We start from the raw sequence: 55609 nt of genomic DNA, 5'->3' as shown, positions 1-55609 counted from the left end.
GATCCGCATTTTGCGGAACGGTTGATCTTTGCATCGCATGAAGGCCTTGGCCTGAGCCTAGCTTTGGCCAAGGACAGCCTGCGGCGTGCGCTCACCGCCAGGGACAGCCAACTTACCCTCGATCATGCCCGCCGCACATGGGAGTTGCAGCACCCTGAGCATGAAGGGCTTGGGCCTTTCGCAGCGATTGGCTGGCCAGATCTCAAGAAGTCTCTGGTCGACGCAGGATGGGCATAATGGCCGTTCTCTCGCCATATACGCCCTATGACGTTTCCGAAACGGCGCTCTCCTATGCCGCCCGGCTCTCGTTCGTTCATACCGGCATGACGATCCGGCGCCTGCTCGAAGATCTGGATCTTGGCCGCGATCGGTTCGTGAACGGCAAGCCCGAGGCCATCGAGAGCTTCGCCGAAGATGTCGGCACAGATCCACGGGAGCTATCCCGCGGCACGGTCGAACTTCTGTCGCGATATGGCCGGTTCAGGGGCGAGGACATCAGCACGGGTTTCATCTCCACCAAAATCCGCAAATTCTGCCCTCAATGCCTTATGGAGGATGGCGCCCGTGAGGTATGGAAGCATCGGCTGCTCTGGTGCTTTCAACATGTTGACGGATGCCCAGACCACGGGAGCCGACTGGTGGAAATTGCCGACGGCAAGGCAGCCTGCGATCTTCGCGAGGTCATCGAGGGGAGAATGGCCCTGCAAGTTTTCGACCAGACGGAGCCGCTCTCACCTCCTTCCTGGCTGATCTGGCTCTCTTCCCGTCTCGACGGGATCCACGACGCTTCCTGGCTGGCCGATCAGACGATTGAACAGGTCATTGCCGCATCAGAGATGATCGGTGCCGTTCTTGGATATGGCCAGCATGTCCGTCTGCGCAGCCTTTCACGGACGGAAAGGTCCGATGCCGTGGAGCGGGGATTTTCGTATTATCGCGAAGGGCAGGGCGGCGTCATGGCGGTCCTTGACGAAATCCAGGCCCGATCATCGGCCCGGGCAGTTCAGGCAGGGCCTCTTGCCGTCTATGGCCGCCTTTACGACTGGCTCGACGGGGGCGCGAAGCTGATCGATCCGGGGCCAATCCGACCGCTGCTGCGTGATCATGTCCTTTCCCATATCCCGATGGCAAAGGGCGAGGCCTGCTTGGCGAAGAGATCACGGAGCGCCGCCTGCATTCCGTCGTCAGCCTTAGCGAAACTCTCGGCATCCATCGCAAGCGATTGACGCGGCTTTTGGCAAAGCTGGGCTTGGCACCTGAGGGCGCGACCGACGCTGAGACTGGTCTGTTGACCTTTCCTGTCGGCGAGGTTGAAGTACTGCAGGAGGATGTCGAAAATGCCATTCCCTATGAGAAGGTCGCCAATTATCTCGGCGCAAGCGTCCGGCAGGTCCAGATGCTCTATGGGGCAGGGATGATCATGCCACTTTTTCCACCTGCTGGCGCCGGAAGCGTTCGGCGATTGGTCTTCGGCAAAAGGCATCTCGACGCTTTCCTGGATCAGGTCTCGCAAGCTGATGTCCTGGATGAGGAGGCCGCCGACGGATTTGCGACAATTGCCGTTGCTTGTCAGCGGATCGGCATGATGACCCCAGATCTGATCGATGCGGTTTTCGCAGGACGGATCCGAGGGCGGCGCGATCCATCGCTTTCAGGATTTGCCGCGTTAAAGGTGCGTCTGGATGATGTCCGAAGGTTGAAGGCGGCAACGGAAATCCAGACCGCCTGAAGCACGAAAACCAATGGAAAACCGATCAAGCCCGCGATTTCGTGGGCTTTTTTGATTCTGACCGGTCGCCAAGGGTGGAAAGAACTTTGTCCCGAACTCGAGTGGATCTTTCCTCAGAGAGTTATAATGATCATTGATTTCATTGAAGAAAAATTGCCACTTGGCACTAACTTTCGCCCGAATTACAGCCTCTTACCCGTCTTGGGCGATTTTCCGTCCGCACTCTACCGGTAGGGGGCCGGTTTGAGGCAAACTGAGCGGACCTCCGGGCAGCCCAACAGGCCAGCTCTCGATTCGTGGGACCAATGATCATGGCCGGTCATCGGATCAGAATGGCCGGCTCGACGAAATCAGGTCAGGCCTACGCGCATTGTTTGCTTCGAGCGTCGCCTGACAGCCTCCGGCGAATCCGAGTTTGCGCTGCGACAGTTCTGCGGCTTTTCCCTGTTGGTGAAAACTGAAAGAAAACAATGGTAGGGGCGGCGCTTGACTGCCGGTCGCAGGGTTTGTCGAGCATCCATGCAGTGCTGGCTTCCGGATACAGGCGCTTGCTCGTTCCTATCCACGCTGCACTGGTGATCATGCTCATGTGAGCGAGCGCAACGTTTTTGCCGCTCGCTCAAGTAAGCGCCACTCTCCCTAATTTAGAAACGGGAGAGAGGTGAAAATCGACAGCACCGCGGCGTTGATGATGTCCACAAAGAATGCTCCGACCAGCGGGATGATAAGAAACGCCTTGTGCGAAGCGCCGTATTTCGAGGTGATGGCCTGCATGTTCGCCACCGCCGTGGGGGTCGCGCCCATGCCGAAGCCGCAATGGCCGACGGCGACCACGGCGGCATCGTAGTCCTTGCCCATAGCGCGGAAGGTCACCACGCTGGCAAACACCGCCAGAACAGCGGTTTGCACCGCGAGAATCGCCAAAAGCGGAATCGCCAGATCGACCAACTCCCACAGTTTGAGCGACAGCAGAGCCATCGCGAGAAACAGCGACAGCGCGACATTGCCGATGACGTCCACGCAGCGGTCGAAGACGTTGAAGCTGAACAAGGGCGTGACCAAATTGCGCACCACCACGCCCGTTGCCAAGGCCCAGACGAAGGTCGGAATGGTGACGGGCGCTTTGGGGAAGTTGGTCGAGATGAAGACGGAGATGTAGGACGAGGCGGCCAGACAGACGGCGAAGAGGCTCAGGGTCTCGAGCGCGCCTTGTGCGGTGATCAGGCGCAACCGCGTCGGGTTCTCGAATTGGTAATAGGCGGTATCGATGTAGCCATCCTCGTTGACCGGCGGCTCGTCTCCGGTGGCGTCCAGCTGCTGCTTGTCGGGGGTCGCACCTGCGGAGGTGTGGCGTGTGTTGGTCAGATTGTGCTTGGCGATCAGGCGCCGAGCGACAGGTCCACCCAGCAAGCCGCCAATCACCAAACCAAACGTGGCGCAAGCAATACCCAGCGTCGTTGCACCGGTCACGCCGAGTTCTTCAAGCCGTGGCCCCCATCCCGCAGCCGTGCCGTGCCCGCCGGTCAGCGTGATCGAGCCCGTCACGAGTCCCGTCAGCGGGGGCATTCCGAACAAGGTCGCCATGGTGATGCCGGTGATGTTTTGCACCAGAATGAAAACGCCCACCACGATCGTCAACACCACCAAGGGTTTGCCGCCCGCCTTGAGTTTGCCGAAATCGGCACCTAGGCCAATGGAGGAAAAAAACATCAGCATCATGGCGGTTTGCAGGTCGCCGTGGATGCTGATGACAAAGCCGAATGCGGCATGGGCGATGGTCAGAAGAATGGCTGCGACGAGCCCGCCGACGACCGGCTCTGGGATATTGAAATCGTTTAGGAATTTTACATTTCGAACCAGATAGCGGCCAACGAGGAGCACAATCGCGGCGATGATCAAAGTGTTGTAACCATCAAGAACCAAAGGGTGCATTTTCAAACCTTTCCCGCAGCCACGCTAACTTTCCCTCTTTTGTTATCACGCGGGCCGGCTCATTCCAGCATGCATTCGCCCCCGAACGGCCACGGAAGTGTTCGCAGACCGGCTTTTGCCAGAGGGTATCTCGACGCCTTTCCGGATCAGGTCGCGCAGTCGCAAACTTTGGATGCCGGCGGCTGGACAATCGTGTCGAGCGCTGTCGCCTGCCAGCGGCGCGGTATGATGACCCCGATCTGGCCAATGCGGGGTTCGCGGTGTTGGAGATCCGCTGGGATGATGCCCAACGCTTGAAGGCGGCAAAGGAAACCAAGGCAGTCTGAAGCACGAAAGCCAAAGGGAAGCCGATCAAGCCCGCTATACCATGGGCTTCGGGGTTCTAACCGGTCTTTCATGGTGGAAAAAACTTTGCCCCAAACTCGACCATATCTTCGTTCGCTGGGGCGTCTTTGATTTCATGGAAGAAAGAAGACCAGCTGGAAGTCGGGCATGGTCTTTGCAAGCGAATGAATTCGCAGGGATCGGGAAACGGTCCTCGTGGTTTTTCGTTGTGCCGCACGAGGCTTGGGCAAGCCCTGATCATCCAGTCTCGCTTGCAGGAAAAATGTCGGACGACGCAACGCATCGTTTCGCGCGCACCCCGAAACCCGCTATTGCCCTTCCGTCAGCCGCGTCGGGCGGCATCGATGGTGGCGACGTCGATTTTGCGCATGGTCATCATGGCGGCAAAGGCGCGTTGCGCCTCTTCGCCGCCGGCGGCAAGCGCTTCGATCAGGGTTCTGGGCGTGATCTGCCACGAGAGGCCCCATTTGTCCTTGCACCAGCCGCATTCGCTTTCCTGCCCGCCGTTGCCGACGATGGCGTTCCAGTAGTGGTCGGTTTCGGCCTGATCTTCGGTCGAGATCTGAAAGGAAAAAGCTTCGGTTTGCTTGAAGTAGGAGCCACCGTTCAGGCCGATACAGGGGATGCCGAGGACGGTGAAATCGACCGTCAGGACATCGCCCTTTTTACCCGAAGGAAGATCGGCCGGTGCCTTGTGCACGGCATTGACCGACGTATCGGGGAAGACGGAGGCGTAGAAACGGGCGGCCTCCTCGGCGTCTTTGTCGTACCAGAGGCAAACGGTGTTTTTGGCGATCTGCGTCATATGCGGTCCTCCAGTGCGTGGTGGATGGATGAGCGGACGGGGTGTGCCTGTATGATCTCGGATTGTGACGGAGGGCGGTGCGTGGCGGCGGGGTGCAAAGAAAATGTCTGTCGGCTCTTGCGCCCGCCCCATCCATTGCGGCGCGGCGGGCGCACGAGCGACAAAGGGCGCGGCTCGCGCCGCGCCCTTCATCCTGCCTCAAGGATTGGGCATTTCATAGGCCGGAAGCGCCTTGAGTTCGTCCTTCGTCATCGAGACATAGGCGCGCAAGTCGTTGTCGGCATTCTTGTAGACGGTGACCTGATCGGGCGAGAGCGATACGCGATGCTCGCCCAGGCCGAGGAAGCCGCCAACATCGGTCACAATGCCGGTCACCGCATTATCGGACCCGATCACGACATCCGCGATCTCGGCGATTTTCGCATCGCTGGGGTCATAGATGTCCACGCCCTTGAGCTGGTCGGCGGTCATGGTGCCGACCTCGGTCAGGGTATAGCCCTCGGGAACCGGAATGACGATCTCGACCGGAGCATCCGCGACCGGCGCGGCATCCGTTGCGACCGGAGCCGGCGTGGCGGCCGAGGGGTCGGTGGTGACCTCTGCCTCCGCGGGCTCCATCGTGGCAGGCTCGGTCGTACCGGGGGTTTCGGCCGTGCCTTGCGCAAATGCGGCGGTGCCGAGCATTGCGGTTGCGAGAAGCGGATAGAGGATGCGATCTTTCATCGGGTTTCTCCAATGTTGGTTGCAGGGTCGGTATCCGTGGAGATTACGACCGGTCCTTGTCGAAGAAGCGGTTGATTTCGTCATTCGCGCGCTCTTTGGTCCAGCCGTACTTCTCCTGCAGTTTCCCCGAGAGCTTGTCCTGCTTGCCCGAGATTTCCGTCAGCTCGTCATCGGTCAGGTCGCCCCATTTTTCTTTGACGCTCCCTTTGAGCTGCTCCCACTTTCCTTGAATGATGTCCCAGTTCATGGGTTCCTCCTTGGGTTGTGTGATTGCGGTAATCGGGAAGAAAACAGGCGGGGCGGGATGGGGGTTCCGAAACGGCTGCGGGTCGAGCGTGACCGGCAAAGGCGTGGTCCCGATTTTTCCTTGATCGACAGATGCTTATGAAAAGCATGAACTTTTTGTGAGTGCCCGCGGAATTTCACGCAAATGGACGGAGGAGGCGGGGGAGGAATACGCTGGCCCGTCCGCTCGGCGCACCGGCTTTCGTGATCCTGCCGCTCGCCATTTCCGCCGCTTTCGGGAAGCGGGGCGCGGGCTTTGCGGCCCCGAAATTGATGGGATCATCCACGCGGCTTTTACACGCGGCACGATCTTTTCTGACGCTGCCGAGGCATAGGGGCGTCGTGAGGTGAGACGAAACATTCTGGTCGCAGCTTTGCCCGCGTTTCTGCCCGATTGCGTCACGGCGCGCGGCGCATTCGCTTCTGTCCCGATCCGGCTTTCGGGGCTAAGGAAGACGATGGGCCAAGCAATGGCCGCGCGGGTCTTGTCCCCGCGACGGGTTTCGCTGCGGAGACGGATATGACGAAGGGCATGGGTGATCCCTTGGGCAGGATGCCCGTATTGCGGCGCCGCATGGTGCTCGCGGGGATCGCGGGCCTTGGCGCGTTCGGTCGCTCCGCGTGGCGCGCGGAGGCCGCGCAAATGCGCACGGGCTGGGAGGCTTGGGCGCGCGATTTCCTCATGCCCGACGGGCGCGTTGTCGATCCCGAACAGGGCGGGATCAGCCATTCCGAGGGGCAGGCCTACGGGCTTTTGCTCGCGCAGAGCTTTGGCGATGCGGAGGCTTTCGCGAGGATCGAGGGCTGGACGCGCGCCCATCTCGCCATTCGCGAAGATAGCCTTATGGCGTGGAAGTGGCAGCCCGATCGACAAGCCGCCGAGGCGACCGACTGGCGCAATGCCACCGACGGGGACCTGCTGCGCGCCTGGGCCTTGCTGCGCGCGAGTCGCGATTCCGGTTGGCGCGGCTATGAGGAGAGCTTGCGCAGCATCGCGCGCGATCTTGTCGCGCTTTGCCTCGCCCCCGATCCGCGTGCGCCGTCCGAACATCTGCTTTTGCCCTGAGCCGAGGCGCGGCGCGGGCGGGACCGCACCCTCGTCAATCCCTCGTATTTCATGCCGCGCGCAGGCTGAAGGGGCTGTCGCGGAACCCTTTGCGCAAGGCGAGGGTGGTTTCGGTGTAATTGTCGCTGCCCCCGCGCGAGAGGCTCATCCCCGCATCCAGCGCGCGGCTGTCCATCTGCGCGAGAAGGAACCATGCATCGTTGATGCTGCCGATTTCGGCCAGACCGTAGAGACCGCCGAAATCCGTGGCGCGATAGCGCTCGAGCGCGATTTTTCCCCCTGCACGCAGATCGTCATTCCTGGCGGCGTCATCCTCCCATGTCTTGCCGATGGCCGGGCCGAATTTCATCACCGCGAGATCGCCGAGCGGCAGGGCATAGGTGAGGCTGGCGTAAAGCTCCTCGCCGCCGTCATAGGCGCTGGCATTGATGCCATAGGTCAGCGCTCTGCGCTGGAGGGCGATGACGCCGCCACGGGTCTCGCGCCCGCCGTCGGCCTGCATGAAAAAGCCGTCGGCTTGGGCGGAATGGCAGGCGAGGCAGAGCAGGGTTGCAAGCGCCGGAACCGGCAAAAGCGGATATAGGGTCATGAAAAAGGCCGAATTCTGAAAAACGCTTCTGAATGTTTTGAAGCTGAAATGGTGTTTGGGGAGAATGCTTAATGATTGAATTTGAATGTTATCAATCAACTTCCGGCTTTGCACCCTCTTGGCAAGCCGCGTATCCGGCAGACGGATCGAGGGACCGAAGAACGTGAGCTTTGCCCGCAAGGATCGGCGTGTGGCTGAGGAGCCAATCCTTGTCGCGCCTCGTCGCTTCTGGCGCCTGAGGTTCATTTCCCGGCGGCGTGCGCGATGACCGCATTTCTGAGGGCTTCGACCCAAGCGCTGTCACCGGCCGCTTCGCCCAGAATGCGTGCGCCGACCATTGCGGCGAAAAGGATCAGGCTGTCGGGATCGGCAGCGTCGGCCTGTGGCTGACCGTTCGCGGGCCGGTTCTCTGTGTCGAAAACCCCGAGCAGGGCGCTGGCCCCCCTGTCGTAGGCCTCCTTGGCGGCGGCCTGCGGCTCCTGTTCGGCGCTATAGGGCGCGAAGGCGATGATCGGGCAGCGGTTTTGCGGCTCGGGGCGCAGATAATGCGCAACAAGCGCGGCGCGCGAACCATGATCGGGCGTGTCCGCTGGCGCGAAGAACTGCTGCCAAAGCGCCGCGGCCTCGTCGAAGGCGCGGGCGGTTGCCTCTTCGACGAGTGCGTCTTTCGAGGCGAAATGCTTGTAAAACCCGCCGACGGTCATACCGGCTCCGGCCATGATATCGGCGACGGAGACAGCCTCGACCCCATGCGCGCGAAACAAGGCGCTTGCGATCCCGACGATCTTTTCGCGGTTTTGCTGGGCCTGTTCGGCCGAGGATCGTCCCATCTCATGTCTCCTTCCGCAAGACAAACAACCACGCCTTCAACGCCCTCGGCACGCCATCATGCCGGTTCCGCCGCGTGCGGGGAACCCAAGCCTTAGCCTTTCGTCGCCGCGAGTGCGATGGCGTGATCCCTGCAATCGGACCGGTCATGCGCGCGCATGTAAACGTCGGCCGGTATGGCCGGGGGGGCAGGCGTTACAGGGCAGGTTCTCTGCATCATCATGCCTCGAGCGAGGGTCAGGGTGGCGGCATTGCTTGACACGCCCAATTAGATTATGATTGCTATCTATTTTGACAAGATCCGAAAAGCCCGATTTACGCATTGCAGGAGCCCCCGATGACGCCGATCTCCCGTTCACCCAAACACCCCTGGATCGTGCTGATCTGCGCCGCGACCTTGGTCACGATCGCCATGGGTATCCGTCAATCCTTCGGCCTCTATCTGCGTCCGGTCGAGCTGGATACCGGCATCGGGCGCGAGGCTTTCGGCTTTGCGATCGCGGTCCAGAACCTGCTTTTGGGGCTTGCCCAGCCCTTTGTCGGGGCCTTGGCCGACAAACATGGCGCGGGGCGCGTCGCGGCTTTGGGCGGGGCGCTCTATGCGTTGGGGCTGGTGCTGGCCTCGATGATCTCCGGCGCTTTCGGGTTGACGGTCACGCTGGGCGGGCTGGTCGGTTTTGCGATGACGGGCGTGACTTTCGTCATTGCCATTGGCGCGGCGGTTCGCGCCGTGCCAGCCGGGAAACGCGGCCTCGCCGCCGGAATCGTGACGGCCGGAGGCTCGGTCGGCCAGTTCCTTCTGGTTCCCGTCGCGCAAGGGCTGATCCAGGGCTTCGGCTGGCGCGAGGCGCTGCTGATTTCGGCCGCGCTTGCCGCGCTGATGGTCCCGCTGGCGATCGGGATCGCCGGCAAGCCGCAGCAGGTCGAGGCGGGCTCTGCCCCCAGCCAGAGCTTCGGCGAGGCTTTGCGCGAGGCAGCCGGACATTCGGGCTTTTGGCTGTTGAACGCGGGGTTTTTCGTCTGCGGCTTTCATGTGGCGTTCATCGGGACACATCTGCCGGCCTTTCTGGTCGACAAAGGGCTTGATCCCGCGATCGGAGCGCGGGCTCTGGCCTTGGTCGGGCTGTTCAACATCCTCGGCTCTTATGTCTTCGGCGTCTCGGCTGACCGCTTGCGCAAGAAATACGTTCTGGCCTGGATCTATCTGGCCCGTGCGGTCGCCATGGTGCTTTTCCTGGCCTTTCCCATCACGGATGTGACGGCTACGGTCTTTGCCTGTACTTTGGGCTTTCTCTGGCTGGGGACTGTGCCTTTGACGAGCGGTCTGGTCGGCCAGATCTTTGGCGTGCGCTATGTCTCGACGCTCTTCGGCATCGTCTTTCTGTCCCACCAGCTCGGCTCGTTCTTCGGTGCTTGGGGGGCGGGTTCTGTCTATGCCGCCACCGGATCCTACGACTTCGCCTGGCAGGTCTCGATCGCGATTGCCGTGCTGGCGGCGCTGCTGCATTGGCCGATCAAGGACGCGCCCTTGCAGCGGCCGGTTGCCCGATAATGGAGATCCCGCGCTTTAACCGGATCGTCATTGCCTTTCTGGCCGCGCTCGTCCTGCTGGCGGGATGGGCGCTGTGGCAGGCCTATGGTCTGCCGGTGCTGCTGCTGTCGGGCTTCATGCTCTGCTGAGCAGGGCTCGGCAGCCGGTGCCGCGCGCGATCCGTCCGCTCGGGCGCCCTTGCGTCAGCGATGCGCCAGATAATCGGCCGAGACATAGCCCGACACGCTCGGCCGGTCGGTCAGCGTGACCCTGCACCAGACCTTGCCGGCATTCGTCACGCAATTCTGGCGGGTCAGGCGGGTGCCGTCGGGCAGGCCGATGATGATCTTGTGATTGAGGCTCGGGCCTTCGCGCAGCTTCAAAAGATCGTCGGGACCGGCCCCTCGGACGACGGCACCGGAGCCCACCGCGCAGCCGGCAACGAGGGAAAGAGCGAGAAGGGCAGCAAAATGGGTTCGCATTTCAAGACCTGTATCGTTTTTTGTAGCAATACAACACGATCACGACGAAGGACAGCGGGCCGGAGCAGGGCGCGGCGGCATGTGGCCGAGCGCTGGACTTTTGCCGGCATCGCCCCCAAAATCCGCAAAGGTGCCGCCGACGCGCGCCTTGTCGAAACCGGACCCGAGGTCGCGCGATGGAGAGTTTTCCCCACGGTACTGTCCATCAGGCAGGCGAGGATCTGCAGGCCGCTCTGCGGGCCGATCCCCAGCTTTTGGGGCTTTGGGAAAAGCTGACGCCGATCGGGCGCAACGAATTCATCTGTTGGGTCGAGGATGCCAAACAGGCCGCCACCCGCGAGCGCCGCATCGCTCGGCTTTGCCAAGAGCTTGCCGAGGGCAACAAGCGCCCCTGCTGCTGGGTCGGCTGCATCCACCGGACCGACAAAAAGCCCGGAGCATGGCAGCAGGCGGTTCTGATCGACAAGGTCAAGAAGAAGCAGCCTTAGTCGGGACCGATGGCAAGTCCTTTGAGGGCAGGGCCGTTGAGTGCAGGGCAGAATCCGCCGCGCATACCTTCTGTTCCGGCGCGCAGAGTCGCCCGCGTTAGCCCGACCCCTTGCCTTTCGTCGCTTGTCGGGTGATGCGCCTTTCAAACGGCTCGCGCGGGCGCGCTTTGTACCGCTTTCTCGCGACAGGGCCCATGACAGGCGCCATGACAAGGCACGCGACAAGGCTCTCGGAGCGATCGCACTCAATAGGCTTTGGCATGATTTGATCCCAAAGCGACGGGTGGCGGATACAATTTATCGAACGCACCTTCTAATTCTGCCCGATAGACCAAAGACATAACGGACATTAATCTTTCCTTCGGAGCATGCGGTGCGGTCCTGACGGCCGCGTTTTTCCGGATGCGGGAATGCAGGAGGAAAGAGCGGATGACGGACACGAAAAAGAAAGCGCCATTCGGTGCCGGGCGTTACGCCTTTGGGGGATTCGCTGCGGCGGTGGCCTCCTGCCTGATCGGCTCGGCTGCCGCGGCTCAGGACGGCAGCGTCGATTTCATCCTGCACAACGGCAAGGTCGTGACGCAGGATCCGCTCAAACCGCAGGTCGAGGCCCTTGCGATCGACGGCGGGCTGATCGTTGCCAGCGGCACCAACAGCGAGATCCTCGCGCTTGCTTCGGACGGGACCGAACGCATCGATCTCGAAGGGCGCACGGTGGTGCCCGGCCTGAACGACAGCCATAGCCATGTCGTGCGTGCCGCGCGCTTCTATAACACCGAGCTGCGCTGGGACGGGCTGACCTCGCTCGCGCGCGGGCTCGAGATGGTTTCCGAACAGGCCGCACGGACGCCGGAGGGGCAATGGGTGCGCGTCATCGGCGGCTGGTCGCCCTACCAATTCGACGAAAAGCGGATGCCGACACCGGCGGAACTGACGGCTGCCTCGCCGGATGTGCCGGTTTTCGTCCTGTTTCTTTACAGCCAGGGCTATCTCAACCGCGCGGGCGTCGAGGCTTTGGGCATCACGGCCGAAACCGAGGCACCCGCCGGCAGCCGCTACGAGCTGACCGAGGACGGCGGAGCGATCCTGCATGCCGAGCCCGATCCGATGATCCTCTATCAGGCCATCGGGCGTTTGCCCGGGCTGGGCGAAGAGGATCAGGTCAATTCAGCACGCCATTTCTACCGTGAACTCAACCGCTTCGGCATCACCAGCGCGATTGACGCGGGTGGCGGCGGGCATGTCTTTCCGCAAGATTACATCGGCACGCAGCGTCTGGCCGATGGCGGCGAGATGTCGGTGCGCGTCTCGAGCTACCTCTTCCCGCAAGCGCCCGGCAAGGAGCTGGCCTCCTTCGAGGGATGGGTCAAGGATTGGGCGCTCAACGTCAATCTCGCCGACAAGCTCAGCCATGGTTTCGTGCTCGAGGGCGGCGGCGAGTTTCTGGTCTGGAGCGCGGGCGATTTCGAGAACTGGATGGCACCGCGCCCCGATATCACCACGCGCGAAGGCTGGCATGACGAATTGCTCGCCGTGACCCGCTATTTGCTCGAACAAAAGTGGCCGATCCGCATCCACGCGACCTATGACGAGAGCGTCGGCCATATCATGGATGTCTTCGAGGAGGCCGACAGGCTCGAGCGCGAGGCGGGGCGTTCGGGTTTTGCCGGCGTGCGTTGGGCGATCGATCACGCCGAAACCATCAGCCGCGGCAATATCGAGCGCATCGCAAAGCTGGGCGGCGGCATCGCGGTTCAGGCGCGGCTGGCCTATGCGGGCGAGTTTTTCAAAGAGCGCTACGGCGGCGATGTCACGGCCAATGCGCCGCCGATCCGCGATATGCTGGAGCTGGGTGTGCCGGTCGGGGCGGGCTCCGATTCCACCCGCGTCGCGAGCTACAACCCTTGGGTCGCGATGGAATGGCTGGTCACAGGCAAGACGCTCGGCGGCGAGGAAACCCGCACCGGACGCCAGCTTTTGACCCGTGAAGAGGCGCTCGAACTCTATACTGTCGGCAGCGCTTGGTTCTCGGGCGAGGATGCGCTCAAGGGGCGTCTGGCACCGGGGCAATTCGCTGATCTCGCGGTGCTTTCGGACGATTATCTGACGGTTCCGGCCGATGATATCGGCGCGATCGAGAGCCTGCTGACCTTTACCGGCGGCAAGGTCGTCTATGGCGCAGGCCCTTATGCCGCGCGGATGACCGCGCTGCCAGCGGTCTGCCCCGACTGGTCGCCGGTCGCGCAATATGGCGGCTGGCAGGACTGACGAAAACGCGGCCCGACCGCCCATGCGCGGTCGGGCGCTCAGGGCAGGCGGCTCGGGCGAGGCAGGGCCGCGTTCGCCGCCTGAGGCTTCACCCGAGCAGCGAGGGGAAAAAACATTTCAGGCAAGCGCTTGGTACGAGAGGGAAATCCCAGCATTGCGAGCGGGAGCTTCGTTCTTCCCCTCTCCGGATGTCGATCATATGTTGCGCAAAGCCGTGTCTTCTTCGCGAGAGAGCAATGTTTGAGCCTTATCTGCTGCGCTGGAATCTGGTTGCCGATGGCGAGCCGATTGTCACGCCGACCGCCCGCCTTCTTCCGGTCTTGCGGCAGGACATGCCCGCGATGCTCAAGGTCTCGTCGCAGCCGGACCAACAGCGGGGTGCGGCACTGATGGAATGGTGGGCCGGCGAGGGCGCGGCAAAGGTCTTTGCAAGGGACAGCGATGCCGTCCTGATCGAGCGCGCCACGGGCGGGCGCTCGCTGGCCGATATGGCTCGGGGTGGAGAGGACGATGCTGCAAGCCGCATTCTTTGCGCAACCGCCGGACAGCTGCATCGTCGGCGCCCCGAAAAAATACCCGAGCTGGTGCCGCTGGATCTTTGGTTTCGCGATCTCGAGACAGCCGCGGCAAAGCATGGCGGCATTCTGGCCCAGAGCCTGCAGACCGCGCACAGCTTGCTTGCCGATCCGAGGGAGGTGACGGTGCTCCATGGCGATCTCCACCACGACAATGTGCTCGATTTTGGCGGGCGCGGCTGGTGCGCCATCGACCCGCATGGTCTTGTCGGCGAGCGCGGCTTTGATTTTGCCAACATTTTCACCAATCCCGATCTCGCCGATCCCGTCCATCCGGTCGCAACCCGACCGGGGCGTTTTCATGAACGGCTGCAGGTCGTGACGCAGGCCGCGGGATTGGAGCGTCACAGACTGCTGCAATGGATTCTTGCTTGGACAGGGCTCTCCGCGTCGTGGTTTCTGGAGGATGAAGATCCGCTGGTGGAAGTGGATCTCGCGATTGCCGCTATGGCGGCCGCAGAACTCGCGCGGTGATTTCCGGCAGGGAGCGGCGATCCGGCTGATGCCTTGCGCAAAACCTTGCCGATAAAGTTGCCAACGCGCCCCCGAGGGGCAAGGATGGTTTCCTGATCATCGGAGGAAGTCATGGAAATTCAGCCGGGAAAAAATATCGCCATCAAGGTTCCGCTCTATAAATGGGAGGAAACGGTGGCCTATTACCGCGACAAGGTCGGGCTGACGGTCGCGAAAACCTTGACGAACAGCGTGGGGTTCACTTTCGGGGAGATGACCCTGTGGATTGACCGCGTCGCGCATCAAAGCCAGGTCGACGTCTGGCTCGAGCTTTTCTCGGATGAACCCGATCAGGCGCTGGAAAGGCTGGGCGGTCCGAGGCGGGACGAGCTGGAGCCGCTCGACGGCGTGAACGGGCTCTGGACCTGTGATCCGGCTGGAGTCGTCTTGCTCGTCAGGAATGAATGACGGCCTGAAGTTCCGGCCTGTCCCTTGTGGCGATGCGCCAAGGTGCTGTTTTCATGGTGCCGGCTATAGGAATCGAACCCACGACCTTCTGATTACAAATCAGCTGCTCTACCTGCTGAGCTAAGCCGGCCCGAAAAAAGACCTAGCGCCAGACGGGAGGCATAGCAAGAGGCATGCGACAGTGCGGCGCAAGGTTTCGCGGTCGGGGCGCGGGCGCGGGCAGGGTGCTTCCGCCCGCGCGGGATTTTGGCTGCTGCGGACTTAATCGGCCACGCAATCGGCGTAGTAATGCGTCACGTGATCTGGACCCACTTCCGCGACAAGGCCGTGGATATCGGTCTCGAAACCGGGGCATTCGCGCGCGAATTCGCGGTTGAAACGCAGGTAGTCGACGATGCTCGCGTTGAACTTCTCGCCCGGGATCAGCAGGGGGATGCCCGGCGGATAGGGGGTGACGAGGCTCGTGGTAATGCGGCCTTCCAGCTCGTCGATCGGCACGCGTTCGGTCTTGCGGCGCGCGATATGCGAAAAGGCCTCGGTCGGCGTCATGGCCGGATCATGGTCGCTCAAATAGATCTCGGTCGAGAGCCGCGCCACGTCGTATTTGGCGTAAAGCGTGTGGACGTGCTGGCTCAGATCGCGCAGGCCCATATGCTCGTAACGCGGATGTTTGGCGGTGAAGTCGGGCATGACGCGCCACAGCGGCTGGTTGCGGTCGTAATCGTCCTTGAACTGCTGGAGCGCCGCCAGCAACGTGTTCCAGCGGCCCTTGGTGATGCCGATGGTGAAGAGGATGAAGAAGCTGTAAAGCCCCGTCTTTTCGACGACAACGCCGTGCTCGGTCAGATATTTCGAGACGATCGAGGCCGGAATCCCCGTCTCGTCGAAGCGCCCGTCGATATCGAGGCCCGGCGTGATGATCGTGGCCTTGATCGGGTCGAGCATGTTGAAGCCCGGGGTGATATGGCCGAAACCGTGCCAGCTGTCCTCGCCGTCGCGCTGGACGCCTTCGCTGTCGGTGCGGCGCAGCACCCAGTCCTTGGTCTGGCCGATGCCCTCTTCGGACAGCTCGTCCGGACCCCAGACCTTGAACCACCAGTCGTTCTCGCCGAACTCGTCGTCGACCTTGCGCATGGCACGGCGGAAATCGAGCGCCTCGAGCAGCGATTCCTCGACCAAGGCGGTGCCGCCGGGCGGCTCCATCATCGCGGCCGCGACATCGCAACTGGCGATGATCGAATATTGCGGGCTGGTCGAGGTATGCATCAGATAGGATTCGTTGAAGAGGTGCCGATCCAGCTTCACATTCTCGGAATCCTGCACAAGCACATGACTCGCTTGCGAAATCCCCGCGAGCAGCTTGTGGATCGACTGGGTGGCATAGGTCACCGAATGCTTGGTGCGCCCGCGCTTGCGGCCCATGGCGTGATAGGTGCCGTAGAAGGGGTGGAAGGCGGCATGGGGCAGCCATGCCTCGTCGAAATGGAGGTTGTCGACATAGCCGTCGAGCAGCGATTTGATCTCTTCGGTGTTGTAGAGCACGCCGTCGTAGGTCGATTGGGTCAGCGTCATGACGCGCGGCTTGACGGCATCGGCATCGACGCCCGCCAGCAGCGGGTTGGCGCGGATCTTGGCGCGGATCGATTCCGGCTCGAATTCGGAATGCGGGATCGGGCCGATGATGCCCCAATGGTTGCGCGTCGGACGCATGAAGACGGGAATCGCGCCGGTCATGATGATCGAATGCAGGATCGATTTGTGGCAGTTGCGGTCGACCACGACGACATCGCCCGGCGCGACCGTATGGTGCCAGACCATCTTGTTCGAGGTCGAGGTGCCGTTGGTCACGAAGAAGCAATGATCGGCGTTGAAGATGCGCGCGGCATTGCGCTCGGACGCGCCGATCGCGCCGTTGTGGTCCAGAAGCTGGCCCAGTTCCTCGACGGCGTTGCAGACATCGGCGCGGAGCATGTTTTCACCGTAGAACTGGTGATACATCTGGCCGATCGGCGATTTCAGGAAGGCCACGCCCCCCGAATGGCCGGGGCAATGCCACGAATAGGAGCCGTCCTCGGCATAATCCAGCAGCGCCTTGAAGAAGGGGGGCTGGATGCCTTCGAGGTAGTTCTTGGCCTCGCGGATGATGTGTTTGGCGACGAAATCCGGCGTATCCTCGAACATGTGGATGAAGCCGTGCAGCTCGCGCAGGATGTCGTTGGGCAGATGGCGCGAGGTCTTGGTCTCGCCATGCAGGAAGATCGGGACATCGGGGTTTTTCCAGCGCACCTCCTCGATGAAGTTGCGCAGGTCGAGGATCACGGGGCTCGGGTCGGGGCCGTCGCCGAATTCTTCGTCGTCGATCGAGAGCACGAAAGCCGAGGCGCGGCTTTGCTGCTGCGCGAATTGCGACAGATCGCCATAGCTCGTGGCCCCGAGGACCTCGAATCCCTCGCTTTCAATGGCCTCCGCCAAAGCGCGGATGCCGAGGCCCGAGGTGTTTTCGGACCGGAAATCTTCGTCGATGATGACAACGGGGAAGCGGAATTTCACGGGCATTCCTTTCGAGAGGCGCGTCAGGTTGCCCCGTTCATCGCAGCTTGCGCCTTGAGGTCAAGACCATTGTGCCGATGGCGGGCGGACAGGCGGGATTTGGGGATGAAGGGGGGTAAAGTCCAGCCCTTTTTCCGCCGAAATCCCCTGCCGCGCCGAATGGTTCAGCCGCGCTCTTCGCTGCCGTCCTGAACGGAGCTGCCGCGCTGGCCGATGGCCTTGGTCAGCGACAAAAGCGCGCGCAACTGGTCCTCGCTCGGGGCGGTGCCAAGATGCTGGATCGAGGCGATGAGGCCGATGCTGCCCAGAAGGCCGCCCTGCGCGTCGAAAATCGGCGCGGCGACGGCATTGATGCCCAGAAGCGATTCTTCGGGGGCCGTGGCATAGCCCAGCCGGCGCACCTCTTCGAGCTCGGCCACAAGGGCTGCCTTGTCGAGCACGCTTTTGGGGGTGACCGGCGCCAGCCGCTCGGGGAGGGAAGCGAGGATCGCGGGCGGACCGAACGCCAGCAGCACCTTGCCCTGGGCCGAGGAATGGAGGCTGAGCTCGCCCCCGGGGCGCACGCCGATCTCGATGGGCTGGTTGCTGGGCAGGGTCGCCACGACAAAGGCCGAGCGCGGCGTGGGCATGCTCAGCACCACCGCGACCCCCAATTCGTCGCGCGTGGCCCGCATCAGGGGCAGCGCGATTTCCGCCAGATTGGCCCCCGCCGGTGCGCGCTGCGCCATGAGCCAGAGCTTCGGCCCGAGGGTGTAAAGCGAAGAGAACGGGTCCTGTACGATCATCCCGTGTTCAAGAAGTGTCCGCAAATGTTTGAAAACAGCGCCTTTTGCGATGCCGACATCCGCGGCGATCTGCGTCACGCCCAAAGGGGACTCCGCAAAGGCGATCCTTTCGAGGATGCGCAGACAGCTATCCGCCGCGCGCACCGTATCCACCTTATCCATGCTCTCCCCCCTTTGGCCATCTTCGTTATCTCCGTGTTGACGGCTTTCTTCTTCCGTGTCAATTTGAGAACAGCGTTCCCACATGGGGAACATCGGAGGAGAAATCATGACGAAATTTGCGGTCGGTGCTCTTTTGGGTGCCTTGCTGTCGACGGCTGCCTGGGCTGATCCGGTTACCCTGCGTCTGGGACATGCGGTGTTCGAGCAGCACCCGATTCACGACACGGCAGTGCGCTATAAAGAAGCGGTCGAGCGTTTGTCCAACGGCGACATCAACATCGAGATCTTTCCCGCGCGCCAGCTGGGCGACGTGAAGGAGCTGATGGAAGGCGTCCAGTTCGGCACCGTCGACATGACCGTGAACTCGACCTCGGCCTATTCGACGCTCGAACCCTCGATCGACGCTTTCCAGCTGCCCGGTCTGATCCCCGATTACCAGGGCTTCGTCACCATGGCCAAATCGCCCGAGGCGCGCGCGATCATGGACCGTCTGGAAAACCACATGATGGTCGCGCTCGGCGTCTATGATGGTGGCCAGCGCCATTTCCTGACCGTTGGCGCGCCGGTCGAAAGCCTCGAAGGGATGAAGCATCTCAAGACCCGCGTCGCGCCGAACAAGATGTTCCTCGATGCGTGGAAGGCGACCGGCGTGAACCCGACACCGATGGCTTACGGCGAGGTTTACTCGGCGCTCGAAACCGGCACGCTCGATGCGGTCGAGATCAACCTGACCTCGATCGAAAGCGAGAAATATTACGAGATCGCCAAAGGCGTTACGCTGACCGGCCATTATTTCTGGCCGAGCTTCCTTTTGGTCAATCAGGCGAAATTCGCGGGTCTGACCCCCGAGCAGCAGGCGGTCATGCGTCAGGCCGCAGACGAAATCGTCGAGCCGCAGGTCATGGCGGTCCGCGATCTCGACGAAAAGATCAAAGGCGAGCTCGCGACCCGCAACATTCCGGTGGTCACACCTTCGGAGGCCTTCAAGGCGGAGCTCGCGGCCGCTTTCGCGCCGGTTGTCGCCCAATACGAGGCGACCGATCCGCTGATCGCGAACTTCGCGACCGCCGCCAAACAGCTGACCCCCGCCGCCCAGTAAAGGCGGCCCAAGGCTTGAGGGCGCGGTCGCAAGATCGCGCCCTCGGCTTTCGCCCAGAACGGAGAATTTCAATGTCCAAGCTTTGGCGCGCCTATATCGCCGCTATCGAGGCCTTTTGCTTCGCGGGGATCGGCGCGATTTTGGTGATCGGGACCATGCAGGTGGTCTGGCGCTATGTCTTCAACAGCTCGCTTTTCTGGTCGGAAGAGGCGATGCGCTATCTGATGATCTGGATCGTGATGGCGGGTGCGGGGATCAGCTATTCGCGCGGCCAGTTTCTGGGCATGCGCCTTGCGGTCGACCGTCTGCCGGCCGGTCTGCGCCGTCTGTTCGATCTGGTCGGTGCGGCGCTGATGCTCGTGTTTCTGGCGGTTCTGCTGTGGTTCGGCACGAAATTCGCCTGGATGACGCGGTTCCAGACCGCGACTGCTTTGGGCATTTCCATGTTCTGGGTCCATATCGCGATCACGCTGGGCGCGGCACTGCTCGCGCTGCATGTCGCGCTCAACGAGATTTTCGGCGTCGCGCGCGAAACCACGACCGATCACCACCATGATGACGCAGGAGAGGCCGCATGATCTGGCTCGGCTCTGTTTTTCTTTTCACCCTCGTCATCGGCATGCCGGTGGCTTTCGTGCTGGGCATCAGCGCTCTGGGCTATTTCTACTTCACCGGACAGACGCAGTTCCTGATCGTTCTGCCGCAGCGCATGCTGGCGGGGATGGATATGTTCGTCCTGCTCGCGATCCCGCTTTTCGTGCTGGCGGGCTCGATCATGGATGTGGGCGGGCTGACCCGCCGCCTGATCGGTTTCGCCAATTCCATCGTCGGACGCTTTCGCGGCGGCTTGTCGCTGACGGCGGTCTGGGGCTGCTTCCTTTTCGGTGGCGTCAGCGGATCGGCTGCGGCGGATGCGGCGGCGATCGGGACCGTCATGGTCCCCGACATGAAACGTCAGGGCTATGACGTCGATTATTCGGCCGGCCTGATCGCGGTGTCGTCCCTGATGGCGCCGCTGGTGCCGCCCTCGATCGCGATGATCATCTATGGCGCGCTGTCGGGCACTTCGATCTCGCAACTGCTGATCGCGGGGCTGGCACCGGGCTTCCTGCTCGCGATCCTTCTGTCGATCTATGCCGTCTGGGTCGCGCATCGGCGCGGCTATCCCAAGGCCGCAAAGCAGAGCCTGGGCGAAATCGCGCAGGGCTTCTGGAAGGCCATTCCGGTCATGCTTTTGCCGATCATCATCGTGGTGGGCATCCGCGGCGGCATCTTTACCGCGACCGAGGCGGCTGCCGTCGCCGCGATCTATGCGCTTTTCATCGCGACTTTCGTCTACCGCGCCATGAGCTGGCGTTTCCTCAAAGAGGCCTTCATCTCGACGGCGATCATCACCTCGGCGATCTATTTCCTCGTCGCGGTGGCCAATGTCGCGGGCTTCATCTTCGCGATCGAGCAATTGCCGCAAAAGGCCGTGGCACTGCTGACCGGCATTTCCGACAACAAATACGTCATCTTGCTGATGGTGAACCTGATCCTGCTGTTTCTGGGGATGTTCCTCGACACGATCGGGGTCCTGATCCTGACGGTGCCCGCGCTGATGGCGATCGGCAGCATGCTCGGTCTTGATCCGGTGCATCTGGGCGTGATGGTGGTCTTCAACGTGCTGGTGGGCTTCGTGACGCCGCCGGTGGGGCTGTGCCTGTTCGTCATCGCCGGTGTCACCGGCCGCCCGATGGAGAAGATCGCCTATCGCGCCTTGCCGATGATCGGGATCGCGCTGATCGTGCTGGCGCTGATAACCGTCTTCCCGCAGATCTCGCTGTTTCTGCCGCGCGTTCTGGGGGCAGGGGCATGAGCCGGCTTGCGGTCACGATCGGCGGGGTTCGTCTCAAGAACCCCGTGATTGCGGCCTCGGGCGAGCATCTGATCGATGATGCGGGGATCTTGTCGGCGATCAGGGCGGGCGCAGGCGCGGTGGTGATGAAATCCGCCAATGAATCGGCCCCCGCGCAGCGCCAGCTTTTGCAGGCCGAATATGCCGCGCTCGATCACCGCTGGAACCGGCTGGACTGGTCCGGGGATACGGCGGCGGATGCCACGCTTCTGACCCGTTCGGGGCTGAGCCCTTTGGGCTTCGACGATTGGCTGGCGCAGGCCGTGCGGATGGACCTTGAGGCGCGCAAACACGATTGCCTTCTGGTCGGATCGGTCGTCATGGCGGGGATCGAGGGCGCGGTAGAGCGTGCCCGCGCGCTCGAGGCCGCGGGTATCCGCGTGTTCGAGTTCAACATCGGCACCCCCTATGCGAGCCAGGCCGCCAAGGGCGCGGTTTCGACCGAGCTCTCGCCCGAGCGCGTCGCGGATCTGGTCGGCCGCATCACCGCCGCGGTCGATATCCCCGTCTGGGTCAAGCTGTCGGGCCAGAGCGAACGCGTGAGCGATCTCGTTGCCGCAGCCCTTGGCGCAGGCGCGCAATCGGCGGTGATCGCCGGCCGCGCCCTGGGCCTTGTGCCCGATCTCGACACGATGGAGCCGGTTCTGGGCACAAGCTGCGGTATCGGCGGCTACTGGAACCTGCCGCTCACCTGTCATTGGCTCGCGATGACGCGGGCGCGGCTGGGGGCGGGGCCCGCGCTGATCGGGATCAACGGCGCGACCGACGGCCATGATGTCGCGCGGATGATGCTGGCGGGGGCGAGCGCCGTGGGCCTGTCCTCCGCCGTGATGTTGCGCGGCTGGGGCGTTCTGTCCGAGGCCGTCGCAACCCTTGACGCCTATCTCGCGCAGAAGGGGCTGAGCGCTGCCGATCTGGTTGGCCGCGCCGCCGACAGCCGCCGCAATTTTGCCGACATGCCGGTCCTCGATCAGGTCTGGCGCAACCATATTCCCGCGCCTCTTGCGCGGCTCGATTGAAGGAGCAAACCCATGACTTCCGAGACCACGATTTCCGAGACCACCACTGCCCGCGACGCCCAGATCGACGCGCTGATGCAGGGGGCGGTCGATCTTCATGTCCATAGCGGCCCCTCGCTGCATCCGCGCAAACTAGATCACGTTGCCGCATTGCGCGAAGCCGACGAGGCAGGCATGCGCGCCGTCCTGCTCAAGGACCACTATTACCCGACCATGCCGATCGCCACGCTGATCAACGAGAACATGGGCTTCAAGGCCCGCGCCATCGGCTCGATCGTGCTGAACAATCCGCTTGGCGGGCTGAACCCCTCGGCGGTGGATTACGCGCTCAAACAGGGCGCGCGCGTCGTCTGGATGGCGACCGCCCATGCCAAGAACCACATGGATCACGAGGCTGACAAGCCCGGATTCAAATTCCCGCAGAACTCCAAGAAAACCGTGGCGCCGATCCCGCTGACCCTGACCGATGACAAAGGACTGGTCCGCGACGAGGTCAAGCACATCCTCGATCTGATCGCCGAGGCCGATGCCGTCGTCTCGGGCGGGCATCACCATGTCAGCGAGCTTTTCCCCTTCTACGAAGAGGCCAAGGCGCGCGGCGTGAAGCGGCTGTTTCTCAACCACCCGACCTATGTCAACGATTGCAGCCTCGATCAGGTCGCCGAACTCGCGGCGATGGGCGTCAAGATGGAGCATTCCGTCTGCATGTTCATCCCCTCGACCTTCCAGATTTTCGATGCCGCGCATTTGCGTGCGGTCGTCGATGCGGCAGGTGTCGAGAACAGCTTCTTCGGGACCGATCTCGGCCAGATGAAAAATCCCAATCCCGTCGAAGGTATGCGCCAGATCATCGCCATGCTGATGGATGCGGGCTATTCGGACGGTGAAATCCGCCAGATGACCACGACCATCGCCGCCGATCTGGTGGGGCTCGAGGCATGAGCCTGCGCGACAAGATCCGGGCGGGCGAGCTGGTCGTCGGCACCTTCGTCAAGACGCCCGCGCCCCATGTGATCGAGATCCTCGGTCACGCGGGGCTCGATTTCGCGGTTCCCGATCAGGAGCATGCGCCGCTTGATCTCGGCGCGATGGACCAGCTCGCGCTGGCCTCGCGCGCGGCGGGCCTTCCTTTGGTCGCGCGGTGCTGGGGCCAGTCTGCGGCGCGGATCTCGCCGCTGATGGATCTGGGCTGTGCAGGCGTGATGGTGCCCCATGTCATGGATGGCGCCACCGCGAAAAGCGTGGTCGAGGCGGTGAAATTCGCGCCGCGCAAACGCGGCCTCTCGCCTTCGCCGCGTGCGGGCAATTACGGCACGATGACCGCGCCGGCCTATATCGCGGCCTCGGATGCGCAAAGCGTCGTCATGGTCCAGATCGAGGATGTCGAGGCGCTGGCCCATCTCGACGAGATCGCGGCCACGCCCGATGTGGATGTGCTGTTCGTTGGCCCCGCCGATCTGTCGCAATCGCTGGGCTGCGGCTTTCCATCGGCAGAGCTGGACGCCGCGATCATGCAGGTCGTGGGTGCTGCCAAAGGCGCAGGTATCGCGGCGGGGCTTTTCGTCGGCGACGAGGCCCAGATCAAAGGCTGGCAGGACAAAGGCGTCAGCGTTTTCGTTTGCGGCTCGGATCAGGGCCTTTTGCTCAAAGGGGCGCGCCGGATCATGGCGGCCCTGCGCGATTGATCGCGCCAAACCGGATTGGACCAGAGATGTATAAAGACAAAGACCCCCGCGCAGCCCTTTTTGCGGCCGCCACGAAACCGCCGCAAACCGGCCTGATCGCGGTCGAGCAGGTCGCCGAATTCCATAAAACCGCGCCGCAGATCGCGCAGGACGGGCGCAAGGAATGGCTGCAGCGCGGCTGCAACTTCGTCCTCGTCTATGGCGAGGCCGAGGCGGGCGCGAGCTTCGTGCGGCACGGGCAGGAGGACGAATATGTCGTGATCCTGCCCGATGGCCCGGCCTGGATCGAGGCCAATGGCGCGGTGCAGGATGTCGCGGGCAATTCCATTGTTTTCGTTCCGCCGGGCGAAAGCCGCGTGATCTTGCCCGAGGGCGGCACGATCGTGCGCCTGTTCACCGCCAAAGCCGCCGATCTTCTGGCGCTTTGCCCCAATCGCGCCGCCTATGACGCGGGCCGGAGCCATATTCCGCCTTTCGCGACATGGCCCGCCCCCGAGGGCGGCTACCAGATCCGCGCCTATAGTCTTGATGTCGCGCCGCAAGAGGGCCGTTTCGGCCGCATCTTCCGCTGCACGACCTTCATGGTGAACTTCCTTGACGTTTCGAACGGGCCGCGCGATCCCAAAAAGCTCTCGCCCCATCACCACGACGATTTCGAGCAATGCTCGCTGGCGCTTGCGGGCAGCTTCACCCACCATCTGCGCTGGCCTTGGACGGTCGACCGCAACGACTGGCAGCGCGACCAGCATCTCGACATGGGCTCGCCTTCGTCGCTGGTGATCCCTCCGCCGGTCATCCACACGACCGAGGCGAGCGGCGCGGGCGCCAATGCGCTGGTCGATATCTTCTGCCCGCCGCGCATGGATTTCTCGCTGCAGGAAGGCTGGGTCCTGAACGCGGCCGATTACCCCATGCCCGAAGCATAAGCAGGCGCCGGGCTCCGGCGCCGCGGCGGTTGAAAAGAGACGGTAGAATTGAGGCGGGCATGGCGCGAAGCCGTGCCCGTTTCTCTCTTGCCGGCAGCCCGCATGAGGGTTGCGCATTTCCGGTTGCATGGCAGGTGAAATCCGCCTCTCATGGCACAAAGCCGAAGGGACGGGCCGGTCTGCGGCCCTTGTTGCGGGCCGTCCCGCATTCCTTGGTGCGGCGCGATTTCAACGAAAGAGGCATGGCCATGACGATCGACAAAGGCTTTCCGGCGCTTGTGATCCGCGAGGCGGGGGGCAAACGGCAGGCGGGGCTCGAGACCCTGACCCGCGCCGATCTTCCCGCGAACGACGTTCTGGTCGAGATCAGCCATTCGAGCCTCAACTACAAGGATGGTCTGGCGATTGCGGGGACGATCCCCATCGCCCGCCGCCTGCCGATGGTGGCGGGGATCGATCTGGCGGGCGTGGTCGTGGAATCCGGTGTCGCGGGCTGGAAGGCGGGCGATCAGGTTCTGGTCAACGGCTGGGGCCTGTCCGAGACCGAATGGGGCGGCTATTCGCGCTATCAAAGCATCAAGGCCGCCCATCTGACGCGGCTTCCCGCGGGCTTTTCGCCGGCCGAAGCGATGGCGATCGGGACCGCCGGCTATACGGCGGCGCTTTGCGCGATCGCGCTCGAGGATTGGGGCAAGATCACGCCGGGCGAGGGTGAGGTTCTGGTCACGGGGGCAGCGGGTGGGGTCGGGACCGTCGCCATCGCGCTGCTGGCGCGACGCGGATACCGCGTCATTGCCGCAACCGGCCGCGAGAGCCAGCACGGATTTCTCGAAAGCCTCGGGGCCAAGGGCTTTGTCGCGCGCGCCGATCTGGCCGAAGCCGGACGCCCGCTTCAGGCAGAGCGTTGGTCGGGCGCGCTCGATGCGGTCGGCAGCCATACCTTGGCCAATGTGCTTGCCCAGACGGTTTACGGCGGCGCGGTTGCAGCCTGCGGTCTGGCGCAGGGCATGGATCTGCCGTCGAGCGTGATGCCGTTCATCCTGCGCGGGCTCGCGCTTTTGGGCGTGGATTCGGTCATGGCCCCGCAAGCAAAACGCGACAGGGCCTGGGATTATCTCGACCGCCATCTTGACCGCGGTCTTTTGGCCGCGCTGACCACGACCGCGCCGCTTGCCGATGTGCCGAAACTGGCCGAAGCGATCCTGAAGGGCGAGACGCGCGGGCGCTATGTGATCGAGATCGGCTAGATCGCCCCTGATACGAGGCCCGCGCGGGGATCAGGGATAGCCCGCCGTGCCCGCCTGTTCCGAGGCCTGCGCCGCGTCGAGGCGCCTCCGGATCAGATGCAGCGCGCGTTCCAGCGCCTCGAGGGGAGGCGCGCCGATGCTGATGCGCAGGCCGGAGTAGGCGTCCTCGGGGTCGCTCGTGAAACGCTCGGGCGCGGGCAGGATCACGCCGTCGCCCGCCAAAGCCCGCACCAGCGCCGATGCCTCGGGCAATGGCATCGCAAGCCAGAGATGAAAGCCGCGCGCCGCGCTGAAAATCCGTGCTTCGGGCAGGATCGCGCGGACCAGATCGTTGCGCCGGACCGCTTCCTGCCGGATCGAAGTGGCAATGGCGGGGGCGGTGCCGTCGGCCAGCCATTCCTCCATCATCAGGCTGGTTACGGGCGAGGCCATCGACGAGGTCGCCTGAATGATCGCGACGGCACGGGGGACCAAAGCGGCGGGCGGGGCGATCACCCCCATGAAAAGGCCGGGGCTGAGGACCTTCGACAACCCGCTGACATAGACCACCCGCTCTGGCGCCAGCATGGCCAGCGGCGGCATGTCGGGGGGCGCGAAGATCGAATAAACGTCGTCCTCGATGACGGTGATGTCATGGGCGCGGCACAGGCGCGCGATTTCGAGACGGCGGTCGAGCCCCATCGTCGCGCCGGTCGGGTTCTGAAGTGTGGGCGTGACGTAAAGCACCGGCGCAGGCTCCGCCGCGCGCTGCGCCGTTAACGCTTGCTCGAGCGCTTGCGGCAGGAGGCCTTGCGCGTCGCAGGCAAGCCCTTCGAGCGGATGGAGACCCTGCCGCGCCAGAGAAATCGCGCCGGGGTAGGAGTGGCGCTCGGTCAGAACGCGCGTGCCGGACGGCGCGACCAGCGCGAAGGCCACCGAGAGCGCATGTTGCGCGCCATTGCACAAAAGCACCTGTTCGGCAGCGATCTCCAGCCGCTGGAGGCCAAGCCATTGCGCCATCTGTGCCCTTTGCCTCGGGCTGCCGATCCCCGTCGTATAGGCCCCGAAGGATCCCGCATCGAGCCGTTTGGCCAGCTTCGACAGCGTTGCCGCCAACAGGCGGTCGCTGAGCATCTGGGGCGGGGTGTTGATGCTCAGATCCACGCGGTTCTGCGGGAGGGGCGTGGTGCCCGCGACGAACATGCCCCGACCGCGAACGGCATGGACCAGACCGCGCCGCTCGAGCGCGGCATAGGCTTTCGTGACCGTGCCGAGCCCGATTCCGAGCTGATAAGCCAGCTCGCGATGCGGCGGAAGGCGCGCGCCGGTCGGGACGGCGCCGCTCGTGATATCCTCGGCCAAAGCGGCGACCAGACGCTCGAGCGGGCGCTTGCCGCCATCGGCGGGGGCGTCGCCGAGCCGCGGCGTCCAGGGAGAGGCGAGGTGCATGTCCTGTCCTGCCGTTCGGAAAAGTGTCACGGTACACTATAAGGTATTTTCAAAAAGTGTCACAGATTTCATCTTCAGCGCAATCCGCCTTCGCTTGCGGTTGCCGCTCAGGATAGTGCCATGCCCTCCGATCTGTTTCTGGCGTTCGTCGCCTATGCTTTCGTCACTTCGATCACGCCCGGTCCGAACAACACGCTGCTGCTCGCCTCGGGGGCGACCTACGGGTTTCGTCGTACGGTGCCGATGATCCTCGGGGTGACTTTGGGCTTTTCCTTCATGGTGCTGGCGGTGGGATTGGGGCTCGGCGGGGTCTTTCTGGCCTCGCCCATGCTCCACGAGATCATCCGTGTGACCGGCGCGGGCTATCTGGCCTATCTGGCGTGGAAAATGGCGTCAGCACCGGTCGAGGGGATCGACCGCACCGATGCGCGGCCCTTGGGTTTCGCGCGGATGGCGGCCTTCCAATGGGTCAATCCCAAGGCCTGGATCATGGCGGTCGGCGCGGTTGCGACCTATGCACCGCAAGAGCGGTTCATCGCGAATATCGCGCTGCTTGCGCTGGTCTATTTGATGGTCAATGCGCCCTGCGTCACGCTTTGGGCGGGGTTCGGGACGATGCTGCGCGGGATTTTGGCCTCTCCGCTGCGCCAAAGGCTGTTCAATATCGTCATGGCGCTGATGCTGCTCGGCTCGCTCTATCCGATCCTGACGGCGGTTGTCTGAGGCCGCAGGCCTGAGAGCCCGACCGCCGGCCACCTGCCGCGATCCCGCGAATTTGACAGCAAGGGGCGGAGTGAGCGCTGGTCTTGGCCGCGCTACTCTGCTTCCATCATCGCAAGTCGCGGGAAGTCCAATGACCAAATTCGAACCCCAGATCATCAGCCCCGATGCGGCCGCAGAGGCGCCGCCCACCGAAAGAGATCCGCGCTGGCAAGCGGTCGTCGCGCGTGACCGCAACGCCGACGGGCAGTTCGTCTATGCGGTCAGAACGACGGGAGTCTTTTGCCGCCCTTCCTGCCCCGCGCGATTGGCCAAGCCGCAAAATGTCGCGCTTTTCGACACGGTGGCACTGGCCGAAGCGGCGGGTTTTCGGCCCTGCCTGCGCTGCCATCCCAAGGGCCGTTCCCCCGCCGAGGCCAATGCCGAGCTGATCGCCGAGGCCTGTCGCCTGATCGAGGCCGCCGAGGAACTTCCGACCCTCGACCGTCTCGCCGCCCGCATCGGGCTGAGCCCCTATCATTTCCACCGCCAGTTCAAAGCGGTCACCGGCCTGACCCCCAAGGCTTGGGCCATGGCCCATCGCGCGCGCAAATTGCGTGCGGGTCTGGCGCAAGAGGGCGGCAGCGTGACCGGCGCGATCTACGAGGCGGGCTACGGCTCGGGCAGCCGCTTTTACGAACGCGGCGCGCAGACGCTCGGCATGACGCCCACGCGCTACCGCAGCGGCGGCAAAGGGGCCGAGATCCGTTTTGCGGTCGGACAAAGCAGCCTTGGCGCGATTTTGGTGGCGCAAAGCGCGCAGGGCGTCTGCGCGATCACGCTCGGCGACGATCCCGAGGTGCTGATCCACGATCTCGAGGACCGTTTCCCCGATGCGACCCTGATCGGCGGCGATGACGGTTTCGAGGATTTGGTGGCCAAGGTGGTGGGGTTTGTCGAGGCACCGCGGATCGGCCTCGATCTGCCGCTCGATATCCGCGGAACCGCCTTTCAGGAGCGCGTCTGGCAGGCCCTGCGCGAGATCCCCGCCGGAGAGACGGCCTCTTATGCCGGTATCGCCCGCAAGATCGGCGCGCCGAAATCCGCGCGGGCGGTGGCGCAGGCCTGTGCGGCGAATGCGCTTGCCGTGGCCATTCCCTGCCACCGCGTGTTGCGCAATGACGGCGCGCTTTCGGGCTATCGCTGGGGGATCGAACGCAAACGCGCCTTGCTCGCATCCGAGGCACGGCGCTGAGGCGACAGGCACCGAGAAAGGAAAACCAAACGGCCGGAGGGATGCTCCGGCCGTTTTGCGTTCTGCGCGGCAGCCTCAGGGCGTCTCGACCTCTGCGGCGAGCAGAAGGAAGGACAAAGCCTTGCCGTGACCATCAAGGCCGAGGCTTGAATTCACCCCGCCCTCGAGCAACCCGTCGATCACGAAATTCATCGCTCCAAGCTGGGGCAGCTCGTAACGCGTGATCTTGCTCGACGCGCGGGCGGCAAAGACGCGGGCCACGAAATCGGGCGTCACCTGATCGCGGATGATCGCGTAGTCTTCGAGCGCGTAGCAGATCAGGGAAATATTGCCGCGATTGCCTTTGTCGCCGGCGCGGGCATGGGCAATGCGGTGAAGCGGTGTCTTTGCCATGATCAGTCCTCCTCGACCAGCGAGACGCTGGGGTGGATGCGGTCGCGTTCGAGCAGGCAGGACGCGCTCCAGAAACGCGGGGTTTTGCTGGTGCGGATGCCCGCACCGGCGGCGGGACCGGCGCAATAAAGCGCGCGCACCTCGTCGAGGAAACGGTCCAGCTCGTTCGGCGAGAAGGACTGCGCCGCCACGCGGACGCGCACGTCAGAAGGAGTGGCTTGTGCCGCATCGAGGGTCGTGCCGGCATTGTCGTTGAAGATGCTCGCGACCCCGATCAGATCGGCGCGGATCTGCAGCTCGGGCAGGCGGCGTGCCAGTCGCTTTTGCAGGATTTCGATGGCGAGGCGGCCGCGCGCGGCGGCATTGGGCCCTGCATAGGACACCTCGCCCTCGGCGAGATAGCCGCCGTCGATACAGACCGTGGCCTTGAGGGTGGGGGTGCGCGGCTTGCCCCTGACGCCGGTCACGCGCACGCGGTCGGGGCCGAGCTCCTCTATCTCGACACCGCTGACATCGATCACCACATCGGGCGTGAGATAGGCGGCGGGATCGTGGATTTCATACAAGAGCTGCTCGGCCACGGTGGCGAAATCGACGCGACCGCCGGTGCCTTGCGGCTTGGTCACGACGAAACTGCCGTCGGCCGCGATCTCGGCGATCGGATAGCCGACCTCGTCGAGGCCGGGCACATCCTTGAGGCCGGGATCCGCGAAATAGCCGCCCGAAACCTGCGAGCCGCATTCGAGCAGATGCCCGACCAGCGTGCCCGCCGCGAGATGGTCGAGATCGGCTTCGCTCCAGCGGAAGGCATGGATGAGGGGGGCAAGCGCGAGGGCCGGATCGGCGACCCGTCCCGCGATCACGATATCGGCGCCGAGATCGAGCCCCGCCGCGATCTCGAAAGCGCCGATATAGGCATTGGCCGAAATCACCTCGGGGCGGCGGGCAAGAAGCGTGCCCATCACCTCGCGCGGGATCAGCTCGTCGAGCGGGAATTCGTCGCTGACGTCATCGCCCTCGACCACCGCGATTTTGATATGGGGATGGCCCAGCTCGGCCGCGAGTTTGCGCACGATGCGGGCGGCTGCGCGGGGATTGGCCGCGCCGAAATTCGAGACGATGCGGATGCCCGACGACAGGCAATCGGCCAGAACCGGACGCAGGAAGCGCTCGACGCCCGTGCCTGCACCGGCATCGGGGTCCTTTTTTCTGGCGATCTGCGCGAGGGCCAGCGTGCGCTCTGCGAGGGTCTCGAACATCAGGAAACGCGGGCCTTCGAGGCGGGCGAGCTCCGCCACGATTGCCACCGCCCCGTCCGAGCGGTCGTCGGCAAAGCCCGCTCCGCAGCCGATCCGAACAATCTTGTCCATCCTGTTTCCTTTCTCAGATCGCGCCGGTGAGGCTTGCAACCACGGTCATGACGATTGTCGTCATGAAGGCCCATTTGAAGACGAATTTCTGATGTGCCCCCAGAGAGACCCCCGAAAGGCCGATCAGGATGAAGGTCGAGGCCGTCAGCGGGCTCAGCGGGAAGCCCGTGGTCATCTGGCCCATGAGCGCCGAGCGCGCGATGTCGAGCTGGTCGAGCCCCATCGCCGCGCCGCCCGAGGTCAGCACCGGCAGAATGCCGAAGTAGAAGGCATCCGGCGTGAAGGCGAGACTGAGCGGCATGCTGGCCAGCGCCACGATCTGGGGCAGGGCTCCGCTGAACTTCTCGGGCATGATGGCGACGAAACCCTGTGCCATCGCGTCGATCATCCCCGTGCCCGACAGGATGCCGGTGAAAATCCCCGCGGCAAAGATCATCGAGGTGACGATGACCACGCTGTCGGCATGGGCGACGAGACGGGCTTTCTGCTCCTCCCAGCTGCGGTAATTGACCACCAAAGCGATACAGAAGGCGATGATGAAGATCGGTCCGAGCGGAAGGATATGCATGAAAAGCACGACCAGAACCGCAAGGGTCAGCGCGACGTTGAACCAGAAGAGCCTCGGCCGCAGCGCGCCTTCGTCGGCGGGATCGGTCGTCACGACCAGCTTGGTCGCATCCAGCTCCGTATCGATGCCGAGACGTCTGCGCTCGCCGTAGCCGATCAGCGCGGCGGCGACAAAGACCCACAGAATGCCCGCGATCATCGCGGGGATGAGCGGGTGGAAGACCTGCGCGCTATCCGCGCTCATCACGCTCATGACGCGGGCGGTCGGGCCGCCCCAAGGCAGCAGGTTCATCACCCCCGCCGAAAGCGCCACGACGCCGGGCAGAACCACGGGGTTCATCTTGAGCGCCTTGTGGACCGGCAGCATCGCGGTCACCGTGATCAGGAAGGTCGTGGCCCCGTCGCCATCGAGCGAGACCAGCATCGCCAACGCCGCCGTGACCAGACAGAGCCGCACGGGGTCGCCTTTGATCAGCCGCGCGAGGCCCAGAATCATCGGGTAGAATATCCCCGTGCCCAGCATCAGCCCGAAGAACAGTACCGCGAACATGATCATGATGCCGGTCGGCGCGACCCGCGTGATCCCGTCGACCATCATCGGGCCGATCTCGGCTCCGAAGCCGCCGATCAGCCCCGCGATCAGCGGGATCAGGACCAGCGCCACCAGCACCGAAACCCTTCCGCTCAAGGTGACGATCAGGAAAACCGCGATCGTCGCAAAACCCAGAATTGTTAACATCCCATCCCTCCCGCAAGCCGCTCCCCCGGCTGTTGCAGACAAATTGGCAGATTGGGTCTTGCGTCAGAAATGAATAATTACGACAAACTCATGCATGAAACGCATAGATATATCCCCCTTCGAAATCCAGATTTTCCTCGAGGTGGCGGCGACGGGAAACTTCAGCCGCACCTCCGAGACGATGGCTTTGTCCCAGCCAGCAGTCAGCCGCGCGATCAACCGGCTGGAGCAAAGGCTCAATCTGCGCCTTTTCGACCGCACGACGCGGCAGGTCGTTCTGACGCCCTTTGGCGAGGCGTTCTTGCCGATCGCCAAGCGCGTGGTTCATGATCTGACGGTCTCGCTCGACGAGATGACGAGCTATGTTACGGGCGGCTCCACCCATCTCGCGATCGCGGCGCTGCCCTCGGTCGCGGCGCGGATCCTGCCTGCGCCTTTGCGCAGGTTCCATATTGATTTTCCGTCGGTTACGATCGATATTCTCGACAGCTTCAAGGGCAATGTTTCCGAGGCCGTAACCCGCGCCGAGGCCGATTTCGGCATTTCGGTCGAAACCGAGGCCGCGCCGCATCTGGGCTTTTCGCCGCTGGTGCGGGACCGCTTCTTCGCCGTGCTGCATCACGATCACCCGCTGGCCGCACAAGCCGAATTGTCATGGGCGGATTTGCTGCAGTCACCGCTTATCGCCATGCGCACCATGACCAGCGTGCGCCAATTGACCGACCAGCTTTTGCGCGATCTGGGGCAGGCGGGCGGTTATGCCCACGAGGCGACGCATCCCGCGACGGCGGGCGCGATGATAGAGGCGGGGCTGGGCGTGACGGCGCTGCCCGAGCTGACGCTCGAGCTTTTGCCGCGCGGCAATCTGGTTTTCCGCCCGCTGAACGCTCCGGAGCTTTGCCGCGATCTCGGGATCATCTTCAGGCGCGGGCGCACACTGCACCCTCTGGCCCAGAAGCTGATGGATTACATCGCCGAGGATCAGGCCGCCAAAGCGCAGGGGCACGCCGGATGACGGCCTGAAGGGCCGGGAAACGGGGAGGCGCAGTGGGCCGGCAGGGGCGGACGGATTCGGCCTCAGGCCCCGAAACCGCCGTCGATCGTCTGCATCGAGCCGGTGACAAGGCCCGCCTCGGGGCCGGCGAGCCAGGCGACCAGCCCCGCGATTTCTTCGGTGCGGCCGTGGCGTTTGATCGCCATGAAGGCATGCATCACGTCCTTGAGCGGACCTTCCGCAGGATTGGCATCGGTGTCGATCGGACCGGGCTGAACGACATTGACCGTGATCCCGCGCGGGCCGAAATCGCGCGCCAGCCCGCGCGCCATGCCCTGAAGCGCCGATTTGGACAGCGCATAGGAGGCCATGCCGGACAAGGGCATCCGGTCGCCGTTGACCGAGCCGATCACGATGATGCGGCCGCCGTCGGGCATCTTCCGCGCGGCCTCGACCGCGGCGAAATAGGGGGTGATCGTATTGATGCGGATAAGGCGCTCGATCGCATCGGGGTCTTGCTCGAGCGGGTCGCCGAAGATCGCGACTCCCGAATTGATCACCAGAACATCAAGCGGGCCGCAAGAGGCGACCCGCGCGATCACCGCATCACGGTCGGCGCTGTCGGTGAGATGGGCGGTGGCGCCGGTCTCGCGCGCGAGCGCCTCGGCGGCGGCGCCCGAAGCGGCATAGGTAAAGGCCACTGTGGCACCTTCGGCGGCAAAGCGGCGCACGATGGTCGCGCCGAGGCTGCGGCTGCCGCCGAGCACGAGAACGGATTTTCCTTGGAAGGCGGGCATGGGGGGCTCCTTTTACTTGCGCATATTGTGCAAATAAGCAGCCAAAATGGCGCAAGCCTCAAGAGCGGAAAGCCAAACGCGCAAAGACCCGCCGGAGGCGCGTGCCTCGGGCGGGTCGGGCCGGTTTGGCTGAAGCGGTTTAATGGAAGATGAAGCTGCGCATCGAGACCGAAGCGATATCGATGGAATCGTTCATGAAGGTCAGCCGGTCCTTGTCGTCAGAGAGACCGGCGATGGTCAGCGCTGGCAGATAATGGTCGGGCGTGGGTTGGGCCATCGTGAAGAGGCTGCCCATCGCCTTACGGTCGGCCAAGGCGGCAAGATTGCGGTTTTCGAGGTTTTTGGCGAAATAGCCGTCGAACTCCTCGGCCCAATCATAGGGTTTGCCGCCCCAGCGCATGGTGCGCAGGTTATGGACGACATTGCCCGAACCGAGAATCAACACGCCTTTGCTGCGCAGATCCGCCAGATCCTTGCCGATGGTCAGATGCCAGTCGAGATCCTTCGACATGTCGATCGAGAGCTGGAAGACCGGCACGTCGGCCTCGGGGTAGAGCCGCGCCAGAACCGACCATGCGCCGTGATCGAGTCCCCAGGTGTCGTCGCCCTCGGCATGGTGGCTCGCGAGCAGGCTGACCACTTCGCGGGCGAGCTCGGGATCGCCGTGGGCGGGGTATTGCGCGGCATGAAGCTCGGGCGGGAAGCCGCGGAAATCGTGGATGGTGCGCGGCAGGGCCGAGACATCGACCAGCGTTGTGCCGTGGGTCATCCAATGCGCCGAGACCACGAGAATGGCCTGAGGGCGCGGCAGGGCACGGCCCAGCTCCTCCCACGACCGCGAATAGGCGTTATCCTCGATCGCGTTCATCGGCGAGCCGTGGCCGAGAAAAACCAGCGGCATGCGGTCCGAGGATTTCAGACGTTCCTTCAGATCCGCGAGTGCTTTTGCCGTCGTCGTCATGATGTGCTCCTCACGTTTTTCGCGACCGTCCGGCGGGCTGCGCCGCTTGTCGCTGTTGAGGACAATATCATGGCTTTCGATTGGGAATGTTATGGTGAGTTTAATTCCCTCTGTATCCACAAGATGTTCACAATCGCGGTCGGTCCGGAAATGGAACGGGCCAGAGACCTGCGCCTCCGGCCCTTTGCGGGTTTGTAAGGGGATGGTACGCCGCTCGCGGTTTCGCACCCGACTTACCGGTCTTTTAGCATTGGCCCAGCATCCAGCGCCGCGATGTCGGCGGCGCGGCTTTCTTGCACATGTTGCAGCCGCAGCTCGGCAGATGGCCGCGCTTGATCACCTTGGGCTCGCTCGAGGTGGCATCGGCGCGGGCCTCGGCGCGGCGCAGCCCGCTCGAGAGGCGGCTGATCTGCGGGATCGAGGGCAGGACCGCGCTGGTTTGCGCACAGCAGGGGCAGGGCGCACCGGCGCGGCTGGCCTCGTAGCTGGCCCAGTCGCTGAAAACCCCGTGGTCGTGGCAGGCGAAATCGTAAATCGGCATCACGCGATCCTTTCACATCAATCCGTCGAGAAGCAGGAAGCCCGGCAACCAGCCGGTCACGATCCCCGCAAGCAAGGTCACCAGAGCCGTCTGCTTCAGGATCGGTTTTCCCAAAGCGAGCAGCAGGAAATACATGAACCACAGGACCGCCCAGATCAGCCAATTCGTCGCCAGCCAGAATTCGGCACCATTGGACACGCTGCCATAGGCGCGGATGATGACGGGGATCAGGGTGATCGCGACAAAGAGGCTGAACCAGCCCAGACCGCGGCCGTCGACGCCGCTCAACCGGTTGTAGGCGACCCAGAAATAGGTGGTGGCGAACAAAAGCGTCAGCGCTCCCGCGCGGATGCTGTCTGCATTGGCGCCCGCCCCGAAGACCGACTGCAGCACCACCGCCGAGGCGACCAGTCCCGAGATCACGTTGACGACCACGATTTCGCGGTCCTCGATCTTGCCCATCAGCCAGAGCCCGTTGAGAAACAGGACCGCTCCGACCCAGAGCAGCAGAAATCCAAGTACCATGGGATTGCTCCTGAAAGCCCGCCTCCGGTCCGGCCGAAGGCGGGCGGTGGGTGGGAGGGATCAGCTCGATTTGGCCCAGGCCACATCCGGAACCGAGCGCTTGGGCCCGTCGGCATTCGGCCTGATGTCGAAGTCGAAAATGCCGGTCGGTATCGCCACGGTCGCGCAGACGTTGGGGATGTCGACAATGCTCGCGATGCGCCCCTCGATCGGCGCGGTCCCGAGGATCATATAGGCCTGCTCGCCCGAATAGCCGAATTTCTTGAGATATTCGATCGCGTTGAGGCAGGCGCGGCGATAGGCGACATGGGCGTCGAGATAATATTGCTCGCCCGAATGTTCATCGACCGAAATGCCCTGGAAGATCAGGTAATCGTCGAATTTCGGATCGATCGGCGAGGGGCGGAAGATCGGGTTGATGACGCCGTATTTCGCCATGCCACCCTTGATGATCTCGACCTTGACCTCGATCCAGCCCGCCATTTCGATCGCGCCGCAGAAGGTGATCTCGCCGTCGCCCTGGCTGAAGTGGATGTCGCCCATCGAAAGGCCTCCGCCGTTCACATAGACGGGGAAATAGACCTTGGAGCCGCGCGAGAGGTTCTTGATGTCGCAGTTCCCGCCATGTTCGCGCGGCGGGACCGTGCGCCATGCCTCGTTGGCGGCGGCCTCTTTGGCGGCGCCGGTCATTTCGCCCATCAGCGCGGTGGCGGCATGGGGCGGGTTGGCCAGAGGCGGCACGCGGCCTGGGTTGGTCGCGATCAGCTCGGCCTCGCGGCGGTTGGCTTCGGCGAGCAGCTTGTGATCGGGAAGGCAGCCGATCAGGCCAGGGTGGATGAGGCCCGGATAGCGCACGCCCGGAATATGGCGCGAGGTCGTATAGATGCCCTCGAAATCCCAGATCGACTTGCTGGCTTTCGGATAATGCTCGGTCAGGAAGCCGCCGCCGTTTTCCTTGGCGAAAAGCCCGTTGAAGCCCCATTTCGATTCGGGCAGCGCGCCGATGTCGAGAATATCGACGACCAGCAGGTCGCCCGGCTCCGCGCCGTAAAAGCCGAAGGGCCCCGAGAGGTAATGGACGCGCGTCAGATCGGCGTCGCGGATGTCGTTGGCGCTGTCGTTGTTGCCGACCTGACCGCCGGTCCAGTCGTAGCATTCGATGCGCAGGACCTCGCCGGTCTTGAACATGTCGACCATCGGAATGTCGGGATGCCAGCGGTTGTGGGTCTTTTGGGCGTTGTCCTCGGGGGCCTTCTTGAGATCCACTTCGAAAACGGTTCTGGACATTGTTTCCTCCCTATGTGGCGAAGGGGCGCCGAAGCGTGCCTTCTGCGACGATGGTGGCGGGGCAATGTAATCGCCGTGCGTTCGGGGGGCGGGATTTTTGTAACCCGTGCAACCGGCTTGTAACCGCTTTGTAACCGGCAGGGCTTTGCTGGGCGCGCGCGGGCGGTTTTGCGGGCGGCTATCCAAAGCGCGGGGCGCTTGTTATCCTGCCTCGAATTCGGGGGTGGAGGATCGGATGGAGGCGGCGAGGACGGTAGACAACCCTTTGGCAAAGCACCGGATTTTGTTTGTCGAGGATGATGCCGCTTTGGCGGGCTTCCTGCTGCGCTACGCCACCGAGGAAGGCTTCGCCGCCGAGATCGCGCCCAATGGTCCTGCGATGCGCGAGGCATTGGCACGCGCGCCGTTCGATCTCATCGTGCTCGATATCGGGCTGCCCGGCCGCGATGACGGCTATTCGCTAGCGCGCGAGGTCAAAAGCCAGCATTCGGCGGGGATCTTGTTTCTCTCGGCGCGCGACGAGGCGATAGACCGGATTGTCGGGCTAGAGATCGGGGCGGACGACTATCTCGTCAAGCCTTTCGAGCCGCGCGAGCTTCTGGCCCGCATCCGCGCCGTTTTGCGCCGCCTCCAGCCAGAGCCGGCCGCATTGCCGCCGATCCCCCAAGAAGCCGCCCCCGCGCGCGAGGATGCCCGCAAGGTGTTGCGTTTCGATGATTGGCATCTCGACCTCGAGGCGCGCCATCTGCGCCATCGCGACGGCTCGATCCGCGTGCTGACGGCGCAGGAATTCGCCTTGCTCGCGATCCTCGCGCAAAGGCCGGGACGGGTGTTGAGCCGCGACCAGCTGCTCGATTACGCCTCCAACCGCGACTGGACGCCCTATGACCGCTCGATCGATGTGATGATCGGGAAAATCCGCCGCAAGATCGGCGATACCGGCCCCGAGCACCGCGTCATCCGCACGGTGCGCGGCGCGGGCTATATGTTCGCGCCATCTGAGTGAGGAGCCGCTTCGGCCGTTGCCGCAACCGCTACCGCGGGTAGGTCGAGCACAGCTTGTGCGCCGCCCTGCGGGGCGTTCTCCAGCCGGAAGCGGCCTCCGCTCGAGAGGGCGAGGTGACGGATCATCGGCAGGCCGAGCCCGGTTCCTTGCGGCTTGGTCGTGAAGAAGGGATCGACCGCGCGCAAGGCGGCCTCGCCGCTCAAGCCCGGCCCGTCGTCGGTGACGGTCAGTCGGGCATAATCGCCGCCCTGACGGAGACGCCGCAAGGCGACGGTGACGCGCCCCTCTCCGCCGGTCGCGTCGCGGGCATTGATCAAAAGGTTGACCATCGCGGTGCCGATCATGGCGGGATCGGCCAGAACCATGAGCGGCTCCTCGGGAAGAGACAGCGTGATCGCGAGCCCGGCGCAGAGGGTGGAGCGCATCATGGCGACCGCCTCGGCGACCTGCGGGCGCAGGTCGACCGGAGCCAATGCGGCGCTACGGTTGCGCCGGAAATCACCCAGCCGCGTCACCACGCTGGTCGCCGAGGCTCCGGCATGAAGGGCGTCGCGGGCATAGGGCAGAAGCCGTGCATCGCTGCCGCCGTCCTTCTCCAGCCGCTCGACCAGCACCGACAGATTGGCCTGCACCACCGCGAGCATATTGCGGAAGTCGTGCGAAAGCCCCGCCGCAAGCTGCGAGGTCGCCTCGAGTTGACGCAGATGGGTCAATTCGCGCTCGGCCTGCGCCTTGTCCTCGCGAAGGCGCAGGATCTCGCCCGCCCGCCCCAAGGCGCGCATCAGCTCGTCGAGAAAGAAGGGTTTGCGCAGGAAGTCATGCGCACCTGCCTGCATCGCGGCAATGGCGCTATCGACCGAGGCATAGCCGGTCATGATGATGACGATCAGATCGGGGCGCAAAGCCTTGAGCCGCGCTGCCAGCTCGGTGCCGTCCTCGTCGCGGATGCGGATGTCCAGAAGCGCGATCTGAGGTTCTTGGGCAAGCAGCAAGGCCACGGCTTCGGCACCGTGACCGGCGAGGATGCAGTCGATCCCCTCGAGCGCCAAAGCGCGCGAGGTCGAGACCGCGAAATCATGCTCGTCATCCACGATCATCAGGCGCGGGCGCTGGGAATGTGTTCCCGCTTCGTTCATGTCTGGTCCCCGACGGAAAGGCGCATCACGGTTCCCGCCGCGCCGCTTTGGGCAATCCATGCGTCGCCGCCATGCATCTGCGCGACGCGGCGCACCAGCGGCAGGCCCAGCCCGACGCCTGCGCCCTTGGTGGTGAATAGCGGATCGAAGGCGCGGGCGCGCAGCTCGGGCGGCATGCCGGCACCGTTGTCGGTGACCTCGATCACGGTTTGGCCGCGGGCTTGCCCGCTGGGGCCGGTGGCCGGAGCCGTGCTGCGATAGGCGCGCAAGGTGATCCGGGGCGTGCGTCCTGCGGCTTCCGCGGCATGGCCCGCATTGTCGACGAGGTTGTGGATCGCGAATTGCAGACGCGAGGGATCGCATCGGATCTGCATGCCTTGCGCGATTTCGAGCGTGACGAAACGCCCGAAGGATTGTTCGGCAAGGCTCGCCCCAAGCCATGCTCCCAGATCGACCGGCACGATCTCGTTCGCGCCCTGACGCGCGAAATCGAGCAGGATGTCGATGATGCGGCCGCATCGGCGGATGTTGCGGCGGATGCGCTCGACGTCTTCTTCGGCCTCGGGGCCGAGACCGGGGTTGCGCGAGAGGACCTCGACCGAGCTGGTGATCGTGCCCAAAGGGTTGCGCAGCTCGTGGCTGATGGTGGCCGCGACTTCGCCCACGGCGGCAAGGCGCTGGTTCAGGGCAAGCTCGCGCTGGGCAACCCCGAGACGTGTCAGGGCGCCCAGCAGATCCTCTTCGGTCAGCCGCTTGCGTTCGATCGCCATGACGACCCAGATGGCGACGAGGGCGAGCAGCGGCGTGATGCCGAGAAAGAAGTGCAGCACGAGGCGGGGGTCGTGAAAGCCCGAGGCGAGATAGCGCGCGACAAGATAGAGGCAGCCCAGCCCCGCCATGAGCGCGGCAAAGACCGCGACGATCTGCCAGAGCCTTTGCCAAAAGCGCGGCGAAACGCGGGGCAGGGCAAGGCCCGCCGTCCGGATCGGGGGCGCGATCATAGGGGCGTGGGGCGTAAGGGGAACAGAGGTGATCATGGGCGCTGCAAGGGGCGCGGGTCCCTTTGCGGCTCCGGCAAGGGCGCGGGGGCGCTTGCAGTAATCGCGGCAATGCGGATCGAGGCTGCAGCACAACGAACAGATCGGCCGCTCGTAGAAGGTGCAATAGGCCATGTCGCGGGATTCGTAGCCGTGGGTGCAGATGGCGCAGAGACAGGAAGTCTCGTGGTCGAAGACATGGGGCTCGCGCGCGAAATAGGCGGCGCTGCCGCGCATGACCCCGATGGTGATCGCTGTGGCCAGAGAGACGACGAAGGCGATGGGCGGCGACCAGGCCTGAAGGAAGGGTCCGCCTGTCCCGAGGAAAAGCGCGATACCCACCGCGCCCCCCAGCGCCATGCCGCCGCAGCCGACCGGATTGAAATCGGGCAGATAGGCACGTTTGAACTCGATGAGTTTCGGGCTGCGGCCAAGAGGTTTGAGCACGACCAGATCGGCAATGATCGCGCCCAGCCATGCAAGGGCGAGGTTGGCATAGATCGCGAGCACGGCCTCGAGGGTCGAAAAAACCCCCATCAGCATGAGCGCGCAGCTGACCACGACGTGAAAGATCAGCCAGACCAAGCGGCCCGGGTGGTAGCGCGTGACGCGCAGAAAGAAGTTCGACTGTGCCAGAGAGCCGGCATAGGCATTGGTCACGTTGATCTTGACCTGCGCGAGCAGCACATAGGCCGTCGCAAAGAGCAGCGCGACCGGCGGGGTGAAGACATGCTGGAAGGCCTGCCAGAACATGCCGATCGGCTCGACCGCGAAATCGGGTGCCATGCCGTCGCCGATGGCCAGCGTCACCAGAAAGCTGCCCATCAGGATCTTGGTGCCTCCGATCAGGATCCAGCCCGGTCCCGCCATGATCAGGGCCCCCCACCAACGGAGTTTCGGTGTCGTCTCTTTGGGGGGGAGGAAGCGCAGGTAGTCGACCTGCTCGCCGATCTGGAGGGTGAGGGCGCAAAGGACGCCGATCGCCGCCCCGAGCGAGAGCCAGCTGAAACTGTGGCCGCTGCCGGATTGCCAGCGGCTCCATGCCTCGGGTTCGGCAATGGCGATGACCACGAAGGGCAGAAGACCCAGGACGATCCAGGGAATTTGCGTCAGCATCTGGAAGCGCGAAATCGCTGTCATTCCCCGCGCCGCGAACGGCAGGATGAAGAGCGTCGAGACCAGATAGCCCAGAGGCAGCGGCAATCCCGTGCTGAGCGACAGGGCTTGCGCGATGATCACGCCCTCGAGGGCAAAGAAGATGATCGTATAGGTGGCATAGATCAGTGATGTGATCGACGAGCCGATATAGCCGAAGCCCGCCCCCCGCGTCAGCAGGTCCATATCCACATTGGTGCGCGCCGCGTGATAGGCGATGGGCAGGCAGGTCAGGAAGATGAAGACGGAAACGACGAGAACTGCGATCACGGTGGTCTCGACGCCCCAAGAGAGGGTGAGCGCCGCCCCGATCGCCTCGAGTGCCAGAAACGAGATGCCGCCCAGCGCGGTATTGGCGATGACGAAGGGGCTCCAGCGGCGGTGGTTCACGGGGGCGTAGCGGAGTGCGTAATCCTCGACCGTTTCGTCGGCGACCCATGATTGATAACTGCGCTGTTCCGGCTCGAAACCGGGAAAGGGATATGCGGGCTGCGGTTGCTCCGAGTCCAGTTGTCCGTGCTCCGCATGGGGCAACCTGCGCTCCGCACCAAGATGCGGCGGGCGCTCGGCCTCTATCCTGATTGTCATGCTCCCTCCCCGGGGTTGTCGCGGCGCATGCGCCAGCCGACAAAGCGATCCTAGAGGCGAATTTCCGTTCTGGGAATGCGGTGCGGGGCGCTGTCGCGGGATTTTGCGCGCGATGGGAATGCCGCGAAACCTTTGGGGCAGGTGGGGGTGGAAGCGCTCGCGTCTACGGGGGGACGGATGCGGGAAACGCTGGGCGAATGGTCGACGTTCTCTATATGTTCCGTTGCCGCGGAGCGGCAGACTTCACCGTCGTGATTTCGCGCAGCGCCCGATCGGCCTAAGAATCCGCAAGGATCACGCGCGGCGCTGGGCTGGGGCTTGGAGGATGCGGGTGGTGACCCAAGCGGCGATCCCCTTAGCAGTTAGGGATAAAAACGCTTTGAACATGGCGAAACCGCAAGCGACATCCTATCTCATTTGTCGAACATGTATAGCAGGATCGCAAAATGGCGGAACAGGTATCTCTCGGACTAGACACTTTCGGCGATGTGACCAACGGGCCCGACGGCCAGCCCAAGCGGCAGGACGAGGTTTTGCGCGATGTGGTGGCGCAGGCGGTTCTGGCCGATCAGCTCAATATCGACTTCATCGGGCTTGGCGAGCACCATCGCCCCGATTTCGCGCTGTCCTCGCCCGAGGTGGTGCTGGGCGCGATTGCCGGCCAGACCAAGCGCATCAAGCTGGGCACGGCGGTCACGGTCTTGTCCTCGGATGATCCGGTGCGCGCCTTCCAGCGTTTCTCGACGCTCAATGCGGTCTCGAACGGGCGGGCCGAGCCCATCCTCGGCCGCGGCTCCTTTACGGAAAGCTATGCGCTTTTCGGCTATGACATGAGCCATTACGAGCAGCTCTTCGAGGAAAAGCTCGACCTCTTCGCCCGCCTCGTGCGCGAGGAGCGCGTCACATGGTCGGGCGAGACCCGCTCGGCGCTTGAGGATCAGGTGGTCTATCCGCCGCTCGGGCCGGAGGGGATGAAGGTCTGGGTCGGCGTCGGCGGCAGTCCCGAATCCGTAATCCGCGTCGTGCGGCAGGATCTCAACCTGATGCTGGCGATCATTGGCGGCGATCCTGCGCGTTTCGTGCCTTATGTCGATCTGTACAAGCGCGCGACCGAACAACTCGAACGGACCGCGCGCCCGATCGGTGTCCATTCGCCGGGCCATGTCGCGGCAACCGATGCCGAGGCGATCGAGCAGCTTTGGCCGAATTTCTCGGCGGCTTTCGGGCGGATCGGGCGCGAGCGCGGCTGGCCGCCGATGACCAAAGAGAGCTACCTCGCCGAAGTCCATCAAGGCTCGCTTTATGTCGGCAGCGTCGAGACCGTGGCGCGCAAGATCGCCAAGACCGTCAAGACCTTGGGGCTTGGTCATTTCGATCTGAAATATGCCACCGGCCCGATGCCGCACGAGCAGCTGATGGAGAGCATCCGTCTGTATGGCGAAGAGGTAATTCCGATGGTGCGCGACATTCTGGCCACCGACAAAGCCTGACAGTCTTTTGCATGGCGCGAGGCAGGGCGCGGCGCGGGTGTTATCGCGCCGCCTGATCCGGCTGCGGACAAACGGTCCCGAGGGTACGGGGCCGTTTGTTGTTTGCGGTGCCGGCTTTTCACGCTGCGTAAGAAGCCGTTCATCCAGATGATTTTTTATTGTGCCGCCAAAAGGCTGGCAGTACTTCGCGAGATGCGCCGACCCCGTGCCTGTTTGAACTTTTGGTTCGGGGGATCGCGCTTCCCGCAGAGAAGAAATCACGACGCCCATCGCTCTGCGGCTGAATCTAAATCATTGATTACACCAACTGATAATGCCACATTCTCTTCAATGGTCTGCGGGTTTTGTCATGAATATCGTTCCGATTACCTATCTCGCGAGAAAAGCGTTCAAGAAGCAGCGCAGCGCCGCAGAGGCTGCCGACAAAGTGGTCGAGGTCTGGCCCGCAGAAGTGGCGCTGCGTCCGAAGGCCTATTTCGATCGGCACAGCTCGACCGCATCCGGGCCTTTCAATCCATGGGCGGGCGCGAGGCGCAGATGGCGCGCATCACCGAGGGTAGCGTCACCCATGCCGCGACCCGCGCCCTTCATTTCCGCAATGCGCGCCTGCTCGGCGGCAGCTTTTATTCGCGCGGAAGCCGCAGCCAGCTGTTGATGCAGCGCCCTCCGCGCGGGCCGCGTTTCGTCGAGGAAAAGATCGAAAGCGCCGCGCTGGTCGGCACGCCGATCGGCAGCATTTTCTTTGGCCATTACCTGATGGACGATTCAGCGACGACTTTGCTCGCGCAGGAGTTCGGCCCTGTCTACCGCGCCAGAAACAAGCTGATGGAAAGCTGGACCCATGCGAATTCCTACCGCCGGCTGATGGATCTCGAAGTGCCCGAGCTCCCCGATACCTATCTGTCGGAGGCCTGGCTTTTCGAGGATCTCGGCATGAATGCGCATCGCCGCCAAAGGATGAAGCAGGTGCGCGCGCGACTGGCCGGTCTGCCCGCCGATCAGTCGGGCCACCGCGTTTTCATCATCCGTGGCAGTTTCGGTCAGAATCTGCGGATTTTGGAGAACGAGGCCGCCTTGGCCGAGGCGCTGTCACAGCGCGGCTTTACCATCGTCAATCCGATGCAGGAAAGCACCGCCGAGATCATCCGCAAGATCGCGGGCGCGTCTCTGGTCGTCTCGGTCGAAGGCAGCGCGCTGACCCATGCCTATCTGACCATGCAGGAAGGGGGCGCGATGATCACCATCCAGCCGCCTTACCGTTTCGATAATGTCTGGAAGGATTTCACCGATCTTCTGGGCATGCGCTATGGTTTCGTGGTGGGCGAGGGCGATCAGGAGCGCTTCCGCGTCAGCGTCGACGATGTGATGCGCGCGGTCGATCTGATTTCGGCATAGGAGGTCGCCTTTTCTCCCAGCCGGCGTTTCGCCTAAAGCGGGATCACCATCGGGGTGCCCGCGACCGGATCGCGCTCGATCAGGGTCGCCATGCCGAAGGCCGCCAGCATATTGGCGGGGTTCAGGACCTGCGCGGGCGCACCCTGCGCCACCAGACCCTGCGGCGAGAGCAGCACCAGATGATCGGCATAGCGCGCCGCAAGATTGAGGTCGTGGAGCACGGCGACAATGCTGCGGCCTTCTTCGCGGTTGAGCCGCTGCAAAAGTGCCAGAACCTCGACCTGATGGGGCAGATCGAGCCATGTCGTCGGCTCGTCGAGCAGAAGATGCGGGGTCTCTTGCGCCAGAGCCAAAGCGATCCAGACGCGCTGGCGCTGCCCGCCCGAGAGCTCGGCCAAGGGCCGTTCGGCCAGTTCCGCAACGCCGGTTGCCGTCATGGCGCGCAGGCAGGCGGCCGCATCGGCCTTGCTCCAGCCCGCAAAGAGCCCGCGCCACGGTGCGCGCCCGCGCGCGACCAGCGCCTCGACGGTGATGCCTTCGGGCGCGGTGGGCGCTTGCGGCAAAAGCCCCAGCCTTCGCGCTGCCTTGGTTGCGGCCATTGCGGTCAGGTTCTCGCCGTCGAGCAGGACCTCGCCCGCGCGGGGGCGGATCAGGCGGGCGAAGCTGCGCAGAAGCGTCGATTTCCCGCAGCCGTTCGGCCCGAGAATGGCGGTAAAGCGCTGCTCGGGCAGAGCGAGCGTCAGGTCCTTCAAGATCATGCGCGTGCCGTAGGAAACGCTCAGATTGCGCGCCTCGAGGCCGGTTCTTGCGGTCATAGCTGACCCTCTTTCATTTCGCGGGCCAAAAGCCACAGAAGATAGGGACCGCCCAAAAGGCCGGTCAGCGCGCCAACCGGAAGCTGGATGCCGCCGATCCCGATCCGCGCCAGAAGATCCGCCAGCGTCGCGATCAACGCGCCGGTGATGCCCGCCGCCGCCATTCGCGCGCCGGGGGCTCCCCATTGCCCCAAGCGGCGCGACAACGGCGCGGCCATCAGCGCGATGAAGGGCAAGGGCCCCGCGACGGAAACCGCTGCCGTCGCCGCGAGAACGGCAACGAACGTCAGGCCGAGGCGGGCGCGCTCGACGCCCAACCCGAGGGTTGCGGCGAGATCGTCGCCCAGTTCGAGCAGCGCAAGCGCCCGCGCCATTGCGGCGGCCGCGCTTCCGACGAGGACCAGAGAAAGGGCGATCTGCCGGACATGGTGCCAGTCGCGTGCAACCAGCGATCCTGCCAGCCAGCGCTGCGCATCGGCGGCCTCGGTCAGGGGCAGGCGCGACAGCAGCAAGACCGCGCCCGCACCGAAGGCCGCAGCAATGCCGATGCCGACAAGAACCAGACGGAGCGGGCTGGTGCGGCCTTCCCTGCGGCTCAGGCCGAAGACCAGTGCCGCCGCCGCCAGACCGCCGCCCGCCGCGCCAAGGCTGGTGCCGATCCCCGCCGCGCCGCCAGAGCGCAGCGCCAGCACCGTCCCGAAGGCCGCGCCCGAAGTGAAACCCATCACATCGGGCGAGGCGAGGGGATTGCGCAGCACCATCTGGAAGATCGCGCCCGACAGGCCCAAGGCCGCGCCCGCGCCCGCTGCGGTCAGGATGCGCGGCAGGCGCAACTCCCACAGGATCAAGCGCGCGCTGGGACTCTCTCCGGTGAGCGCCTGCCAATAGGCGGAGGCGGGCAGGTCGACCTCGCCCACGCATATTCCGGCAAGGATCAGCGTAGAAAGCGCGAGGACCAGCAGCGCGAGGCGGTTCACGACAGGGCCTCCAACCGGATGCGGCGAACGACCGCGACAAAGACGAGACCGCCCAGAACGGCGCTGACGGTTCCGGCGCGGATCTCGCCCTGCGGCAGCAGGATCCGGCCCGCGACATCGCACAGGATCAGGGTTGTCGCGCCGATCAGCCCCGCACGCAGCATCAGGGGACGCAAGGCGATGGTGCCGAAAGCGCGGGCCAGATGCGGTGCCATCAAGCCGATGAAGGAGATCGGTCCCGCGACATTGACCGCAGCCCCCGACAAAAGCGCGATGGCGGCAAGGCTCAGGATACGGATCCGCCAAAGGTTCTGGCCGAGGCCGACGGCCGCCTCCTCGCCCAGAGCCAAGGTCTCCAGCGCAGGTGTAAGCAAGAGCGCGAGTGCAGCTCCCGAAAGCGCGGTCACGGCCATTGCGGCCAACGGGCGGCTCGCGGCATCGCCGAGAGAGCCGATGACCCAGAAGCGGTATTCGTCAAGCGCCGAGGCGCTGACCAGCACAGCGACGGTGATCGCCGAAATCAGGAAAGCATTGAGCGCCATTCCCGCCAGCGCGAGCCGCGCGGGTCCGATCCCGCCCTGTCTCGCGCCGCCGAAAAGGATCAACGCGCAGGTGGTCAGCGCCGCGCCGCCGAAGGCCAGCCAGATCGTGCCCGCGCCAAGTCCCGCCAAAGCGCCCAGAACCACGGCAAGGCCCGCGCCGGCATTGATTCCCAATATCCCCGGCTCGGCCAGGGGGTTGCGGGTCAGGGCCTGCATCAAAGCCCCGGCCAGCCCGAGCGCCGTGCCCGCGATCAGACCCGCATAAAGGCGCGGCAGGCGCAGCTGGGTGATCGCCAGATGGTCGGGATTGCTCGGATCGAGAGCGCTTAGCGCGGCCCAGACTTCGGGCAGGGGCACCGGCCGCGCGCCGACAACCAGCGCGGCGCAGGCCGCAAGGGCCAAGGCGGGCAGAAGCAAAAGCGCCTTCACCGGATCAGCCCCGCCGCTTGGGCCGAGGGCACTTTGGTCAGCGGATCGCCGTCGGCGGCCGCCGCGATTTCGGCGGGCAGACGGTCGAGCACCCAAGGCAGCGACAAAAGCGTTGCATGGCCGAGCGCACCGGCCATCAGCTCGTCCGCCCAGACCTCGCCACCGGTTCGGGACGCGCGCAAAGCGGGGCGCAGGGGCATGGCCGCGACCTCTGCGGCCTTGGCGGTCCCCCCGATCCAGAGGATGAGATCGGCATCCATTGGGGCCAGATCCTCGGGTGAAAGCTCGCGATAGAAGCTTTCGCCGCGATGGGGCTCGAGGGCCTCGGGGATGCGAAAACCCAGATTGATCAACACATCGGCACGGGCATCGCCGGGCAGAAAGACGGCAGGCGCGCCGCCGGAATAGGTCGCGGCCACGGCGGTCATCCCCGCCCATTCGGGATGGGCGTCACGGATTTCGCCAAAGCGGGCACGGATCGCGTCGATGCGCGCTTGCGCTTCGGCCGCGTGTCCTGTCGCGCGCCCGATCCCGAGGGCGAGCGCATCCCAAGGAGTGTTGTAGGCGCCATATTCGGGCGCGGAGGCAATGGTCGGCGCAATCCGCGACAGCATGCGGAATTCCTGCGCGCTGATCCCCGAGGAGACCGCATAAATCAGATCCGGATCTAGCAGCGCGATGCGTTCGAACGAGATTTCGCCGCGCAGGACCTCGGGGCTTTCGCCGCGCAAAGCTGCCTCGGCCCAAGGCCAGACGCCCTGCGGATAGGGGCCGTACCAATAGCGCAGCCCGACCGGAACGACGCCGAGCGCCAGCAGATCGTCATGGGCGACATAGCCGAGCGAGACGACGCGGCGGGGCGCTTGGGTCACGTTGGTCGGGCCGAAAAGCCCGTCGAAGACCTGAGGGAATTCCTGCGCGAATGCGGGCGCGGGCAGGGCTGCCAGCGCCAGTGCCGCGCAGAAGTTCCTTGCCCGCCTCATGCGGCGCTCAGCCTTGCATAGCGCCCGCCGCTTTCGCTCAGCTCGGCATGGCTGCCCAGTTCGGCAATCCGGCCGTCCTCGATCACGGCGATGCGGTCGGCGTCGCGGATCGTGCCGAGGCGGTGGGCGATGACCAGCGTGGTGCGCCCGACCGCCAGACGTTCGAGGGCCGCCTGAATTTCCGCCTCGGTCTGGGTGTCGAGCGCCGAGGTCGCCTCGTCCAAAATCAGGATCGGCGGGTTCTTGAGGAAGATCCGCGCAATCGCCACGCGCTGCTTTTGTCCGCCCGAAAGCGTCACGCCGCGCTCGCCCACGATCGTGTCCAGCCCCTCGGGGAGGCCCTCGATCAGGCTTGAAAGCTGGGCAAGTTCGGCGGCTTGCCGGATGTCGTCCTCACCGGCATCCAGCCGGCCGTAGGCGATGTTTTCGCGCAACGTGCCGCCGAACAGGAACACATCCTGCGAGACGATGCCGATCTGGCGGCGCAGGCTTTCCAGCGTGAAATCGCGGATATCGGTGCCGTCGATGGTGATGCGCCCCGAGGTCGGCTCGTAAAAGCGCGGCAAAAGCGCCAGCAGCGTCGTCTTGCCCGCGCCCGAGGGGCCGACAAAGGCCATCGTCTCGCCGGAACGGACGTTCAGGGAGATGTCTTGCAGGTTCGGGCGGTCGGGATCATAGCCGAAACCGACATTCTCGAAGCGGATCTCGCCCTTCAGCGCCGTGGCCGCATGCGCGCCTTCGCGGTCGGCAATATCGGGGTCGGTGTCGAGCAATTCCTGATAGCGACGGAATCCGGCGATGCCGCGCGGATAGACCTCGAGGACGGCAGCGATTTTTTCCAGCGGGCGGAAAAAGACCCCGACCAGCAGCAGGAAGCCGACAAAGCCGCCCGCCGACAGATCGCCCTTGAGCACATAGGACGCGCCCGCGACCATGATGACCACCTGCACGCCGCGCATCCCGATATAGTTGAGCGATTGCGAGGCGGCCATGATGCGGTAGGCATCGAGCTTGACCTTGCGGTATTGGTGGTTGTCCTCGGCAAAGCGGGCGCGCTCGTGGTCCTCGTTGGCGAAGGCCTGCACGACGCGGATGCCGCCGACGTTTTCTTCCAGCCTGACGTTGAAATTGCCGACGCGGGAATAGATCTCGCGCCAGGTGGCGGTCATGCGGCCGCCATAATAGCTGACCAGCGCGACGGTGGCGGGCACGATCACCACGGTCATCAGCGCCAGCGGCGTGTGGATCATCATCATCAGGATGAAGGCGCCGACAAAGGTCATGATGGCGACGAAAAGATCCTCGGGGCCGTGATGGGCGACCTCGCCGATTTCTTCCAGATCGCGGGTAACACGGGCGACCATATGGCCGGTGCGCTGACGGTCGAAATAGCTGAAAGACAGCTTCTGGATATGATCAAAAGCGCGGCGGCGCATCTCGGTTTCGATATTGATGCCGAGCATGTGGCCCCAATAGGTCACGACCGCCATCAGGCCCGCATTGACCAGATAGACAAGGCAAAGCGCACCGGCCGCCACCAGAGTCAGCGACCAGTTGCCCTGTGGCAAAAGCACGTCGATGAACCCCTGGATGGCGACGGGGAAGGCCAGCTCCAGCAGGCCCAGAACCACGGCGGCAGAAAAGTCGATCAGGAAAAGCGTTTTCCACGGGCGGTAATAGGCAAAGAAATCTTTCAGCATCATCAACTCCGACGGCCCGCCCCGGATGCTGTCCGGGACAGGCCTGATTTTCGGTTAAGGCGACCTGCGATCAGAAGCTCTTGCGCAGGGTCAGGCTGGCATTGCGCCCTTCGCCGTCATAGCACCAATAGCCGGTTTGGCAGGAGGCGGTGTAACGCTTGTCGGTGACGTTCGAGACGGCCAGATTGGCCTCCCAGCCACCGTCGAAGCGGTAGTTCGCACCCAGATCGAGCACCGTGTAATCTGGCACGCGCAGGGTGTTTTCATTATCGGCCCAGCTCTTGCCGGTCCAGCGCAGGCCGCCGACAAGCGTCCAATCGGGGGCCTGAACCGGCGTCCAGCTGATGCGGACCGCAGCGGTCGCATCGGGCGTCGAATAGGGGGTCTTGCCGATGACGGCGGTATTGGGATCGCTCAGGATCTCGACATCGAGCTTGGTAAGCTCGGCCTCGATGCGCAAGGCGTCGGTCAGCTTGCCGCGGGCCTCGAGCTCGACCCCGCGCGAGCGGACCTCGCCCAACTGGCGCGCAATGCCTCCGATCACCGATTGGGTGATGTTGTTGCGGCGGATGTCGAAGACGGCGGCGGTCAGCAGAAGGTCTTCGTTCGCCTCCCATTTCACGCCGGCCTCCAACTGGCGGCCGCTCTCGGGCGAGGCGGTCTCGCCGCTGGTATCGGTCACGACTTTGGGCAGGAAATAGGTCGAGACGCTGGCATAGGGCGTCACGCCGTTGGCGAAGGTCCTGGCGATGCCGAAGCGTCCGCTCCATTGCGCATCCGAGCGCGACATGCCCGCCGCGCCGGTGGCGTGGTTGGTGCCGGCCTCGGTTTTGACGTGGTCGTAGCGCGCATTCAGCGTCGCGATCCAGCCGTCGCCCCAGCGGATCTGGTCCTGCGCATAAAGGCCGATCTGCTTTTGGCTCATGCGCTGGTCGATATAGGGCACGGCGGCAGGCTGCGTCGCGCCATATTGCGGATCGACAAAATCGAGCGGCGTGCCGAGCGCGCTGGCCTGCATCTGGTCCATGCGGAAATATTTCAGATCGAGACCGAAGAGCAGGCTGTGCTCGGTCGCGCCCCAGTTGGCGGTGGTGGTGGCGCGGGTATCGCTCAGAGCGGTGACGGCGGTGGTCTCGTGGTCGAAGACCAGACGCGACATCGTGCCCCGATCATTGCCAGGCACCAGCGAGAAACCCTCGTAGCCATAGGCATAGACGCTGTCTTCCTCGACTTTCGCGCGGCCGATGCGGGTGGTGTTCTCGATCCGCCAGTCGCCGAGATCCTGCGCATAGCTGAAGCGCGCGGTGATCTGGTCGCGCTCGTAACGGTCGTGGTCCGGCTCGCCCGAGTTGAAATAGCGGTCGATCCTGCCGAAGGGTGCATTGGTGACGGTGCCGACATAGGGCAGCCACGCTCCGCCGACATGGCTTTCGTCGACGCGCAGATAATCAAGGCCGAAGCCGAGCTCCGCCCCCGTGTCGAGCTGGTGCAGGACCGAGCCCGACAGCAGCCCGTGCACGCCCGGATCAAACGCGCCTCGCCCGTCCTGACGTTCGAGCTTGGCCATCAGCCGGTAGGAGGTCGCATCGTCAATGACGCCGTTATGATCGACCGAGGTCCAAGCCCCGCCTTCTTCCTCGATCCCGAATTCCAGCGCGGTCGAGCGTGTGCCCGTGGGCCTTTTGGTGACATAGTTCACGATGCCGCCGGGGTTGGAGCTGCCGTAAAGCACCGACGAGGCGCCTTTGAGCACCTCGATCCGCTCGACCATGAAGGGATCGACGTAAAAGCCGCCGAAGCCGAAAGAGTAGTTCGCCAGCCCGTCCTGAAAGATCCCGTTCGCGGTGGCGGCAAAGCCGCGCACCATGATCCAGTTGGTGTCGCTGTCGTAGCCGTAGGGCTGGCCGATCACTCCGGCGGTATAGCCGAAAGCCGCATCCAGCTTGGTCAGGTTGTCCTGCCGGATCGTGTCCTGACCGATGACCGAGACCGATTGCGGGATCTCTGTCACGGCGGTCGCGTTTTTCACGCCGGTCAGGGTGCGCGGATTGGCGCGGGTCACGGGGCCGGTGCCGGTCTCGCCGGCCTCGATCACCACCGTATCAAGCTGGACCGGATCCTGCGCCAGCGCCGCGCCGCAAAGGGCGGTCTGGCAGCTCAGAAGGGTCAGCACGGAAAGACGTTTTGTCAGCATCCTGTTTCCTGCTTTGGACGAAACGCGCTCTGCGCGTCGATTGTCCCAGCCTTTAGGCTGTCGGCGGCTCTCTGGTCTTGACTGTTTCTGTCGTCTTTTGACGAATCCCCCGCAGCAGCTCAGGAAAATGCGCCATTTCTGCGCCATGCGGCGGGGGTGCTTCCGGTCAGGCTGCGGAAGACCCGCGTCAGATGGGCCTGATCGGCAAAGCCGGTGGCGGCGGCGACATCGGCCACGCTGTTCGCGGGCTCGCCCAGCATCTCTTGCGCCCATTCGATCCGGCGGCGCATCTGCCATTGCAAAGGCGTCTGTCCTGTCTCGCGTTTGAAGGCATGGGCGAACCAGCTTTCCGACAGGCCGACCGCACCGGCCAGCTCCGAAATCGTGACACGGCGGTCGAGGTTCTCTTCGATATAGGACAGAACGCGCCTGATCTGCGCGGTGCCCGGTCCGTTGCCGTGCCCCCCAACCGGTGCCGCGCTTGGTGCGCGGCTTTGCCCGAGCGGCAGGATGGCGGCGACGATGCCCTGGATGAGGGTCTCGGCGTAGAAGTCATGGTTGCGCGGCCGGCTGATCTCTTCGGCGAGCAGACCGGCCAAAGCCTCGGCCTCGGGCGAGCGCTCAAGGATCACCGGCGCGCGCAAAGCGGCAGTGGCGCTTTCGGCTCCCAGACGGGCGACCAGACGGGCCTGCAGACTTTCTTCGCGGAAATGCAGGTCGACATGGCGGAAATGCTCGTCGGCACAAAGTCGCGACCAGATCGGAACCCCCGCGGGTACAAAGATCGCGCGGCCCATCGGGCGATGGGTCTTGCGGGACCCTGCAGGCGCGCTTTTGAGGTCGAGCGCGTGGTTGATCTCGTCGAGAAAGATCACGATGCGCGGATCGGGCGAGAGATAGTAACCCTTGCCGCCCGCCTTGCCCTCGGCCTGCCAGAAATCGGCGACCATGCCGTCGAAAGCCCGCCATGCCAGCGGCCGGAGAAGCGAGACGCCCTCGGTAAAGGCGGTCATGCGGGGACGGAAACTCATGCGCAAAGCGCCTGCGCGCGGATTTCGGGGCGGGGGCACAGCCCGCCGCAGGTGACCATTCCGGGGATGACGTAGCGCAGGCAGCAGACTTTGCGGCGGCGCAATTCGGGAACGGCGCGGCCGCCTTCGTAACGGATCGCGCCCTTGAGCGGATTGGCCCACCCGTCGGGCAGCCGGTCGCGTTCGAGAAAGCGGCTCAGACCCGCCATCGTCGCTTCGGGCAGGCAGCCACGGCTTTCGAGCCAGCCGATGAACCATTCGAGATAATGCGCGGCATTGCCCCAGATCACCTTGTCCGAGATGCCGCCAAGCGCCGCCAAGGCCCGCGTTACCGGCACGAGATGGTCGCAAAGCAGCGGATCGAGCGGGGTTTCGCAAGGCGCGCAGACCGCTTGGGTCGCGGCAATCCGCAGGGCGGCGGGTTTGCCCTCTCCGTCCAGCACCACCGCGCTGTCGCCGACGGCGATCCGGTCCCGCCCGTTGGCCAGAACCTGCGCCATCAGCGGCAGGCAAAGCGTCGCAAAGTAGTACTGCGACCAGAGCGAAACCAAGGCGTGACGCGGTGAATCCGGCTGATGCGCGGCAAACCGGTCGATCAGCGGGGACAGCACTGCCTCGTCCGCGATCCGGCTGCAGCGCAGGGCAGGGCGGATGTCGCTCTCTTCGGCCAAAAGCGGCAGCATCCAGTCGTGCTCGCCTCCAAGAAGGGCGCGCAGTTTGACCTGTTCTTGCGGCTGCATCATCTCTGCCTGCTGGTGGAAGGGGTGTTTTCGTGGCGGTTCTGCTGCTTTGATATATGGCAGAGTTAATTTGTCAACTATTCTGGGGCAGCTGCCGACGCATGGCACTGTCGCGCGGCTTTCGCGCGTGGACGAGCGACGTCTGACGGCAGGCGTTTCCGAATCCGGATTGGGTAAAGGATCGATGTTTTCTTTTTAAAACGGACAATGACGGACAGGGATATAAAGACGACATTGCTATTGCCTGCCGTTTCAGCAGATGTACGGCACATTCATGTGTCGCCTTCGCGTAAAGGGGGGCGTTGATTCATTGCACGGATTTTTATGACGCATTTTCGCCGATCAAGAGAAATAGCAGGGTCGGCTGCTTTGCCCTGACAGCGTCGGGCTATTGGGCTGCTGCTTCAAAGAGTGTCCAATATGAAGATTGGCGGTTCTCTGTGACTTTGCGCAGCTCTTGTTTTGGCGAAGGCAACCTATGGCGAGACGTTCTCGATCCAGGTTCTCGAGCTGGCCACAGGGATCGCAGGGCGCAACATTCCGGCTGTTCTGTCGGGGCTTGATACCGAGGGAAGCTGGGTGGACCTCGCATCGCCACGCACCGACGACAACGGCCGTGAGCGCGAATTCGAGGGGGTTGAGGCCGAGGAAAAGACCTCTCGCCTGTGCTTTGATACCAGCACCTATTGGCAGGGATGTACGAAACAATTCCTCCCAGAGATCAATTCCGTCTTTCAGGTATTGGATGCCGTGCGACATTATCATGTTCCGGTCGACATCAATCAATTCGGCCATAGTGCCTCTCGTGGCGATTGATCAAAGTTCGCTTCCTGATCGGATTGGTCCGACAAATTTCTCTTGTCGGGTTTTCTTGTTGTCATTTCGGACTCTGGGCATT

General features: G+C 63.9%; 53 protein-coding genes and 1 tRNA gene (1 of these 54 cut by a window edge). 25 read left to right on the top strand and 29 right to left on the bottom strand.

Going from position 1 to position 55609, the window contains the following annotated elements; genetic code table 11:
* The 3 genes in view from ACFFUC_RS06785 to ACFFUC_RS06775 are tightly spaced (at most 8 nt apart) and all read left to right on the top strand, a layout consistent with a single transcriptional unit that may run on beyond the window.
* A protein-coding gene (locus tag ACFFUC_RS06785; RefSeq protein ID WP_377684744.1) for a TniB family NTP-binding protein crosses the window boundary here: on the top strand, positions 1-237 show its final stretch. Its footprint begins 753 nt before the window's first position; the window shows 237 of its 990 coding nt (coding positions 754-990); the start codon falls outside the window, past its left edge; the stop codon is at positions 235-237.
* Positions 237-1226, top strand: coding sequence for a TniQ family protein (locus ACFFUC_RS06780; protein ID WP_377684742.1), 990 nt, complete (start codon positions 237-239; stop codon positions 1224-1226). The genes ACFFUC_RS06785 and ACFFUC_RS06780 overlap by 1 nt, the downstream gene beginning before the upstream one ends.
* An 8-nt stretch (positions 1227-1234) precedes the next feature.
* Positions 1235-1729 (top strand): hypothetical protein, encoded by a 495-nt coding sequence (locus tag ACFFUC_RS06775; protein ID WP_377684740.1) that lies wholly within the window; start codon positions 1235-1237, stop codon positions 1727-1729.
* A gap of 639 nt (positions 1730-2368) precedes the next feature.
* Here ACFFUC_RS06775 and gltS read toward each other — a convergent pair.
* From gltS to ACFFUC_RS06755, 4 genes are all read right to left on the bottom strand, one after another.
* The gene (gene gltS / locus ACFFUC_RS06770; RefSeq protein WP_377684738.1) at positions 2369-3661 is read right to left on the bottom strand and encodes a sodium/glutamate symporter; all 1293 of its coding nucleotides are present in this window, start codon (positions 3659-3661) and stop codon (positions 2369-2371) included.
* 667 nt (positions 3662-4328) lie between these two features.
* On the bottom strand, positions 4329-4811 hold the full coding sequence (locus ACFFUC_RS06765) for a VOC family protein (protein ID WP_377684736.1): 483 nt from the start codon (positions 4809-4811) through the stop codon (positions 4329-4331).
* Between the two features lie 198 nt (positions 4812-5009).
* On the bottom strand, positions 5010-5534 hold the full coding sequence (locus ACFFUC_RS06760) for a PRC-barrel domain-containing protein (protein WP_377684735.1): 525 nt from the start codon (positions 5532-5534) through the stop codon (positions 5010-5012).
* A 43-nt stretch (positions 5535-5577) separates the two neighbouring features.
* Positions 5578-5781: a CsbD family protein gene (locus tag ACFFUC_RS06755; RefSeq protein WP_377684733.1), complete on the bottom strand. Its 204-nt coding sequence runs from the start codon at positions 5779-5781 to the stop codon at positions 5578-5580.
* A 558-nt stretch (positions 5782-6339) separates the two neighbouring features.
* Between ACFFUC_RS06755 and ACFFUC_RS06750 the strand changes: the two genes are divergently transcribed.
* Complete coding sequence (locus tag ACFFUC_RS06750) at positions 6340-6885, top strand: glycosyl hydrolase family 8 (RefSeq protein WP_377684731.1); 546 nt, start codon at positions 6340-6342, stop codon at positions 6883-6885.
* A gap of 49 nt (positions 6886-6934) precedes the next feature.
* On the opposite strand, the gene ACFFUC_RS06745 is transcribed toward ACFFUC_RS06750, so the two are convergent.
* Both ACFFUC_RS06745 and ACFFUC_RS06740 read right to left on the bottom strand, forming a co-directional pair.
* Complete coding sequence (locus ACFFUC_RS06745) at positions 6935-7474, bottom strand: hypothetical protein (protein WP_377684729.1); 540 nt, start codon at positions 7472-7474, stop codon at positions 6935-6937.
* 242 nt (positions 7475-7716) lie between these two features.
* Positions 7717-8304, bottom strand: coding sequence for a TetR/AcrR family transcriptional regulator (locus ACFFUC_RS06740; RefSeq protein WP_377684728.1), 588 nt, complete (start codon positions 8302-8304; stop codon positions 7717-7719).
* Between the two features lie 335 nt (positions 8305-8639).
* Here ACFFUC_RS06740 and ACFFUC_RS06735 point away from each other — a divergent pair, with 335 nt between their 5' ends.
* Both ACFFUC_RS06735 and ACFFUC_RS06730 read left to right on the top strand, forming a co-directional pair.
* Positions 8640-9854: an MFS transporter gene (locus ACFFUC_RS06735; RefSeq protein WP_377684726.1), complete on the top strand. Its 1215-nt coding sequence runs from the start codon at positions 8640-8642 to the stop codon at positions 9852-9854.
* Positions 9854-9982, top strand: coding sequence for a hypothetical protein (locus ACFFUC_RS06730; protein WP_377684724.1), 129 nt, complete (start codon positions 9854-9856; stop codon positions 9980-9982). The genes ACFFUC_RS06735 and ACFFUC_RS06730 overlap by 1 nt, the downstream gene beginning before the upstream one ends.
* 54 nt (positions 9983-10036) lie before the next feature.
* Here ACFFUC_RS06730 and ACFFUC_RS06725 read toward each other — a convergent pair whose 3' ends face one another.
* Positions 10037-10315 (bottom strand): SH3 domain-containing protein, encoded by a 279-nt coding sequence (locus ACFFUC_RS06725; RefSeq protein WP_377684722.1) that lies wholly within the window; start codon positions 10313-10315, stop codon positions 10037-10039.
* Positions 10316-10491: 176 nt separating this feature from the next.
* On the opposite strand from ACFFUC_RS06725, the gene ACFFUC_RS06720 reads away from it, so the two are divergent.
* The 4 genes from ACFFUC_RS06720 to ACFFUC_RS06705 all read left to right on the top strand — a co-directional run bounded on the left by ACFFUC_RS06720 (position 10492) and on the right by ACFFUC_RS06705 (position 14567).
* Positions 10492-10803, top strand: coding sequence for a YdeI/OmpD-associated family protein (locus tag ACFFUC_RS06720; protein ID WP_377684720.1), 312 nt, complete (start codon positions 10492-10494; stop codon positions 10801-10803).
* A 429-nt stretch (positions 10804-11232) separates the two neighbouring features.
* Complete coding sequence (locus ACFFUC_RS06715; RefSeq protein ID WP_377684719.1) at positions 11233-13071, top strand: amidohydrolase; 1839 nt, start codon at positions 11233-11235, stop codon at positions 13069-13071.
* 236 nt (positions 13072-13307) lie between these two features.
* A complete protein-coding gene (locus ACFFUC_RS06710; RefSeq protein ID WP_377684717.1) occupies positions 13308-14120 on the top strand; it encodes an aminoglycoside phosphotransferase family protein in 813 nt (270 codons plus the stop codon).
* Positions 14121-14231: 111 nt separating this feature from the next.
* The gene (locus ACFFUC_RS06705; RefSeq protein WP_377684716.1) at positions 14232-14567 is read left to right on the top strand and encodes a hypothetical protein; all 336 of its coding nucleotides are present in this window, start codon (positions 14232-14234) and stop codon (positions 14565-14567) included.
* 54 nt (positions 14568-14621) lie between these two features.
* On the opposite strand, the gene ACFFUC_RS06700 is transcribed toward ACFFUC_RS06705, so the two are convergent.
* The 3 genes from ACFFUC_RS06700 to ACFFUC_RS06690 all read right to left on the bottom strand — a co-directional run bounded on the left by ACFFUC_RS06700 (position 14622) and on the right by ACFFUC_RS06690 (position 18064).
* Positions 14622-14697, bottom strand: a tRNA-Thr gene (locus tag ACFFUC_RS06700).
* 131 nt (positions 14698-14828) lie between these two features.
* Positions 14829-17117, bottom strand: coding sequence for an Orn/Lys/Arg family decarboxylase (locus tag ACFFUC_RS06695; RefSeq protein WP_377684715.1), 2289 nt, complete (start codon positions 17115-17117; stop codon positions 14829-14831).
* A gap of 164 nt (positions 17118-17281) precedes the next feature.
* Entirely contained in the window at positions 17282-18064 is a 783-nt protein-coding gene (locus tag ACFFUC_RS06690; RefSeq protein ID WP_377684713.1) for an IclR family transcriptional regulator, read from the bottom strand.
* Between the two features lie 106 nt (positions 18065-18170).
* Between ACFFUC_RS06690 and ACFFUC_RS06685 the strand changes: the two genes are divergently transcribed.
* The 8 genes from ACFFUC_RS06685 (at position 18171) to ACFFUC_RS06650 (ending at position 25937) form a co-directional block, all read left to right on the top strand.
* Complete coding sequence (locus ACFFUC_RS06685) at positions 18171-19163, top strand: TRAP transporter substrate-binding protein (protein WP_377684711.1); 993 nt, start codon at positions 18171-18173, stop codon at positions 19161-19163.
* Positions 19164-19234: 71 nt separating this feature from the next.
* A complete protein-coding gene (locus tag ACFFUC_RS06680; RefSeq protein WP_377684710.1) occupies positions 19235-19741 on the top strand; it encodes a TRAP transporter small permease in 507 nt (168 codons plus the stop codon).
* Positions 19738-21021: a TRAP transporter large permease gene (locus tag ACFFUC_RS06675; protein WP_377684708.1), complete on the top strand. Its 1284-nt coding sequence runs from the start codon at positions 19738-19740 to the stop codon at positions 21019-21021. The genes ACFFUC_RS06680 and ACFFUC_RS06675 overlap by 4 nt, the downstream gene beginning before the upstream one ends.
* On the top strand, positions 21018-22079 hold the full coding sequence (locus ACFFUC_RS06670) for a beta/alpha barrel domain-containing protein (protein WP_377684706.1): 1062 nt from the start codon (positions 21018-21020) through the stop codon (positions 22077-22079). The genes ACFFUC_RS06675 and ACFFUC_RS06670 overlap by 4 nt, the downstream gene beginning before the upstream one ends.
* Before the next feature lie 12 nt (positions 22080-22091).
* Positions 22092-23021, top strand: a complete 930-nt coding sequence (locus ACFFUC_RS06665) for a DUF6282 family protein (protein WP_377684704.1) — start codon at positions 22092-22094, stop codon at positions 23019-23021.
* Positions 23018-23764 (top strand): HpcH/HpaI aldolase family protein, encoded by a 747-nt coding sequence (locus ACFFUC_RS06660; RefSeq protein ID WP_377684703.1) that lies wholly within the window; start codon positions 23018-23020, stop codon positions 23762-23764. The genes ACFFUC_RS06665 and ACFFUC_RS06660 overlap by 4 nt, the downstream gene beginning before the upstream one ends.
* 26 nt (positions 23765-23790) lie before the next feature.
* Positions 23791-24690, top strand: coding sequence for a cupin domain-containing protein (locus ACFFUC_RS06655; RefSeq protein WP_377684701.1), 900 nt, complete (start codon positions 23791-23793; stop codon positions 24688-24690).
* Between the two features lie 248 nt (positions 24691-24938).
* Positions 24939-25937 (top strand): MDR family oxidoreductase, encoded by a 999-nt coding sequence (locus tag ACFFUC_RS06650; protein ID WP_377684699.1) that lies wholly within the window; start codon positions 24939-24941, stop codon positions 25935-25937.
* A gap of 30 nt (positions 25938-25967) precedes the next feature.
* Here ACFFUC_RS06650 and ACFFUC_RS06645 read toward each other — a convergent pair whose 3' ends face one another.
* Positions 25968-27365 (bottom strand): aminotransferase-like domain-containing protein, encoded by a 1398-nt coding sequence (locus tag ACFFUC_RS06645; protein ID WP_377684697.1) that lies wholly within the window; start codon positions 27363-27365, stop codon positions 25968-25970.
* A 120-nt stretch (positions 27366-27485) separates the two neighbouring features.
* Here ACFFUC_RS06645 and ACFFUC_RS06640 point away from each other — a divergent pair, with 120 nt between their 5' ends.
* Positions 27486-28088 (top strand): LysE family translocator, encoded by a 603-nt coding sequence (locus tag ACFFUC_RS06640; protein WP_377684695.1) that lies wholly within the window; start codon positions 27486-27488, stop codon positions 28086-28088.
* Positions 28089-28218: 130 nt separating this feature from the next.
* The gene (gene ada / locus ACFFUC_RS06635) at positions 28219-29319 is read left to right on the top strand and encodes a bifunctional DNA-binding transcriptional regulator/O6-methylguanine-DNA methyltransferase Ada (RefSeq protein WP_377684693.1); all 1101 of its coding nucleotides are present in this window, start codon (positions 28219-28221) and stop codon (positions 29317-29319) included.
* Positions 29320-29394: 75 nt separating this feature from the next.
* Here ada and ACFFUC_RS06630 read toward each other — a convergent pair whose 3' ends face one another.
* From ACFFUC_RS06630 to ACFFUC_RS06620, 3 genes are read right to left on the bottom strand one after another with little or no spacing between them, the layout of a single operon-like run.
* A complete protein-coding gene (locus ACFFUC_RS06630) occupies positions 29395-29712 on the bottom strand; it encodes an AtuA-related protein (protein WP_377684691.1) in 318 nt (105 codons plus the stop codon).
* 2 nt (positions 29713-29714) lie between these two features.
* Complete coding sequence (locus ACFFUC_RS06625) at positions 29715-31082, bottom strand: acyclic terpene utilization AtuA family protein (protein ID WP_377684689.1); 1368 nt, start codon at positions 31080-31082, stop codon at positions 29715-29717.
* 13 nt (positions 31083-31095) lie between these two features.
* Positions 31096-32388: a CitMHS family transporter gene (locus ACFFUC_RS06620; protein WP_377684687.1), complete on the bottom strand. Its 1293-nt coding sequence runs from the start codon at positions 32386-32388 to the stop codon at positions 31096-31098.
* A gap of 94 nt (positions 32389-32482) precedes the next feature.
* Here ACFFUC_RS06620 and ACFFUC_RS06615 point away from each other — a divergent pair, with 94 nt between their 5' ends.
* Positions 32483-33403, top strand: coding sequence for a LysR family transcriptional regulator (locus ACFFUC_RS06615; protein WP_377684685.1), 921 nt, complete (start codon positions 32483-32485; stop codon positions 33401-33403).
* Positions 33404-33465: 62 nt separating this feature from the next.
* On the opposite strand, the gene bdcA is transcribed toward ACFFUC_RS06615, so the two are convergent.
* From bdcA to fmdA, 5 genes are all read right to left on the bottom strand, one after another.
* Positions 33466-34179, bottom strand: a complete 714-nt coding sequence (bdcA, locus tag ACFFUC_RS06610; protein ID WP_377684683.1) for an SDR family oxidoreductase — start codon at positions 34177-34179, stop codon at positions 33466-33468.
* A 139-nt stretch (positions 34180-34318) separates the two neighbouring features.
* Positions 34319-35140, bottom strand: coding sequence for a 4,5-DOPA-extradiol-dioxygenase (gene ygiD, locus ACFFUC_RS06605; RefSeq protein WP_377684681.1), 822 nt, complete (start codon positions 35138-35140; stop codon positions 34319-34321).
* Positions 35141-35384: 244 nt separating this feature from the next.
* On the bottom strand, positions 35385-35681 hold the full coding sequence (locus ACFFUC_RS06600) for a hypothetical protein (RefSeq protein WP_377684680.1): 297 nt from the start codon (positions 35679-35681) through the stop codon (positions 35385-35387).
* 12 nt (positions 35682-35693) lie between these two features.
* Positions 35694-36206 (bottom strand): AmiS/UreI family transporter, encoded by a 513-nt coding sequence (locus tag ACFFUC_RS06595; protein WP_377684678.1) that lies wholly within the window; start codon positions 36204-36206, stop codon positions 35694-35696.
* Positions 36207-36266: 60 nt separating this feature from the next.
* Positions 36267-37493, bottom strand: coding sequence for a formamidase (gene fmdA, locus ACFFUC_RS06590; RefSeq protein WP_377684676.1), 1227 nt, complete (start codon positions 37491-37493; stop codon positions 36267-36269).
* Between the two features lie 235 nt (positions 37494-37728).
* Between fmdA and ACFFUC_RS06585 the strand changes: the two genes are divergently transcribed.
* Positions 37729-38499, top strand: coding sequence for a winged helix-turn-helix domain-containing protein (locus tag ACFFUC_RS06585; RefSeq protein ID WP_377684674.1), 771 nt, complete (start codon positions 37729-37731; stop codon positions 38497-38499).
* On the opposite strand, the gene ACFFUC_RS06580 is transcribed toward ACFFUC_RS06585, so the two are convergent.
* Positions 38475-39635: a sensor histidine kinase gene (locus tag ACFFUC_RS06580; RefSeq protein ID WP_377684672.1), complete on the bottom strand. Its 1161-nt coding sequence runs from the start codon at positions 39633-39635 to the stop codon at positions 38475-38477. The two genes, ACFFUC_RS06585 and ACFFUC_RS06580, sit on opposite strands and share 25 nt — an antisense overlap.
* Positions 39632-42415, bottom strand: coding sequence for an ATP-binding protein (locus ACFFUC_RS06575; protein WP_377684670.1), 2784 nt, complete (start codon positions 42413-42415; stop codon positions 39632-39634). Before ACFFUC_RS06575 ends, ACFFUC_RS06580 begins: the two co-directional genes overlap by 4 nt.
* Before the next feature lie 446 nt (positions 42416-42861).
* Here ACFFUC_RS06575 and ACFFUC_RS06570 point away from each other — a divergent pair, with 446 nt between their 5' ends.
* Together ACFFUC_RS06570 and ACFFUC_RS06565 are read left to right on the top strand one after the other, a co-directional pair.
* Complete coding sequence (locus tag ACFFUC_RS06570; protein ID WP_377684668.1) at positions 42862-43905, top strand: LLM class flavin-dependent oxidoreductase; 1044 nt, start codon at positions 42862-42864, stop codon at positions 43903-43905.
* 537 nt (positions 43906-44442) lie between these two features.
* Positions 44443-45300 carry a glycosyltransferase 61 family protein gene (locus ACFFUC_RS06565; RefSeq protein ID WP_377684666.1) on the top strand — a complete coding sequence of 286 codons (858 nt, stop codon included), beginning with the start codon at positions 44443-44445 and terminating at the stop codon, positions 45298-45300.
* 32 nt (positions 45301-45332) lie between these two features.
* Here ACFFUC_RS06565 and ACFFUC_RS06560 read toward each other — a convergent pair whose 3' ends face one another.
* From ACFFUC_RS06560 to fhuF, 8 genes are all read right to left on the bottom strand, one after another.
* Complete coding sequence (locus ACFFUC_RS06560; protein WP_377684664.1) at positions 45333-46115, bottom strand: ABC transporter ATP-binding protein; 783 nt, start codon at positions 46113-46115, stop codon at positions 45333-45335.
* Positions 46112-47092: a FecCD family ABC transporter permease gene (locus ACFFUC_RS06555; RefSeq protein WP_377684662.1), complete on the bottom strand. Its 981-nt coding sequence runs from the start codon at positions 47090-47092 to the stop codon at positions 46112-46114. The genes ACFFUC_RS06560 and ACFFUC_RS06555 overlap by 4 nt, the downstream gene beginning before the upstream one ends.
* Positions 47089-48063 (bottom strand): FecCD family ABC transporter permease, encoded by a 975-nt coding sequence (locus ACFFUC_RS06550; protein WP_377684660.1) that lies wholly within the window; start codon positions 48061-48063, stop codon positions 47089-47091. Before ACFFUC_RS06550 ends, ACFFUC_RS06555 begins: the two co-directional genes overlap by 4 nt.
* Entirely contained in the window at positions 48060-49046 is a 987-nt protein-coding gene (locus ACFFUC_RS06545; protein ID WP_377684659.1) for an ABC transporter substrate-binding protein, read from the bottom strand. The genes ACFFUC_RS06550 and ACFFUC_RS06545 overlap by 4 nt, the downstream gene beginning before the upstream one ends.
* The gene (locus ACFFUC_RS06540) at positions 49043-50746 is read right to left on the bottom strand and encodes an ABC transporter ATP-binding protein (RefSeq protein ID WP_377684657.1); all 1704 of its coding nucleotides are present in this window, start codon (positions 50744-50746) and stop codon (positions 49043-49045) included. The genes ACFFUC_RS06545 and ACFFUC_RS06540 overlap by 4 nt, the downstream gene beginning before the upstream one ends.
* A gap of 70 nt (positions 50747-50816) precedes the next feature.
* A complete protein-coding gene (locus tag ACFFUC_RS06535; RefSeq protein ID WP_377684655.1) occupies positions 50817-52940 on the bottom strand; it encodes a TonB-dependent siderophore receptor in 2124 nt (707 codons plus the stop codon).
* A 119-nt stretch (positions 52941-53059) separates the two neighbouring features.
* Positions 53060-53971: a helix-turn-helix domain-containing protein gene (locus ACFFUC_RS06530; RefSeq protein WP_377684654.1), complete on the bottom strand. Its 912-nt coding sequence runs from the start codon at positions 53969-53971 to the stop codon at positions 53060-53062.
* Positions 53968-54714 carry a siderophore-iron reductase FhuF gene (gene fhuF, locus ACFFUC_RS06525; RefSeq protein ID WP_377684653.1) on the bottom strand — a complete coding sequence of 249 codons (747 nt, stop codon included), beginning with the start codon at positions 54712-54714 and terminating at the stop codon, positions 53968-53970. The genes ACFFUC_RS06530 and fhuF overlap by 4 nt, the downstream gene beginning before the upstream one ends.
* A gap of 459 nt (positions 54715-55173) precedes the next feature.
* Here fhuF and ACFFUC_RS06520 point away from each other — a divergent pair, with 459 nt between their 5' ends.
* Positions 55174-55527 carry a hydroxyisourate hydrolase gene (locus ACFFUC_RS06520; protein ID WP_377684650.1) on the top strand — a complete coding sequence of 118 codons (354 nt, stop codon included), beginning with the start codon at positions 55174-55176 and terminating at the stop codon, positions 55525-55527.
* Positions 55528-55609 lie beyond the last annotated feature (82 nt).

Source organism: Paracoccus cavernae (assembly GCF_042430175.1).
Classification (GTDB): domain Bacteria; phylum Pseudomonadota; class Alphaproteobacteria; order Rhodobacterales; family Rhodobacteraceae; genus Paracoccus; species Paracoccus cavernae.
Note: the sequence above shows the minus strand (reverse complement) of the source record. Positions and strands in the feature narration are given on the sequence as shown.

Coding starts and splice junctions, on each gene's coding strand:
- ACFFUC_RS06630 (WP_377684691.1), bottom strand. CDS start 29,712: ATGGCAAAGACACCGCTTCACCGCATTGCCCATGCCCGCGCCGGCGAC.
- ACFFUC_RS06645 (WP_377684697.1), bottom strand. CDS start 27,365: ATGCACCTCGCCTCTCCCTGGACGCCGCGGCTCGGCGACGCCCCCGCC.
- ACFFUC_RS06720 (WP_377684720.1), top strand. CDS start 10,492: ATGGAGAGTTTTCCCCACGGTACTGTCCATCAGGCAGGCGAGGATCTG.
- ACFFUC_RS06545 (WP_377684659.1), bottom strand. CDS start 49,046: ATGAGGCGGGCAAGGAACTTCTGCGCGGCACTGGCGCTGGCAGCCCTG.
- ACFFUC_RS06660 (WP_377684703.1), top strand. CDS start 23,018: ATGAGCCTGCGCGACAAGATCCGGGCGGGCGAGCTGGTCGTCGGCACC.
- ACFFUC_RS06620 (WP_377684687.1), bottom strand. CDS start 32,388: ATGTTAACAATTCTGGGTTTTGCGACGATCGCGGTTTTCCTGATCGTC.
- ACFFUC_RS06640 (WP_377684695.1), top strand. CDS start 27,486: ATGCCCTCCGATCTGTTTCTGGCGTTCGTCGCCTATGCTTTCGTCACT.
- ACFFUC_RS06680 (WP_377684710.1), top strand. CDS start 19,235: ATGTCCAAGCTTTGGCGCGCCTATATCGCCGCTATCGAGGCCTTTTGC.
- ACFFUC_RS06670 (WP_377684706.1), top strand. CDS start 21,018: ATGAGCCGGCTTGCGGTCACGATCGGCGGGGTTCGTCTCAAGAACCCC.
- ACFFUC_RS06740 (WP_377684728.1), bottom strand. CDS start 8,304: ATGGGACGATCCTCGGCCGAACAGGCCCAGCAAAACCGCGAAAAGATC.
- ACFFUC_RS06725 (WP_377684722.1), bottom strand. CDS start 10,315: ATGCGAACCCATTTTGCTGCCCTTCTCGCTCTTTCCCTCGTTGCCGGC.
- ACFFUC_RS06565 (WP_377684666.1), top strand. CDS start 44,443: ATGGCGCGCATCACCGAGGGTAGCGTCACCCATGCCGCGACCCGCGCC.
- ACFFUC_RS06705 (WP_377684716.1), top strand. CDS start 14,232: ATGGAAATTCAGCCGGGAAAAAATATCGCCATCAAGGTTCCGCTCTAT.
- ACFFUC_RS06710 (WP_377684717.1), top strand. CDS start 13,308: ATGTTTGAGCCTTATCTGCTGCGCTGGAATCTGGTTGCCGATGGCGAG.
- ACFFUC_RS06750 (WP_377684731.1), top strand. CDS start 6,340: ATGACGAAGGGCATGGGTGATCCCTTGGGCAGGATGCCCGTATTGCGG.
- ACFFUC_RS06765 (WP_377684736.1), bottom strand. CDS start 4,811: ATGACGCAGATCGCCAAAAACACCGTTTGCCTCTGGTACGACAAAGAC.
- ACFFUC_RS06535 (WP_377684655.1), bottom strand. CDS start 52,940: ATGCTGACAAAACGTCTTTCCGTGCTGACCCTTCTGAGCTGCCAGACC.
- ACFFUC_RS06735 (WP_377684726.1), top strand. CDS start 8,640: ATGACGCCGATCTCCCGTTCACCCAAACACCCCTGGATCGTGCTGATC.
- ACFFUC_RS06780 (WP_377684742.1), top strand. CDS start 237: ATGGCCGTTCTCTCGCCATATACGCCCTATGACGTTTCCGAAACGGCG.
- ACFFUC_RS06540 (WP_377684657.1), bottom strand. CDS start 50,746: ATGCTGAAAGATTTCTTTGCCTATTACCGCCCGTGGAAAACGCTTTTC.
- ACFFUC_RS06665 (WP_377684704.1), top strand. CDS start 22,092: ATGACTTCCGAGACCACGATTTCCGAGACCACCACTGCCCGCGACGCC.
- gltS (WP_377684738.1), bottom strand. CDS start 3,661: ATGCACCCTTTGGTTCTTGATGGTTACAACACTTTGATCATCGCCGCG.
- ACFFUC_RS06755 (WP_377684733.1), bottom strand. CDS start 5,781: ATGAACTGGGACATCATTCAAGGAAAGTGGGAGCAGCTCAAAGGGAGC.
- bdcA (WP_377684683.1), bottom strand. CDS start 34,179: ATGCCCGCCTTCCAAGGAAAATCCGTTCTCGTGCTCGGCGGCAGCCGC.
- ACFFUC_RS06625 (WP_377684689.1), bottom strand. CDS start 31,082: ATGGACAAGATTGTTCGGATCGGCTGCGGAGCGGGCTTTGCCGACGAC.
- ACFFUC_RS06675 (WP_377684708.1), top strand. CDS start 19,738: ATGATCTGGCTCGGCTCTGTTTTTCTTTTCACCCTCGTCATCGGCATG.
- ACFFUC_RS06575 (WP_377684670.1), bottom strand. CDS start 42,415: ATGACAATCAGGATAGAGGCCGAGCGCCCGCCGCATCTTGGTGCGGAG.
- ACFFUC_RS06615 (WP_377684685.1), top strand. CDS start 32,483: ATGAAACGCATAGATATATCCCCCTTCGAAATCCAGATTTTCCTCGAG.
- fmdA (WP_377684676.1), bottom strand. CDS start 37,493: ATGTCCAGAACCGTTTTCGAAGTGGATCTCAAGAAGGCCCCCGAGGAC.
- ACFFUC_RS06580 (WP_377684672.1), bottom strand. CDS start 39,635: ATGAACGAAGCGGGAACACATTCCCAGCGCCCGCGCCTGATGATCGTG.
- fhuF (WP_377684653.1), bottom strand. CDS start 54,714: ATGATGCAGCCGCAAGAACAGGTCAAACTGCGCGCCCTTCTTGGAGGC.
- ygiD (WP_377684681.1), bottom strand. CDS start 35,140: ATGACGACGACGGCAAAAGCACTCGCGGATCTGAAGGAACGTCTGAAA.
- ACFFUC_RS06600 (WP_377684680.1), bottom strand. CDS start 35,681: ATGCCGATTTACGATTTCGCCTGCCACGACCACGGGGTTTTCAGCGAC.
- ACFFUC_RS06690 (WP_377684713.1), bottom strand. CDS start 18,064: ATGGATAAGGTGGATACGGTGCGCGCGGCGGATAGCTGTCTGCGCATC.
- ACFFUC_RS06655 (WP_377684701.1), top strand. CDS start 23,791: ATGTATAAAGACAAAGACCCCCGCGCAGCCCTTTTTGCGGCCGCCACG.
- ACFFUC_RS06560 (WP_377684664.1), bottom strand. CDS start 46,115: ATGACCGCAAGAACCGGCCTCGAGGCGCGCAATCTGAGCGTTTCCTAC.
- ACFFUC_RS06715 (WP_377684719.1), top strand. CDS start 11,233: ATGACGGACACGAAAAAGAAAGCGCCATTCGGTGCCGGGCGTTACGCC.
- ACFFUC_RS06760 (WP_377684735.1), bottom strand. CDS start 5,534: ATGAAAGATCGCATCCTCTATCCGCTTCTCGCAACCGCAATGCTCGGC.
- ACFFUC_RS06730 (WP_377684724.1), top strand. CDS start 9,854: ATGGAGATCCCGCGCTTTAACCGGATCGTCATTGCCTTTCTGGCCGCG.
- ada (WP_377684693.1), top strand. CDS start 28,219: ATGACCAAATTCGAACCCCAGATCATCAGCCCCGATGCGGCCGCAGAG.
- ACFFUC_RS06745 (WP_377684729.1), bottom strand. CDS start 7,474: ATGACCCTATATCCGCTTTTGCCGGTTCCGGCGCTTGCAACCCTGCTC.
- ACFFUC_RS06585 (WP_377684674.1), top strand. CDS start 37,729: ATGGAGGCGGCGAGGACGGTAGACAACCCTTTGGCAAAGCACCGGATT.
- ACFFUC_RS06570 (WP_377684668.1), top strand. CDS start 42,862: ATGGCGGAACAGGTATCTCTCGGACTAGACACTTTCGGCGATGTGACC.
- ACFFUC_RS06650 (WP_377684699.1), top strand. CDS start 24,939: ATGACGATCGACAAAGGCTTTCCGGCGCTTGTGATCCGCGAGGCGGGG.
- ACFFUC_RS06595 (WP_377684678.1), bottom strand. CDS start 36,206: ATGGTACTTGGATTTCTGCTGCTCTGGGTCGGAGCGGTCCTGTTTCTC.
- ACFFUC_RS06685 (WP_377684711.1), top strand. CDS start 18,171: ATGACGAAATTTGCGGTCGGTGCTCTTTTGGGTGCCTTGCTGTCGACG.
- ACFFUC_RS06530 (WP_377684654.1), bottom strand. CDS start 53,971: ATGAGTTTCCGTCCCCGCATGACCGCCTTTACCGAGGGCGTCTCGCTT.